Below are 57,671 nucleotides of genomic sequence, written 5' to 3'. Positions count from 1 at the left end.
CTGGAAAATAATCTCCTCATCTTCCAGTTCAATAGCGCTTTTGACGATTTCCAGTCGTTTGATGATCTTATTCATGACAGTCGTTGCCTGGCCTGGCTAAAAAACGAGTGGCTGAAGTACAACAGGTTCACCCGTTTGAAAATGTTAGAAAAACAGTAAAGCGCATTCTGTGGCCTGCGATGCCTTTTCGTCCAGAATAATTCACTGTAATTATGAAAAACCGGAAGTCGCGCGCACCTGTCTGCATCTTTAAACCTCTGTTTCATGTTTTTTACTATCGGGTAATTATTCTTGATTCAATAAAGATAATGCGTATAGTTCTCATTCTCTTTTGTTATTAACTCCCTGTATTACTTCTGGTAAGGATCCCGACAATGAAAAAAACAACATCCGCGCTGGCATTGCTGATTGCTGCGGCGTTAAGCGGTTGTGCGGCGCATACCACGCCAGCCAGCAACGCCAGCATTACGGAAAAAAAAGCGCAACCTGCCGTCAGTGATGTGCAGCAACGCGCGCTGGCGGATGGATTATATGAAATGGCGCTTAGCCCGGCAGGGGATGCGTTGTACGTTGCCAGCGCCGAAGGATTTAAAGATGTGCAGGGCGGCGTGGTTTATAAGCTGGATCCGAAGACGCTTAAAACGCTCGGCTTGAGTCATACCGATATGAAAAATTTTGGTATGGCTATCTCGCCGGACGGTAAAACGGTGTATGTCACCAACTCACTGGATGGTGGCCTGAGCGCGCTGAATACCGCTGACGGCAAAGTGAAAAATCGCGTACTGTTCCCGGAACGTAACCCAGAAGGTTTCCCGTATGGCGCGCGCCAGGTGCTACTGCATAACGGCTTGCTCTATATTGGCGCCGTGGCGGATCCGGCGGTGATTTGGGTAGTTGACGCTAAAACCCTGAAGCTAAAAACCCGCATTAAGAATACGGGTAAATGGATGACCGGACTGCATTATTCAGAAGTGACGCAGCGAATTTATGCAGCTAACGGCGGCGGTGAAATCCTCGTCATCAACCCGCGTAATCAGCGCGTAGAAAAACGCTGGAAACCGCTGGGGGAACAACCTGCGCTGCTGCTGAATATGGCGGAGGACGCACAAACGGGTCGCCTGTTTGTTACCGACAACTCAAAAGCGAAAACCACCCTGGTGCTGGATATCCATACCGGTAAGCTGCTGAAAAAATTGGATGTGGGTGATTCGCTGGCGGTGAAATTTAACGCAAAACGCAACGAAATCTATATTACCCAGCGTGATTCAGGGAAATTGCTCAGCCTGAATGCGACCGATTACAGCGTGAAGAAAAGCTGGGATTTACCGCCTAACCCTAACAGCCTGCTGCTCTCAGTGGATGGGCAAACCCTGTTTGTCACCGTGAAACAGAAATTTAATAAAGACCACTCCACCTCTGCGCCAGATAACGTGGTGCGTATCGAACTGAATAAATAATAACAACATGTTGCCGGGGGCTCTCCGGCAACGTCGTCAGACTTTTAATGGCATGGCTATGGACAACACTAAAACATACGCACACTTAATGAGAAAAACTGTGCTGGCCGCTACTATTGGCGCGCTTTCCGGCACGGTGAATGCTGCTGAGACTCCCACAGAAGCGGAAGAGACCATTGTGGTCCAGGCTGCCGAGAGAAGTGATTTTAAACCCGGTGGCGATACGTTACTGCCTGCTTTTCTTGACGGCCAGGTTGCTAATGGCGGCAGGCTGGGGATGCTTGGTCAGCAAAATGCCATGGATGTACCATTTAACGTTATAAGCTACACCTCAAAGCTGGTCGAAGATCAGCAAGCTAAGACCGTTGCCGATGTTGTCGCCAATGACGCGAGCGTGCAGGCGGTACAAGGCTACGGTAACTATGCTGAGACATACCGTATTCGCGGTCTGAAACTTGACGGCGATGATATGACCTTTGGTGGATTATCCGGTGTGCTGCCGCGTCAGGTAGTGGATACGCAGATGATCGATCGCGTTGAAATATTTAAAGGCGCGAATGGATTACTCAATGGCGCTGCCGGTAGCGGCGTTGGCGGAATGATTAATCTTGAACCCAAGCATGCAGACGATACGCCGATCACACGCCTCGGTATGGATTACACCAGTGACTCACAGGTGGGAACGTCGCTCGATGCCGGACGCCGTTTTGGTGACAATAACCAGTTCGGTGCCCGTGTGAATCTGTTGCATCGTGAAGGGGAGGGGGCGGTTGACGACGATAAACGTCGTACCACGCAGGCATCGCTGGGACTGGATTACCGTGGCGACCGTTTCCGCAGTTCATTAGACGTTGGGTATCAGAAAAAGACGTTTCACGGTGGCAACATGGGGATCAATATTTACTATGTGCCATTTGTCCCCGATCTACCGAAAAATACGCACAACTATAGCCAGAGATGGGGTTATAGCGATATTGAGAATGAGTTCGGTATGGTGCGTACGGAATATGATCTGACCGATAACTGGACCGCTTATGCCGGTTTAGGAGCACAGCACGCGCATGAGATTGGCTTGTACAGTGCCCCGGAAATATACAACCAGGCCGGTGATGCGAAAGCCGGACGCCTTGATACCAATCGTATTATTGATGCGTTCAGCGGGATGGCAGGACTGCGCGGGAATTTTGATACGGGTTTTGTGTCGCATAAGGTTAACGTAGGTTATTCCGCCGTCACTAAAGAAGACAAAATCGCCTGGCGCATGGGGTCACGAGCCGCGCGCCCGGACGTCAATATCTACGATACACAGAGTGTACCAAAACCGGCGGTGACGGCGACGGGAGGCAACTATAGCGATCCGCTAACCAGTGGGCGTACGCGTAGTCAGGGGTGGTTGCTCAGCGATACGTTGGGTGTGCTTGATGATCAGCTTCTGTTTACCGTCGGCGCGCGCCACCAAAAGGTCGTGGTGCGTGATTACAACAAAGAAACTGGCGCTGAAAACGTTAAGAACAGTTTTGACGACAGCCGCTGGATGCCGACGTACGGTGTTGTATATAAGCCGTGGCAGGAACTCTCTCTTTACGCGAACCATACCGAATCGCTACAGCCAGGCAGCACCGCGCCAAGCAGTGCGGTGAACTACGGTCAAAGCACCGGAATCATCCATGCAAAACAGAATGAGATTGGGGTTAAAACAGACTTTGGACGTGTAGGCGGTTCACTGGCGCTGTTTGAAATCAAAATGCCGGTCGCACAGTTGGATAGCCAGACCCGCTATTACGCAATCAACGGCGAGCAGCGTAATCGTGGCGTGGAGCTGAATATTTTTGGTGAGCCGATGTTAGGACTGCGGCTGAACGCCAGTGCAACGTGGCTGGATGCGACGCTCAGTAAAAATCAAAACGGTGTCAATAACGGTAAGACGGCAATCGGCGTACCGGACTTCTATGCGGTGCTGGGTGCTGAATATGATATTAAACCTGTTGAAGGACTCACCGCGACGGCGCGGCTGAACCATTCTGGTGCTCAATATGCCAACGCGGCGAATACCAAGAAACTCGACAGTTTTACCACACTGGATTTAGGTGTGCGTTACCGTATGTCACTCAATCAAAACCAGAATCAGATGATTTTGCGTGCAGGGGTGGATAACGTCACCAACGAGAATTATTGGTCAGGTATTGATGATACCGGGACTTATCTGTTCCAGGGTGAGCCACGCACGCTGAAGGTTTCCGTCAGTTACGACTTCTGATTTTTCTCCCGAGCCTCGGTGCGCTGGGCAAGGAAGCCCGGCGCATCCAATCGATTGCGCCTTGCGACAACCAGGTTGAAATGTTAAAAGAAGCCCCTTCAATAAAAACCACACAGGGGAAGGGCGTGAAAAACGCGTCAACTGCATCTGACACCAGCGTGTCTGATGCCGCGTCGACGAACGAGCCGACGCTTCAACGAGGGTTGCAAAACCGCCATATTCAGTTAATTGCGCTGGGCGGCGCAATTGGTACCGGCCTGTTTTTGGGCATTGGCCCGGCTATTCAGATGGCGGGACCTGCGGTGTTACTGGGTTACGGCGTTGCCGGGATCATCGCTTTTTTGATTATGCGTCAACTGGGCGAAATGGTGGTAGAAGAACCCGTTTCCGGATCGTTTGCCCATTTTGCCTATAAATACTGGGGACCGTTCGCGGGCTTTCTCTCCGGCTGGAACTACTGGGTGATGTTTGTGCTGGTCGGCATGGCAGAACTGACTGCGGCCGGGATCTACATGCAGTACTGGTTGCCCGATGTCCCGACCTGGATTTGGGCCGCGGCATTCTTTGTGATCATCAACGCCGTCAATCTGGTCAACGTACGCCTGTATGGCGAAACGGAATTCTGGTTCGCGCTGATTAAAGTGCTGGCTATTATCGGCATGATTGGTTTTGGTGTGTGGATGCTGTTTTCCGGTAACGGCGGGGAACATGCAAGCATCGATAACCTGTGGCGTTACAACGGCTTTTTTGCTACCGGCTGGAACGGATTAATCCTGTCGCTGGCGGTGATTATGTTCTCCTTTGGCGGGCTGGAGCTTATCGGAATTACTGCCGCAGAAGCGCAGGATCCGCAGAAAAGTATTCCAAAGGCGGTAAACCAGGTGGTGTACCGTATTCTGCTGTTTTACATCGGTTCTCTGGTGGTGCTGTTGGCGCTGTACCCGTGGGTGGAAGTGAAATCCAACAGCAGTCCGTTCGTGATGATTTTCCATAATCTTGACAGCAACGTGGTGGCTTCTGCGCTGAACTTTATCATCCTGGTGGCTTCGCTGTCGGTGTATAACAGTGGCGTCTACTCTAACAGCCGTATGCTATTTGGTCTCTCGGTTCAGGGTAACGCGCCGAAGTTCTTAACCTGCGTTAGCCGTCGTGGCGTACCGGTGAACTCACTGATCCTTTCCGGTGCTATTACGTCGCTGGTGGTACTCATCAACTATGTACTGCCACAAAAGGCCTTTAGCTTGCTGATGGCGCTGGTGGTGGCGACGCTGCTGCTGAACTGGATTATGATCTGCCTGGCACATCTGCGATTCCGGGCGGCGATGCGTCGTAAGGGACGTGACACGCAGTTTAAAGCACTGCTATATCCGGCAGGGAACTACCTGTGTATTGCTTTCCTTGGCATGATTCTGGTGCTGATGTGTACGATGGATGAGATGCGCCTGTCAGCTATCCTGCTGCCGGTGTGGATCCTGTTCCTGTTTGTTGCCTTCAAACTGCTGCGTCGTAAGTCCCGCTAAGTTTCTACCGATCTTGTTGTTACCGATCCCATCGTCAGGATGGGATCGGATCCTCACTCAACGTTTATCGTGACCGTTCTCGCAATTTTGCTGCTGCTGACAGGATCTTTATTTTGTAATCGATTACTTTTCTATTGAATCTATTTTGTAATCGATTACTTTTTAAGGGTGGGGCAAAAAATGGTGTCAACAACCGAAAGTAGTGGAAAACAGAGCGTACAGTACCGGCTGCTGGTGCCCCGGCTGTCGCTAATGATGTTCTTACAGTTCTTTATCTGGGGAAGTTGGTCCGTTACGCTGGGGCTGGTGATGAGCCAGCACAACATGTCGCTATTGATTGGCGATGCGTTTTCAGCCGGGCCCATTGCCTCTATTCTGTCGCCGTTCGTCTTAGGAATGCTGGTGGACCGCTTCTTTGCCTCGCAAAAGGTGATGGCGGTGATGCACCTTGCTGGCGCGGCAATCCTGTGGTTTGTTCCGCAGGCATTGGTGGCACAAAACGGTGCGCTGTTGATTGGTCTGCTGTTTGGTTACACGTTGTGCTACATGCCAACGCTGGCGCTTACCAACAATATTGCTTTTCATAGTCTGTCGGATAAGGATAAAACCTTCCCGGTGGTGCGGGTTTTTGGCACCATTGGCTGGATTGTCGCGGGGATCTTTATCGGTGTAACCGGAATTTCGGACACCACCGGCATCTTTACGCTGGCAGCGATTATCTCTGTGATTCTGGCGCTCTACAGCCTGACGCTGCCCAATACGCCAGCACCGGCGAAAGGACTGCCGGTGAAAATTCGTGATCTGTTTTGTGCGGATGCTTTCGCCTTACTCAAGGTTCGTCACTTTTTTGTCTTCTCGCTCTGCGCGACGCTTATCTCTGTACCGTTGGGAACCTATTACGCATATACCGCGTCGTTTCTTGCTGATGCGGGCGTCGGCGACGTCAGTACGGCGATGTCGTTTGGTCAGATGTCTGAAATATTCTTCATGCTGGTGATCCCGTTCCTGTTCAGACGTCTGGGCGTGAAATACATGCTGTTAATCGGGATGTGCGCCTGGTTCGTGCGTTATGCCTTCTTTGCCCTCGGCATCAGCGAAGAGGGCCGATTCCTGCTGTATCTCGGCATTCTGCTGCACGGCGTGTGCTACGACTTCTTCTTCGTGGTCGGCTTTATTTACACCGATCGTATCGCCGGGGAAAAAGTAAAAGGTCAGGCGCAAAGCATGATCGTCATGTTTACCTATGGGATTGGTATGCTGCTGGGCTCGCAAATTTCAGGCGCGCTTTACAACCGGCTGGTGGCTGGGCAAACCGTGCCTCAGGCGTGGACCTCATTCTGGTGGATCCCGGCAGTAGCTGCCGCAGTGATTGCCGTGATTTTCCTTTTCTCTTTCAAGTATGACGACAAAGAGCAGGCGTAATTTTCAGGAGGGGTTATGAAAACCATCAAGGGGCCTGGCATTTTTCTGGCGCAATTTATCGGGGATCGCCCGCCATTTAACACCCTGGAAGGCGTGGCAAAATGGGCGGCGGAGCTGGGCTATAAGGCATTACAAATCCCGTGTAATCACAAGTCGCTGTTTGATGTCGAACAAGCTGCTGTAAGTCAGGCCTATTGTGATGATATTCGCGGGATGCTGGCCGGATATGGGTTAGTGATTAGCGAATTATCTACCCATCTTGAAGGTCAACTGGTTGCCGTCCATCCGGCTTACGATGATGCTTTTGACGGATTTGCTCCGCCGTCTGTACGCGCTAATCCGCAGGCCAGACAGGCGTGGGCCATCGAAACCTTACACCAGGCCGCTGCGGCTTCACAAAGGCTGGGGCTGACGGCACATGCCACGTTTTCAGGTTCGCTCGCCTGGCCTTTCTTTTATCCGTGGCCACCGCATAATCGTCAGCGCTTTGAAGAGGCTTTTCTGGAGCTGGCGCACCGCTGGAGGCCGATTCTCGATCGCTTTGATCATCATGGGGTGGATGTTTGCTTTGAGATCCATCCCGGCGAAGATCTGCACGATGGCGTGACGTTCGAGCGTTTTCTTGCGCTGGTTGATAATCATCCTCGCTGCAACATTCTCTATGACCCGAGCCATCTGTTATTGCAGCAGATGGATTATCTTGGATTTATAGATGTCTACCACTCGCGTATTAAAGCGTTCCACGTCAAGGATGCTGAGTACCACGCCAGTAGCCGCAGTGGTGTCTATGGCGGTTATCAGCCGTGGCTCGATCGCGCCGGGCGTTTCCGTTCCCTGGGGGACGGGCAGGTCGATTTCAAAACGATCTTCAGCAAGCTCACACAATATGATTTCCCTGGCTGGGCGGTGCTGGAATGGGAGTGTTGCCTGAAAGATGCGCAAACCGGGGCGCATGAAGGGAGTGATTTTATACGCCGCCATATTATTCCGGTTTCTGCACGCGCATTTGATGATTTCGCCGCTGGCGATGAGGTACGCAAATGATACAGGTTGGCATTATTGGCAGCGGATTTATTGGGCCTGCACATATTGAGGCGTTGCGTCGACTCGGTGGTGTGAACGTGGTGGCGCTCTGTGATAGCTCGCTGGCGGTTGCCCAGGAACGCGCAGAGGCTCTTCATATTTCTCATGCGTACGGCAGCGTTGAAGCGCTGCTGGCGCATCCTGGACTGCAGGTAGTGCATAACTGTACGCCGAATCATTTGCATGCCGACATCAATCGGCAGATCTTACGCGCGGGCCTGCACGTGTTTTCAGAAAAGCCGCTGTGTATGACGCCGGATGAGGCTCGTGAACTGGAAACGCTGGCACAGCAGGCTGGAGTGGTGCACGGCGTAAGCTTTGTCTATCGCCAGTTTGCAATGGTTCAGCAGGCGGCCAGTATGGTCAGAAGCGGCAGCGTGGGCAGCCTGTTTGCCGTACAGGGGAGCTATCTGCAGGACTGGATGCTGCTGGAGACTGACTACAACTGGCGGGTCGATGCCGCACAGGGCGGCGATTCGCGGGCGGTAGCGGATATCGGTTCGCACTGGTGTGATACGGTGCAATTCGTGACTGGAAAACGTATTGTCGAGGTGATGGCCGATTTGGCTATCGTCTGGCCGGTACGTAAAGCCAGCATTGCCAGTAACGCCACGTTTGGCCAGCAAAAGGCTGATGTGCAATTTGAGGAGAAAGCGGTTACGACGGAAGATCGTGGATCGGTGCTGGTACGTTTTGATGATGGCAGCAAAGGCTGCTTTAGCGTTTCGCAGGTGAGTGCAGGGCGCAAGAATCACCTGAGCTTTGAAATTAACGGTAGCCAGTGTTCACTGCACTGGGATCAGGAAACGCCACAACAGCTTTGGGTTGGGCACCGTCAGCAGGCGAACCAGATCCTGACGGACGACCCTGGATTGATGAATGCGGATGTTGCTGCCAGTGCACACTTTCCGGGCGGGCATATTGAGGGCTGGCCGGATGCGTTCAAGAATATGATGCAGCAGTTTTATCAGGCGGTGTTGGCAGGCAAAATGCCCGCGACGGCGGAGCGTCGATTTGCGTCATTTTCTGATGGCGCGGATGTGATGTATATCATTGATGCAATTATAAAAAGCCACCAGCAGCAGCGTTGGATATCAGTACAGCGCTAAACACGCATCCGGTTCGCCAGTCGGCGATTTTATGGTAGCCTCAACGCAAAGCGTAAACCGCAGGATGTGTCGTCGTTATGTCTATTCAAAAAATCGCCCAGCTTGCCGGTGTGTCGGTGGCGACGGTATCGCGAGTGCTGAATCACAGTGATACCGTCAAAGCCAAAAATCGCGAGCGCGTGCTACAGGCTATTAAAGAAAGCAATTATCAGCCCAACCTGCTGGCGCGTCAGCTGCGTACGGCACGTAGTTCGATGATTCTGGTGATGGTTTCCAACATTGCCAACCCTTTTTGTGCAGAGGTTGTTAAAGGCATTGAAGAGGAGGCGGAGAAGAATGGCTATCGCATTTTGCTGTGTAATTCCGGCTCGGATACAGCCCGCTCAAAATCGGCGCTGAAGCTGCTGTCGGGGAAAATTGTTGATGGCATTATCACCATGGATGCATTCTCAAAATTACCGGAACTGACTACGCTGATTGGCGATGCGCCCTGGGTTCAGTGCGCGGAATATGCTGACAAAGGCGCGGTTTCCTGCGTGGGGATTAACGATGTTGATGCCGCACAGTCGGTAATATCTCACCTGGTGGATAAGGGCTACCGACGAATTGCCTTAATCAATCATGACCTGAGTTATAAATATGCCCGTTTGCGTGAACGCGGCTATAAAGCGGCGTTACATGCGCTGTCGCTTGAATATCAGGCCGTGGAATACGCCAGTGAATTAAGTTCCAGCGCAGGAATTGCGGCGATGAAAACATTGCTTGCCGCAGAGGTGAAACCCGATGCGGTGTTTGCCGTATCGGACACGCTAGCCGCTGGTGCGATGCGCGCTATTTTCGATGCCGGATTACAGATCCCGCGAGATATCGCCGTCGTTGGATTCGACGGTACGGAGCTGGCGGAAATGGTTTCTCCACAGCTTTCGACCATTGAGCAGCCCTCACGGGATATAGGCCGCAAAGCGGTAGGATTGCTGCTGAATAAAATAGAAAATCCTGACGCGCAGACGGAGAGGGTGATGATGGACTGGCGCTATATTTCACGCGCCAGTACCTGAGCGTTATCGCTGAAACGCGCCTGACAGCGCACGAATATCATTTCCGGTTGGCGACTGATGAATGCGCAAGCCAAACTCTTCGATCACGGCAAATATATGGTCGAAGATATCAGCCTGAATACTTTCATATTCCAGCCAGACCACCGTATTGGTAAAGGCATAAATTTCGATCGGTAAACCATGATCGTCTGGCGCAAGCTGACGCACCATTAATGTCATATCTTTGCGAATACGCGGATGATGACGCAAATATTCGTTCAGATAAGCGCGGAAGGTGCCAATATTGGTCATCTGGCGGTGATTCAATACCGATTCAGGCGCATCTAACTGCTGATTCCACTCGTCTATTTCCTGGTGACGTGTGGTTAAATACGGTTTCAGCAGGTGAGCTTTATGCAGTCGCTGACGCTCATCCTCATCAAGAAAATGGATGCTGGTGGCATCAATGCTGATGCTGCGTTTAATTCTCCGACCGCCTGAAGCCGACATTCCGCTCCAGTTTTTAAAAGAGTCTGATACCAGTGACCAGGTGGGGATCGTGGTGATAGTGTTATCCCAGTTGCGCACTTTGACGGTGGTTAAGCCAATATCGATAACAGCACCATCTGCGCCGTATTTCGGCATCTCCAGCCAGTCGCCAAGCTTTAACATATCGTTGGCGGAGAGCTGTATTCCGGCCACCAGACCGAGAATCGGGTCTTTAAATACCAGCATTAGCACGGCGGCCATTGCACCCAAGCCGCTTATCAATATTGCCGGTGACTGGCCAATCAGCAGGGAAATCATCAATATTCCGACGAGAATTGCGCTGATTAGCTTGATGCCCTGGAATATGCCTTTTAGCGGCAGTTGCGATGCAGCAGGGAGCTTTTGCGACAGATTGAGAATAACATCCAGCAGGGAAAACAGGGACAGCAGGGCGTACATCATTATCCACAGCTGTGCGCAGGTCACTAATATTTCTGCGGCTTCGCTGCCTTTCTGTAGCCAGAGTGCGGCCTGTATATTGACAATGATACCCTGCAGGGTGAATGCCAGCCGGTGAAATAACTTGTTCTGCGTGATGATTTGTAGCCACAGGCGGGAGCTGGCGTTGGCGCGCTTTTCAAATGCGCGTAGTACCACCCAGTGCAAAATAACGTGAACAATAATGGCGGTGATAAAAATAATGCCAAAAATCATCACCAGCGAGGTGGTGTGATTTATTTCAATGCCGAGTTCTTCTACCTGAGATATCAATTCCTGCATAACGTCTCCTTAATAAACAGCGGTCTATGATGACCGCTGTGCGGAGCTTATGCAAATGCGGTGGATTAGACTTCTGTCAGCGTCGTTTCCAGCGGCAGACGAGATTTCGGCAGCGCGGCGTTGAAATCTTCTACGCTGTGATGACCCACCGGAACCACCACTACGCTGGTGAAACCTTTTTCTTTCAGGCCAAATTCTGCATCCATGACCGCTGAATCAAAGCCTTCGATCGGCACAGCATCCAGGCCCATCGCCGCAACGCCCAGCAGGAAGTTACCGACGTTCAGGTATACCTGTTTTGCCATCCAGTGGTTGTCATCTTTCAGTTCTTTGCGATGCATGTCGGCAAAGAAGGTGCGGCCTTTATGGTTTGCGGCTTTAGCTTCAGGCGTGGCGAAACGACCATCGCTCTCTTCTTGATCCACCACGCGTTCCAGCCACGCATCGTCCATCGCCGTTTTGGCGCAGAACACCACGACGTGGGAAGCATCCAGCATTTTACGTTCGTTGAATACAAAACCGCCGGCTGCGGATTTAGCCACACGCGCCTTACCTTCGTCAGTGCTGGCGACAATAAAGTGCCACGGCTGAGAGTTGGTGCTGGACGGACTAAACTGCAGCAGCGTTTTTAATTTTTCGGCCTGCTCAGCGGTCAGTTTTTTATTCGGATCGAATGCCTTAGTGGAGTAACGTTTTAAGGCGACAGAAACAATATCCATAACTACTCCTGGTGATTTTCCATACCCTGCGGGTGCGTTTTGTTTCAGCAGGGTACAGGGTTAGCAGGAAAAAGATAAGACAGGAAAATGCAAAAACACTTATCGGGGTTAGCGATAAATCAACCTGGACGCAGGCGTTTTTGATCCCGCTTCGGCAAGCCGTCGACGACGCGGTGCCAGGAATCATTCACCAGCTCTGCCAGTAATGACTCGGTAATGTCGTCGCCTGGATAGACCGAAATCCAGTGCTTTTTATTCATGTGATAGCCGGGCTTAATGCTGGGGTAGATCTGCTGGTTTAACAGTGATTTTTGCGGATCGGATTTCAGGTTAATAAGCGGACATCCGCGAAGCTCCGTGACCAGCATAAAAATTTTACCGCCAACCTTGAAGACATCGTATTCCGGGCCGAATGGCCAGCAGTGTTCGGTAAAAGGCAGTTCAAGCGCAAGACGTTTCGCACAGGCAGGTAGAGTCTGGCCGTCCATTATTGTTCCTCGCGGGTCAGTGCGCGCCACATGGCTTCAAACCCCATCGAAATATAGTCATTTGCGCGGGCAACGTCGCGGGCGGCGAACTCCATAGTGGTCTCTGCCAGAGAAAGAAACAGCGCGTCACCAAAGGCGCGATATTCGTCAGACATAAACTCGGGTCGTACGGAACGATGACAAAGATCGCGTAGTTCCGGGAACATATCGTCAGCCTGTTGTTCGGTTTCTTTGCTTATTTTCTCGCTGACCGCCAACTGACGAATTGTGCGATGCCCGCAGGTATGGTTCAGGCCCCAGCTAATGTAGCTGTTCCAGATGTAGTGAGTCATGGTTTTGGCATCGGTCACTGAGCGATCCAGATTTGCCATCATCGACTGACAAAGGTCTTGCTTCAAAAAGAGGTAAAGCTCGTTGATTAAATCATCTTTGGTTGCGAAATAGCGAAACAACGTTCCCTCCGCAACCCCTGCATTGCGGGCTATCACGGCGGTAGACGCCGCAATACCTGATTGTGCAAATGCTGTGGTTGCAGCTTCCAGTAATGCCAGTTTTTTGTCTTCACTCTTCGGACGAGCCACTACACTTTACCCTTAAGTCTGTAAAAAACATGATTGAATCACGGCCTCTGCTGCGCCGCAACGGCGAATGTCAAAGATTGAAAATCATCTTGACGGAGAACTTTCGATTTCTATAATGAGTGCTTACTCACTCATAATCAAGAGTCAGTCGCGCAAACCAGCGGAAAGGGGGCGCGTTTAAGGTCAGGATATGAAGCGTCTCACAGTTTGTGTGGTTGTTATTATGCTTATTGCTGCAGCTGCAAGTTTACCGTTTGTATTTAATGCCGGGTTTGGTCAGGCACCGCAAGGGGCACAACTGAGTCAGGTTGAACAGTCACCGCACTATCGTGATGGACAGTTTCATAACCAGGTGCCGACACCGGGCTATACCGGCAACAAAGGTATGCTGGCGGCCTGGTGGGAGTTTTTGGTCGCAAAGCGTGAAAATGCACGGCCAGCACAACCGTTACCTATGGTGGCGACCGATCTCGCCGGGCTTGCGCCGCAGCAGGATACCCTGGTCTGGCTGGGCCACTCTTCGTGGTATTTACAGCTGGCGGGTCAACGTATCCTGATTGATCCGGTGTTCAGCAATTATGCCGCACCGTTCTCGTTCCTGAACAAAGCCTTTGCCGGTGATTATCCATGGACTGCGCAGACGATGCCGGAGATCGATCTGCTCATCATCTCGCATGATCACTATGACCATCTGGATCTCGCCACTATCAAGGCGCTAATGCCAAAAATTAAGCGCGTGATTACGCCGCTTGGCGTCGGGTCACATCTGCGTTACTGGGGAATGCGCAGCGAGATAATCGAAGAGCGGGACTGGAATCAGTCCGTCAGAGTGACGGATTCGCTGATCGTTCATGTGCTGCCTGCCCGTCATTTCTCTGGACGCGGTATCAAGCGCAACCAAACGCTATGGGCGAGCTTCATGTTCGAAACGCCGGAGCAGAACGTTTATTACAGCGGCGATTCCGGCTATGGACCGCATTTTAAAGCCATCGGTGAGCAGTTTGGCTCGGTTGACCTGGCGATTATGGAGAACGGTCAGTATGACCAGGACTGGAAGTTTATTCACATGATGCCGGAAGAGACGGCACAGGCTGCGGCAGATCTGCATGCGAAAGCCGTGTTGCCAGGGCATGCCGGCCGTTTTGTTCTGGCGAAACATACCTGGGATGATCCTTACAAACGACTGGCGCTTGCCAGCCGTCATCAGGATTACCGACTGCTGACACCAATGCTGGGTGAACCGGTAATACTGTCCGAACCGGACCAACCGTTTACGGCCTGGTGGCAACAGGTGACTCAATGAATACAGGGGAGAGCATGATGACGATTTCTGCTCAGGTAATTGATACGATTGTTGAATGGATTGATGATAATTTGAATCAACCATTGCGCATTGATGATATTGCACGCCATGCGGGATATTCAAAATGGCACCTGCAGCGTCTTTTTATGCAGTACAAAGGCGAAAGTCTCGGGCGTTACATCCGCGAACGTAAGCTGCTGCTGGCGGCGCGCGATCTACGCGATACCGACCAGAAAGTGTACGACATCTGTTTAAAATACGGATTCGATTCGCAGCAGACCTTTACGCGTATTTTCACCCGTACGTTCAGCCAGCCGCCGGGCGCTTATCGCAAAGAAAATCATAGCCGAACGCATTAACAGCAGAGGGTTCTCGCGGGCCTAATCCGCCAGCGAGAACCAGCGCCGCCAGATGAAGCGCAGCACCAAATATTCAATCACGCCCAGCAGTAAAAACCACAGACAAAACAGCAAAGTATAAAACTGATTGAGATCCATCAGATGAAAAATGGCGACGAGTTTTTGCGCCAGCACCAGGCCAAGCGAGGGGGCGGGCAGCAGCAGGCAAGACAAAAAAGCCAGTAGCAGGATCCCTGCGACGGTCATCAGTGATTCAAGCGGGTGTTTCATGACATTGTTAAACTTGAGTTAAAAAGCCATTGTCCGGGATCTCTGCGGGCAACGCAAATTCCCCGCTTACCACCCTGCCCAAATCTCACAATGTTTTTTCACCAGGCCACTCAGTGATCCACCTTCGGCGACAAAGTCACGCATATTTTGTGCTTCATCATGGCCATTTTTAACCTGCAGATGTATAGCTTCAATCGCGCTGATTGCGCCTACTTTATCTGCAGAGGTAGCGATATTCTCCAGTAGTCGCAATGTGTCTTCTGACAGGCGGCAGCCGTCACCGGTATTGACGTCGGTGACGATTCCCGCCATACCAAAGCGACAGGCCTGAAAGCGATTGAATTTATATAACAGGTAATCACGCTCCTGGTGTTTGAACGGACGTTTGGTGAGTAACCAGTGGGCGGTAGCCTGAATAAGCCCTGCCATATTGACCGCATGATCAAGGGTCAGCGGCGTATCCATTACCCGAACCTCTACCGTGCCAAAGTGCGGGCTGGGGCGGATATCCCAGTGTAAATCTTTAATGCTATCAATCATGCTGGTGTAAGCCAGTCGACGAAATAACCCCTCGAATTCCTGCCAGTTATTCACCCACGGCATCGGACCATTATCGGGAAATCCGGAGAAAATATTCAGCCGCGCGCAGGCAAACCGCGTGTCGGACGTCTGCATATAAGGTGAAGCGGCCGAGAGCGCAATAAAATGGGGAACAAATCGCGACAGGCCGTGCAGCAGGTAAATGGCATCATCGCCGTTTGCGCAGCCGATATGCACATGCTGGCCAAACACCGTCGCCTGCTGAATAAGATAGCCAAAATTTTCCAGGTTGCGCCGATAGCGTTCGTCATCGCAGACTTCCTGACGTTGCCATTTTTGAAACGGGTGAGTCCCTCCGCCACAAATGGCGAGGTGATGCTCTGTAGCAACTCGCGTAATTATCTGCTGCATGGCGGATAATTCAGCACTCGCCTGGTCGATATTGCGACAAACCCCGGTCGCCATCTCCAGCATACTTTCCGTGATATCGTGCTTCACTTCTCCGGCTGTAAGCAGCGGCTTTACGGCGTCAATCAGCCGGGAAGAATCCTGGCTCAGGTCGTAACCCGGAGGATTGACCACCTGCATTTCCAGTTCAATGCCTAACGTAAAAGAGTCGGAAACATGAAAATCGGGTAGTGGCATAGGGTTCTCTTCAGCGTTGATTTTTAATCAGTATAGAAGGGCTGTTGATTTCTGTTCGTCGTCAAAATCACCCAGGCGACGCTTTGAAGGTGTAATGGGCGGTGTTATAACTATTTTTTACTTCGCAACTGGGGTTGAATCGTGCCGGAAATAAATCTTTATGGGCAGACCGTCGGCGATGTTGTGCCGGACTGGAATGGCGCTGCCGTACTGCCACGGGAAACGCTTATAGGGCAATATTGTCGACTGGTTCCCCTGGATGCCGACAGCCATGCCGCCGATCTGTTTGATGCCTACGCGCAGGCGCCAGACGATCGCGACTGGACCTGGCTTGCAAGCTCTCGCCCCACAAGCGTTGAGGCCGCAGCTTGTTGGGTACAGGGAAAATCCACGGATGCATCTCTGGTTCCCTATGCCGTCATTGAACAGCGTTCAGGCCGAGCCGTCGGACTGGTGTGCTTTATGGCGATTGAACGGGAGCACGGTTCGGTCGAAATTGGTCATGTGACCTGGTCACCGCGTATGAAAAATACGGTTCTCGGCACCGAATGCATCTGGCTGCTGCTGCGCCAGGCGTTTGCGTTGGGCTATCGTCGCGTGGAGTGGAAATGCGATTCCCTGAACACCGCTTCCCGTCGGGCAGCGGAACGCCTTGGGTTTATCTTCGAAGGACGTTTTCGCCAGAAGATTGTGCGCAAGGGGCGTAATCGTGACAGCGACTGGTTATCAATGATTGATAGCGAATGGCCCCAGTGTGACGCCGTTTTACAGCGCTGGCTGGCCGCGGAGAACTTTGATGAACACGGGCGGCAACGCCGGTCGATGGCAGAGTGCTTTTCCTGTGAGACTGCCAACGCTGAGACTGTGCAGATGCAACAGCAAGGTTATCAACAGCGCTGGCAACAGGAAAACGGCTCGCTGACGCAAACTCCGCCCGCGCTTCTGGCTGATTTTCTCGCTGCGCAACCTTGCAATCCCAACCCTTGCTACGACACGCTCAGCTCAAGAGCAGGGTTAGCAGCGCTGACAAAAGCAAATGTGTCCACCTCAGAACCGATGGCGGCGATTATTAATGCTGACGTGGATACCGGAGAGCGTCGCATCCCGGTACGGATTTATCGCCCGGCACTGACTGGAGAGCCGAAGGTGGTGGTGTTTATCCATGGCGGTGGGCATCTGAGTGGTTCGGTGGAGGTGTATGACCCGGTTGCCCGCCATCTGGCGATGGCGACAGGAAATATCGTTGTTTCGGTTGATTATCGACGTGCGCCAGAAAACCCGTATCCGGCTGGTCTTTCCGATGCTAAAGCCGTAATAGAAAACATCTGGTCGCTGCTCGATAGTCAGCATATTCCTTACGCTCGCCAGCTCACGCTTATTGGCGACAGCGGTGGCGGTGCATTTAGCGCGACGCTGGCGGCCTACTTTTCCCGCGAACAGCCAGGATTTATTCATCGCCTGGTGCTGATTTATCCGAGCCTGGACTACACGCTGAACTGGCCGTCGGTGCAGGAGAACGGCACAGGAAAGCTACTGGATGAAAGCAAAATACGTTGGTATTTTCAGCAGTATTTCCGTAATGGAGAAGATCGCAAACAGACGTCTCCGCTTTATCTGCCGCTGAACCAGGATTTTCCATCCACTCTGGTCTTCAGTGGTGGGTTGGATCCGTTGCGGGATGAAGATTTTGCTTTTGTTGCCAGACTGCAAACTGCGGGGATACCCGTTCAGCATGTTCACTTTCCTGGGATGACACACGCTTATCTGATGCTGGAAGATAAAGTCCCGCAGGAGGCGCAGGCCACCTATCTGGCGATTGGTGACTTTGTACGTGATTAGCGCCCGCACTCAGTCGTAGCTGCGGGTGAATTTATCATGATTGCTGACTCGCTAAGGTGTTTGCCAGCGCGTACGCTCAACGGCGCTTTGCCACTCGTGCCAGCGTTTTTGCAATCGACCGTGACGCTCTGCGTTTGGCTGAAATGATATGTGGTCGGGCAAAAAATGGCGTAGCTGAGCGGTTTCTGTACCGAGCAGCGCCTTGCGTGCCAGCAGTCCGGCGCCAATGGCTGAAAGCTCGGGAATGTCGCTGCGCATCACCGGGCAACCCAGCAGATCGGACTGGTACTGCATCAGCCAATCATTTTTTGTCGGCCCGCCATCAACCATCAGCGCGCTGAGGCTGAAACCGCTGTGCTGGTGCATCGCTTGCACCACATCGGCAATTTGATAGGTAATAGACTCCAGCGCGGCGCGCACCAGATGCGCGCGTTTCACGCCGCGGCTGAGGCCATGAATTAACCCCCGTGCGCTTTCATCCCACCAGGGCGCGCCCAGCCCGGTAAGTGCCGGAACAAAATAGACGCCCAGCGTCGAGTCGACCGTGGCGGGCAGAGTATTGAGCTCATGTAACAGTTGCTCCTCCGGCAGTTCGCTTAAGCCGGTACTGTCGGCCATCCAGGCCACGGCATCGCCGGTATGGGGAATATTGCCTTCCAGACCATAGACCCGGGTATCGCCATCATGCCAGGCAATCGTTGTTGCCAACGCATTCACCGCAGACTGCGTTGAAGATACCGGTGCCATCACCGATGAGCCGGTGCCATAGGTCGCTTTAACACAACCTTCAGCACCTAACCCGTGGGCAAAGAGCGCAGCATGAGAATCGCCAATCATCGCCAGAATGGGGATCCCATCGGGGATGGTTGCCAGACCTTTCGTCACGCCAAAATGATGGCTGGAAGGGCAAACTTCTGGCAGCGCCTGTAGTGGGAGACCAAACAGCGCCAGCATCTCGCTATCCCATTGGCCGCTGTGCAGATTGAGCAACTGCGTGCGCGAAGCGTTGGAGGCGTCACAACGAAACGCCGCACCGCTGGTCAGATTCCACAGTAACCAGCTATCGATAGTGCCGAGGCAAATTTCGCCTTGCTGCGCGAGCGCTGTTCCGTTGGGGACGGACTCCAGCAGCCAGCGCATTTTAGAGGCGGAAAAGAGTGGGGCGACGGGCAATCCGGTGGTGGATTTTATTTTCTCCTCATGACCTTGCTCGCGCAACGTCCGGCAAAAATCAGCCGTGCGCGAGCATTGCCAGGTGATGGCGGGGCCGAGCGGACGCCCGCTAGCGCGATACCAGCCGATTGCCGTCTCCCGCTGATTACTGATCGCCAGCGCCGCCACACGCTGCGTACCTACGGCGGCAACTGCTTGCGCCATTACAGCCAGAGAGGCCTCCAGCAGCGCGTCGCCGGACTGTTCAACCCAGCCTTCGCGAGGCGTGTGGATCGCCAGCGCGCGGGAGAACTTCGCGACCACATTTCCCCGACCGTCCAGCGCAACGGCTTTGGCATTGGTGGTGCCTTCATCAAGCGCAATAATAATGTCTTTCGTTGCTGACATCGTTTTCTCCAGCCCCTCTGTTTCCCTGAGTATTAGCGATGGAACAACGTATCCACCCCGAGATAGCGGGTGAAGGCTTCATGCAGCACCTCGGCGCTGGCGGAATGGTTCATTGCCACGTGATGTTCAAAGCCGTTACGACAGATCCACGCCAGTAAACTCTCCAGACGCGGCACCTGAATTACAGCACGACAGCCAACCGTATCCAGCGGGTCGTCTACCGATTGGCCTTCACCGACGTACGCTTTGATTTCACCGGTTAAATCGTCGGTGCTCAGGCGGAAATAGGTCAGCGTGCCGCTTTTCATGCGTCCATGTACTGCACCGCAGGTGTTCTCTTTCCCAACGGTGGTACCGATGATATCTGCTGTGCCCATTTTGGGGTTTTCCAGACTGGCTGATGCAAAGTTACCGCAGTGAAAAAGCACACATTTATCACGCTCGTCGCCGAAATTGTTATTCCAGTCGGCAATAGAAGCCGGGCTTAAGTTGCTGCTGGCGAGGGCGTACATTGACAGCGCGCCCATCACATCCACTTCGCAGGCGCTGGGCATTAACTGCCCGGACATCACGCTCATAATTGAGCATACGTTGATGCCTAAATTTTCCTGAAGCGAAGTCCAGCACTGGATCGCTGTGGTATCTATATCGTTAGCGATGACCCATTCGCTGATGACGACAAACAGTTTTGCCATTGTGACGAGTTTGTCGGCGGGAATGGCGCTGGCATCGGCGTTATCCAGCAGCAGACGACGTTTTTCATCCACGCGGATATCGTCATCGCGCAGACATTTGATGCGGGTAAAGACTTCAGACAGATCCAACGTTTCAACGGCGATACCCAGTCTTTCGAGTAATTTTTCGCTGTAGCGAACGGTATTGAATCCAGCCGGACGAGCACCGATAGCGCCGACGCGTACGCCACGCATGCTGCTGACAACACGGCAAATTTGTTCGAAACGTTTCAGATCCTGGGCAAAAACCTCACCGGCCAGATCGCAGACGTGCTGGGTGGTGAGCGTAAATGGAATACCGTACTGACGCAGGTTATTGCACAGGGAGATTTTGCCACAGAAGCTGTCACGGCGAGTGGCAAGCCCCATTTTATCAAGGTTATCTTCCTGCGCCTGAACCAGTACCGGAACATTCAGGCCAGACAGGCGCAGCGTTTCCGCTATTGCTTTTTCGTCACCAAAGTTCGGCAACAGCACGACCACGCCGTGAATGTCGTCGCGGTGAGCGCGGAAAAGTTCGGCGCACACTTTCGCATCCTGGCGGGTTTCTACCCCGCCGAGTTCTGTTTGCGTATCGTCGAGCATAATGGTTTTAATGCCCAGTCGCGCAAAGAGCACGCTGGCCTGTTCGCGGGCTTCAGCAACCAGATAGCTTGGGAAAAATCCCCGATTACCAATAATCACCGCCATGGTCAGCTGTTGAGGAATTCGTGACATCGCTTTCTCCAGTAAGTGTTCTGTTGTTATTGTTTTATCGTGTGGCGCTGCAACAGCGCGGCGGCGTTTTTCACGACACCGGCGGCGTCAATTTCATGGCGGGCACGCGTTGCCGTGCGATCGGCCGCAATGGCATATTGACCATCGCCAATGCCGAGTCGGCGCAGCGGAATGGCACAGCCAGCTTCTGCCAGTACTTCCGCCACCAGGCTTCCCACGCCGCCATTAATGTTATGCTCTTCCACACTGACCACGGCCTTGCAGTGGGCTAATGCCGCCAACAGCTGTTGGGTATTGCAGGGACGAATTGACGGTACACTGATTACGCTAGCATCAATACCCGCCTGTTCCAGCACTGTGGCAGCCTCGACAATTTCATGGACGGTTGAGCCCATCGCTACCAGCGCGACATCTTTTCCTTTCCGCAGAATATCGATATTACCCGGGGTGAACTGGTAATTTTCTTCGTGCAGTTCCGATAAGGCTTTTCCGTCGAGGCGAACATAAACCGGGCCGACGTGGCTTAAGGCATAGTCGATAATCTGCCGGCATTCCACCGGGCAGGACGGGGCGTAAATTTCAATATTGCCAAAACCGCGCAGAACGGAAATGTCATCAATACTGTGATGCGTGCTGGCAAGGGGGCCGTAACTGGCACCCGCGTTCAGGCCAATCAGCTTCACGTTGGTGTTGTTGTAGCAAATGTCGACTTTGATTTGCTCATTGGCCCGTGAAATCAGGAACGGAGCGGCGTTACAGGTGACGGCGATTTTGCCCCCTAATGCCAGACCGGCGGCGGCCCCGACCAGCGTCTGTTCGGCGATACCCACGTTGACCAGACGACCGGGAAACTCCTTCATAAACGGGGCGATTTTCGCCGTAGACGTTGAGTCAGCAACGACGGGTACAACGTCCATTCCGCGCTCGACCGCGGCAATTAAGGTATTCACCATCACGGTGGCGAGGTGTTCACTATTACGCATCTTTCAGTTCCTCCAGCGCCAGTTCAACTTCTTCCCCTTTTGGCACGCGGTGGTGCCATTCCGGGCGGCCTTGAATAAAGGAGATCCCGGCCCCTTTGGTGGTGTGGGCAATGACGACGTGTGGTTTACCTTCTGGGGTTAACGCTTCCAGCGTGCGCACCACATCACTCATATCATTACCGCGGCACTCTGAGACCTGCATACCGAAGGCGCGCCATTTCTCATCCAGCGGATCGGTATTCATGATCTCTTTGGTTGCGCCGGCAAGTTGGAGGTTATTTTTGTCGTTGATGATAATCAGGTTATCCAGCTTATAGTGGGCGGCGACCAGTGCGGCTTCCCAGTTGCTTCCTTCTGCCAGTTCACCATCACCGGTAACGACAAACACCCGGCGCTTGCTGTTGTTACGTTTGGCGGCCAGCGCAATGCCCACGGCGACCGGCAGACCGTGACCGAGCGCTCCGGTATTCAGTTCGATCCCAGGCGTTTTGTGTTTCACCGGATGACCCGGCAGGTGTGAATCTGCGTGCTGATAGGTCGCCAGCCAGTCCACGGGAATAAAACCAGCCTCAGCCAGCACGCAGTAGTAACCGCCCACTGCATGACCTTTCGACTGGATGTAGATGTCGCGCTCATCGCTTGCTATAAGCTCTGGTGAGCAATTCAGGATGCGAAAATAGAGTGCTGTCAGCAGTTCGACCTGCGACAGGTCAGCGCCGGTATGCCCTCCCGCCGGGCTTTCTGCATTCAACACGATAATGCGACGACGTACCGCACGTGCTTTCTTGACTAGCTCTGGTATTGAGAGCGAAAACGGATTCATAAGACACCTCTTGAATGTTTAATCCTTGGTGAATAAATATTCCATGTGAGTGCAGTAGTGCAACTGTCTCGCTATCCACTGCGTAATATGCAGCTAAAACAGTCTGTCGTTATTGGTTAGAATAAATATTCACTACTGATTTATTATTCATGATTAAAGATATGCCTTGTCTGAAGGTTTGTCTACGCTTTAAGGCAGCAAATTTTGGCGAAAAGAGAAAAAGATCACACTAACGCGATAACCGGAAAGACGCAGATGACTTGTTATCTATTCAGGTATGAATAAAAATAACAGGTAGTTTACCAGGGGGAATGCTATGTCAAAGCAGGATGAACAGCGGTTGCTGGTTAAGATTGCCACACTTTACTACGCCGAAAATAAAAAACAGTCTGAAATCGCCACGCTGCTGCATTTGTCGCAGTCCTTTGTCTCCCGTGCCTTGACGCGTTGTCAGAAAGAAGGGCTGGTGAAAATCACCGTCGTACAACCGACCAATATCTTTGTCGAGCTGGAAAAAGCCATTGAAGAGCGGTTTGGTCTTCGCCAGGCGATTGTCGTGGATGTTGGCGACAACCCCAGCAGTACGCAAATTAAGCATGCTATTGGCAGTGCGGCGGCGCATTACGTTGAAACTCGTCTGCGCGCCGAAGATCTGGTCGGTATTTCCTCCTGGAGTAGCACTATTCGCTGCATGGTTGATGAAATGCACCCGCAAAATATCCGGGCGGCAGGTGTGATCCAACTACTGGGCGGCGTGGGGCCAAACGGCAATGTGCAGGCCACGATTTTGACGCAACAGCTGGCGGCACACCTCGGCTGCCCGGCCTGGCTGTTGCCTTCGCAAAGTATTGAGCATTCGGTGGAAGAACGTTCTCGACTGGTTAACAGCCCGGACGTGGCAGCGGTCGTCGAAAAATTTGCTGAAGTGGATGTGGCGATTGTCGGCATCGGAGAGCTGGAACCTTCTCAATTGCTGAAAAACTCGGGTAACTATTACAACGAAGAGATGCTGCGACTGCTGGCCGAACGCGGCGCAGTCGGAGATATCTGTCTGCATTATTACGACGCGGCAGGCAATCCGGTACTCAGCCATGAGGAAGACCCGGTTATCGGTATGGAGCTGGCGCAGATCCGCGACTGCAACCATGTGATAGCGCTGGCGGGCGGGGTAGAAAAACAGAATGCGATCCGTGGCGCGCTGCAGGGGAATTATATCGACGTACTGATCACCGACTACCCGACAGCGCGCAATCTGGTTAAAGGGTGACGCCGCGGTGAGTTAAGTTATCGCCAGCCCCTGGGGCTGGCTGTCGTCATCAGAGTTTTGTTAAGCGTAGTGCAATCCATGGCTTAGCCGGTAGATCCTGCTTGTCACTCTGTTGATAACCCTCCGCAACTGGCGTAATTTCAGGGCTACTGACTTTCCATCGCCGCCTTTTGCGCAACCACGGCGGCTTTTTGCTGCATCCGGTTTTGCATCTGGTCGATAATGACCGCGACAATAATCACGATGCCCTTAATCACCATTTGCCAGAATTCGCTGACGCCCATCATCACCAGACCATCGGCCAGGAAACCGATAACGAAAGCGCCAATCAACGTGCCTAAGATGGTGCCACGACCGCCGGCAAGCGACGTACCACCAAGTACAACGGCGGCAATGGCGTTCATCTCAAATGCTGTACCGTTGGCCGGATGACTGGCTGAAAGTTGTGCCGAAACAACTATTCCGGCAATTGCAGCGCACAGTCCGGACAGGGTGTACACCCAGATTTTTACCTGCCTCACTTTTACGCCGGACAGTTCAGCAGCGCGTTCGTTATCGCCGATCGCATACACGTGACGGCCAAAGGGCAGACGGCGAGCAACGTAAGCAATAACCAGCGCCAGCACAATCATCATCCAGATGGCCCACGGAATACCAAACAGTGTTCCTGCGCCAATTTCATCAAAACCGGTGTTACCCAACTGTGGATTACCGGAAAGTCCGGGGAACGTTTGTCCGTCAGAGGTCAGCATCGCCGCACCGCGCAACACGTACATGGTGCCCAGTGTACAAATAAAAGGTGCGACGTTATAGCGCGTAATAATCCAGCCATTTGCTGCGCCAATCAATCCGCCAATCAGCAGTACGACAGGTACAATCACCCAGACGCTGGGGAAGATAGCGATGCCAAACATGGGCAATACAATGCCTTTGGTGATCAACCATCCGGCAATCATGCCGCATAGCCCAAGCGTAGCGCCAATCGAGAGATCAATGCCGGCAGTAATAATGACAAAGGTGATTCCCAGCGCCAGAAACGCGTTAATGGCGATGTGCTTGATCATAATGACCATGCTGCCGCCAGAGAGGAATCCGGGGACGGTGAAGGCAAAAAATCCGACAATCAGAAACAGCGCAATAAAGGTACGTAATTTCAGTATCAGCAGCAGGATATTTTCCCGCGAGAAGGTGACGCCGGCTCGCGGTGCGACGACGGCAGATTGTAGTGTTTTCATATCAGAACCCCTGAGCACTTGCGGTGACCAGCGCCGATTCTTCGGCACGATCGCGAGTAATATCGGCCGTGAGCTTGCCGCCAGACATCACCAGAATGCGGTCAGATACCGCCATAATTTCTTTTAAATCCGAGGTGGAGAAGACAACAGCAATACCCTGTTGTGAAAGCTGTACCATCATGCGAAACACATCGGCTTTCGCTCCAACGTCAATGCCGCGTGTGGGCTCATCAAGGAACAGAATTTTGGGATTGGTAAGGAGGGAGCGACCAATCACCACTTTCTGCTGGTTACCCCCGCTCAGCGCCTGGATTTCAACATCCGGTGAGGACACCTTGATCGACAGATTGCCAATTGTGCTGGCGACGACGGCCTCCTCATCTTTGCGGGCGATGGCAAAGCCGCGCTGCAGGCGACGCCACAGGCTGGCAATAGTCAGATTGCTGGCAACCGAAGAAATGGGGAAAATGCCTGTGCGCTTGCGATCTTCCGGTACCAGACTCATTCCCATACGAATGCGGTCGGCGGTGGTTAAGCGCTGTGGAACTGGCTTGCTGTCGAGCCACAGTTTACCGAGGTAGTTGCGCTCAGTACCCAGCAAGCACTCGAACAATTCGGTTCGTCCTGCCCCCATCAGTCCATAGATACCGACAATTTCGCCCGCGTGGACGTTAAAGGTGACGTCGTTGACCACCGCATTGCCAGCGGCATTGACGCAGGTAATATGTTCCGCTTCGAGAACCGGCGCGCCGAACGTGCGGCCTGGCTCAAGAAAATTACTCACCGGGTCGCTGCCCAGCATTTCGCGCACAATCCACGGCACATCGATATCGCTAACCCTGGCTTCGGCCTGGAATTTTCCATCGCGTAAAATGGTGATCACATCGCCAATCGCCATCAATTCTTCGAGTCGATGAGAGATGTAGATTATCGAAACGCCCTGGCGAGTCAGTTCGCGAATCACGCGAAACAGGATCTCGACTTCGGTTTTACTCAGTGCGGAGGTGGGTTCGTCGAGGATTAGAATGTCAGCGTCCTCTGCCAACGCTTTGGCGATTTCAACCAGCTGTTGCTGTCCGACTTTGAGATTGCCGACCAGATCGCGGGGTGAAATGGGCTGATCGAGCCGGGTTAGCAGCTCCGCAGTACGCCTCTCCTGTTCGGCCTCATCAATGGGGGTCATGCCTTTTTGGATCTCCCGGCCAAGGAAAATATTTTCCGCGACGGTGAGATTCTCAAACAGGTTAAGCTCCTGATGCACCATACCAATCCCGTGCGCAGCGGCGTCCCGGGTATTGGCGAAGCGAACAGGGTTGCCATTGAGCGTCATCTCGCCGCTGCTGGGCTGCTGAACGCCTGCGAGGATCTTCATCAGCGTGGATTTCCCCGCACCGTTTTCGCCAATAATCACGTTGACCTTACCGCGCCACACCTGATAATCCACGCTGTCCAGCGCAATCGTGCCGGGAAACAGCATTGAGATGGCATGTGTGCGCAGGATGATGTCATCTGCTGAGGAATTATTCATCAGTGTGCCTCCTGTTCCAGCGCTAAGGCTGCCGCGTTTTCCGCTTTTCCGGCATTCAGCGTTACGGCGAACAGTACCGTGGCACGCTTCCCTTGCCAGCTTTCGTCCACTGCGGGAAAGTGTTTTACTGCTTCGCGGTTATACGCCCGGGAAAGCTGGGCAAACTGAACCTGGTTAGTGAAGTCTTCAAACTTAAACCCACTCGCATCGCGAATCGCATTGCCGCGCATCACCGGGCCTATTTGGATGGTGACAGGGGCGTCATTGACCTTCATCACAATGCTTTTCTCGCGCCCATTGGTGGTGTCGACGTTCTCAATCTGACTGGTCAGGCGCACAAACACGCTTTCGGCAGTGGGTGAGGGCGTCTTCAGGCGTGCGCTCAGCGCTGACGCATCCAGAGCGTGCTGCTTTGCCGCATCCAGGACGCGGGATTGCCAGGTTTGTTGCGCGATCTGCTCGGGTGTTTGATTGTCGAAACTGGCTTTGGCCTGTGGGTCGGCCGGGATAATGGGGTTGCCGTTTTCGTCGAGGTCAACTACCGTGCAGGCCGTCAGCAACAGGGTGGCGCACCCAACCAGTGCAGCACCCCATTGTGTTAACGACATAGTGCCTCCGCTTAGTGGCTCAGGTTGAATTTACTCAGCTTGCTGGCATTGGTTTCATCAATCAGCACGCAATCCATGAGCTGTTTTTCTTCTTTCTGTGCTTTGCCGTTTTTCAGGTAGTAATCAGCCTGCTCAACCGCCATTTGTGCCTGCTGCCAGCCGGGCTGAAGGACGGTCGCTTTAATGTTGCTTTTGTTGATGATGGAATCTCGGGTGTAGTCGCTGCCGTCAAAACCCACTACGATGACATTGTTTTTCCCAGCAGCCTTCAGGGCTGCCTCTGCGCCCAGCGCCATGGTGTCGTTGCCGGAAATGACACCGACGATATCAGGGTTGGTTTGTAAAATAGCTTCCATACGGGTAAAGGCTTCAGTTTGACTCCAGTTCGCCGTTTGCTGGGCGACCATTTTCATGTCCGGATAGTCGTCGAGCACATCGTGATACCCCTGTGAGCGCACATGCGCGTTGGTGTCGGACTGGCGTCCCAGCAGCTCAACGTACTTGCCTTTTCCATCCAGTAGTTTGGCGAATTTCTCTGCGCCGAGCTGCGCGCCCTGGTAGTTATTCGACACGATTTGCGCGACTGCGATGCCGGTCTTATTAATTTCACGATCGATGAGGAATGCAGGCACGCCCGCCGCTTTGGCTTTTTCCAGTGGACCAACGGTGGCATCGGCGCCCGCATTATCGAGAATGATGGCTTTCGCTTTTCGGGCTATGGCGGTCTCAATCAGTTGGTTTTGTTTATTGACATCATCGTCATGAGAGGCGACCAACGTGGTATATCCCAGCTCTTTCGCTTTGGCGACCGCGCCGTCGGCTTCGGCTTTAAAGAACGGGTTGTCGTGTGAAGGGGTGATAATCGCAATCAGTCCGTTGTCAGCAGCATACAGCGAACCCGATGTGGTAAGGATCGAGGCCAGTAATACGGATTTAATCAGGGTCTTGTTCATCTTTTTCTCCACTTTGAATATTTATTCAAATATGATTTATTATTCAAGATAACGATAAGTCGAGATAATCGAACTGTCTACGATTTGCGCAGCTAATTTCTTAAAAGGAGAAAAGGATCACGATCCTGACTGCGTGGGTACACACAGGGTTATGATGTTTTTATCGCGTTGAAACCAATGCACGCTAATTTCCTGATTGGCGAGGTTAGGCGAAAATGATGGCATGATTTGCAATGTTAATTGCTGAGTCGTGAGTGTGGTGATTTTTGCGCTGGTGAAACCTGGTAATCCGGATGCCTGAGTGGAAAACGCCTTATACAGGCTCTCCTTGGCGCTGAATGCCAGAGTTAAGGCGAGCGGAAAGGGCAGTTCAGAATGATGCAAAATCGGTCGTTCGTGGTTATCGATAATACCGTCAGTCAGCTCAACAGCGGTTTGTGGCGTAAAAATAGCTTCTATATCCAGCCCGACGGGATGCGTCGATACCACCGCCAGCGCAGTTGATGCACTGTGGCTGATGCTGCCAAACAACTTTTGTGGCCACAGCGGTTGGCGTTGCGCGCCGATGCCGGGTACGGTTTTGATACCGTATTCACGTAATGCATGTACTGCGGCAATACGCCCTGCTAAGTGCTCAGCTTTACGCTTACGTCCATTGGACAGAAGCTGAGAGTGGTGGGGGAGCCAGAGCAGGTCGTGCTCATGGAAGCTGTCGGGATCGAACTCGACAATGTGCAGCGTGTGTCCTGCGAAAGTGAGCGGTGTGTGCGTTGTGTGCATCATAGTTATGGTTTCCCTCTCCCCGCAGCGAGGAGAGGGAAAGCGTTATCAGAAGTGTGTGTTAACGCTCATGAACCACGTCCGGCCCGGTTCGTTATAGGTGTACGCGCCAGCGCCCGCCATATAGTCGCCAGTTTTGATATCACTGGTTGTTTGGGCATTACCTTCACGCCACAGACGTTTGTCGAAGACGTTATCCACGCCGCCGGTCAGGCTGACGTTTTTCGTCACATCCCAGGTCGCGCTCAGGCCGACGATGCTGTACGGGCTCACTTCCTGGGCTGAACTGCCGGTCACCGGTTTACCCTGGTAATCATATTTCTTCGGCTGTTGTTTGCCGTACCAGGTAAAGGTGGATTGCAGTGACAAATCTTCACGCGCCTGCCAGCTTAGCGTTGAGTTCAGAGTGTATTCAGGAATAATCGACAAGCGTTCGCCGGTCTCTTTATTCTTACTTTGCAGCATGTAAGTGATGTTGTTGGTCCAGGTAACGGTTTCGCTAACCGGTACGTTCAACGTCCCTTCCAGGCCTTCCACCACCGCTTTAGGTACGTTTTCCCACTGATAGATATCGGTGTAGGTTGTTGTTTCTTTACCCGTAGTCGGGTTTTTCTGGGTAATTGACGTTCTGCTTAGCGGTACAGTCCCCGCTTCGATCTTGTTACGGTAATCGTTGCGGAACCAGGTTACGCCGGCCAGCCAACCGTCACGTTTGAACTCCAGACCAATCTCTTTGTTGATACTGGTTTCGGCCTTCAGGTCATCATTGCCCATCATGTAGCAACCAATGCCCGTCGCAGAACCGGTGGCATAGCAGCCCTGGCCTTTGCTGTACAGAATATAGTTCGGGTTAGTCTGGTACAGGCTAGGTGCTTTATAGGCCCGTGCGATACCCATTTTCAGCGTAAAGTCGTCGCCCAGACCTTGGGACAGGTTCAGGGACGGGCTCCAGTTGTCACCAACGACGCTGTGGTGGTCGAAGCGCAGACCCGGCGTCAACATGGTGCTGTCGGTCAGCTCCATGTTATTTTCTGCAAACAGGGAGAAAATTTCAGCCTGTGAATACGGGCTACGATCGGTGCTGCTGGCACCAGGTATGTTCCCGCCCATAAAGGTCTGGGTATTGGAACTCATGTCTTTCATACGCTGCTGGTTCCATTCGGTACCGAGCGTCAGGTTCTGGTTAACCAACAGGTCGAATGGAATGCTAATTTCGCTGTGCAGGGTGACATCCGCCAGGTCAGTGTCGGTAAATTGATTACTGTTAAATAACCCTTCAAGGCCACCTGCCAGACCTTCACCCAAACGGGAGTTACGGGTGTGTTCGTATTGCGCCCAGTTGCTGGTGGTAATGCCGTTGTCCCAGCCGCCGTTCCACGTCAGCGCATAGTTCTGGCGGTACATACGGTTAGTTTCTTTACCGTAGTATTTTTTTACCAGCCCGTTAGTTTTGTTATCGTTGTTGGTGTTTTGAGTGTCACCCGCATACAGGTTGCCCTGACGGCTGTAGCCGGCTTCAAACTCCAGCGATTGCATTGGGGCAAAATCCCAACGCAGCAGACCGTTGATATCTTTGTTTTTTACCCCTTCACGACCCGCAGGCATCGTATCGGCATATGACCCTGTACGTGCTGACTGGTGACCGTCGTTGATGTCCCAGGCATCGGCCTGGGTTTTGTCGAGGTTACCGTTCAGGCGGAAGCTGAAATCTCCGCCCAGCGGGCCATTCAGACTAAAGTTGGTACGCTTGGTTGAACCTTCTTCTTTGTGTTCCGGGGCGTTGAAATAGGTATTCCAGGAACCATGCCACTCATCGCCGCCTTTCTTGGTGATGATATTCACCACACCGCCAGCTGCGCCATTGCCATAGCGTGCTGCGGCAGGACCGCGCAGCACTTCAATACGTTCAATCATTTCCGGAGCAACCCATGCGGTATCGCCGCGGGTATCGCGCTCGCCGCGCCAGCCCTGGCGCACGGAGTTACGGCTGGTAACCGGTTTACCGTCGATCAAAATCAGGGTGTTTTCTGGCCCCATGCCGCGAATATCGATCTGGCGGTTGTTGCCGCGCTGACCGCTGGTTGAGTTACCGGTCAGGTTAACGCCAGGCATGGTACGGATGATTTCCGACACGTCGCGAGCGGGAGGGTTCTTACGAATTTCATCAGCGGTAATGGTTGAAACGCCCGGCGCCTGCAGGTTCTGCTGGGCGGCGGTAACGACGATGGTGTCTTCATGAGAGACAGCGACGCTATCGGTTTGATCTTCTGCCATTGCTGGCAGGGCTACCCCGTAAATCCCTAAATTGACCAATAAGGCCAGTGAATGAATCTTGTTGTTCATTGTATGTCCTGCTGTTCTTTTAGCCACGAGTACCAATGTGCCGTGGTGCGGCATTTGGTCTGATGTCGCCCGCATCTGCGTAAACTATCCATTCCAGAAAAAGTACGCAGCGCCAGGTCGGTTTATAAGTGGTGAAAAACTGTACGCGCTTCCCACAGCGCGACAATACGCTATTGCAAATGCAAATAGTTATCAATAATATTATCAATATATTTCACGCTAGATCATAAAATTTCACAATAAACATGGGGTTATGGCTGTGACGACGTTAAAGATGGGAAGCGAGGCGTGGTGGCAGTCGAAAAAAGGCCCGGAATGGGAGCGTGAAGACAACGGAAATTATCGGGTAACCTTCTGGTGGCGTGACCCACAGGGAACGGAAAAAGAGTCAGCCATTCATCGCGTTTGGGTTTATATCACCGGCGTCACCGACCACCATCAAAATGCCACCCCTCAGTCGATGCGACGCATTGATGGAACAAATGTTTGGTGCTGGAGTGTTTCCCTCAGCGCCAACTGGCGCGGCAGCTACTGTTTTATCCCAACAGCACGAAACGATATCTTTTCCTCGCTGGCGGTGGGCGCAGCGCCTGACCGAAGCGTACTGCGTGAAGGCTGGCGGCAATTGCTGCCGCAGGCCATTGCCGATCCCCTTAATCCGCAGAGCTGGCGGGGCGGTCGCGGCCATGCGGTGTCTGCGCTGGAAATGCCGGAGGCGCCCGTACAGCCCGGATGGGATCGCCCTGAAAATCCCGACTCGCCCGCTGTTTGTCTGCAATGGCGTAGCGCCAGACTCGGCAATACGCGTCGCGTATGGGTGTTTACCACTGGTGATGCTCAACCGGATTCTCGCCCGTTGGCTATCCTGCTGGACGGGCAGTTTTGGGCACAGAGTATGCCGGTCTGGCCTGCACTGACTTCGCTCACCCATCGCGGACACCTTCCTCCTGCCGTTTATCTCCTGATTGATGCCATTGATACGTCTCATCGTAGCCATGAGCTACCGTGTAATGCGGATTTTTGGTTGGCGGTGCAGGAGGAGCTATTACCACTGGTGAAGACGACGACCGCGTTTAGTGACGACCCGCAGCATACCGTCGTCGCCGGGCAAAGTTTTGGCGGGTTGTCATCGCTGTATGCCGGGCTGAACTGGCCCGCGCGCTTTGGCTGTGTACTTAGCCAGTCGGGTTCTTACTGGTGGCCGCATCGTGGTGGTCATCAGGACGGGGCGATCGTCGAGCAACTGAAGACCGGGAGCATCAGCGCTCAGGGGTTGCGTATTGTCCTGGAAACGGGGATCCGCGAGCCCATTATTTATCGCGCTAATCAGGCGTTATATGCCCAGTTACCTTCTGCACCACAGTCTATTTTCTGGCGTCAGGTTGATGGCGGACACGATGCGCTTTGCTGGCGCGGCGGTCTGATGCAAGGGCTAATGACGCTCTGGCAACCGCTTACCGACACGATTTAACCGGACGATGTTCCACGACAGGAGTTGAGTATGGAATTCAGTAACCCCTTCGATAATCCGCAGGGTCAGTTTTACATTCTGCAAAATCCCCAACGTCAGTTTAGCCTGTGGCCGCAGCAGTGTTCACTTCCTGCTGGCTGGCAAATTGCTTGCGAACCCCAATCCCAGGAAGCCTGCCAGCAATGGCTGGAAGCAAACTGGACCACGCTGACGCCAGCGAACTACGTTGATGTACAGGAGGCTCCATGACTCAGCGTTTACCGTTAGTGGCGGCTCAGCCGGGGATCTGGATGGCGGAAAAACTCTCCACATTGCCCTCGGCGTGGAGCGTGGCGCACTACGTAGAATTAACCGGCGAACTGGATGCGTCGTTGCTGGCGAAAGCGGTTGTGGCGGGCCTGGAGCAGGCCGATACCCTGCGGATGCGGTTTAGCGAAGATAACGGTGAGGTCTGGCAATGGGTGGATTCTGCGCTCGCCTTTGCGCAACCTGAAATTATCGACTTGCGCGATAAATCTGCTCCACATGAGGCAGCGCGTGCGTTGATGCAGGCAGATCTGCAGCAGGACATACGTGCTGACGGCAATAAGCCGCTGGTTTTTCACCTGCTTATACAGGTGGGAGAAAAGCGTTGGTATTGGTATCAACGTTACCATCATTTGCTGGTCGATGGCTTCAGTTTTCCGGCCATTACCCGCCAGATAGCCGCAATTTATCGCGCATGGCTACACGGCGAGCCTACGCCAGACTCGCCTTTTACGCCGTTCGCCGAGGTGGTGGAAGAGTATCAACAGTACCGTCAAAGCGATGCCTGGCAACGCGACGGTGCCTTCTGGAGCGAGCAGCGAAAGCAACTCCCGCCTCCTGCTTCGCTGTCAAACAATCCGTTGCCGGGACGGTCGGCCAGTGCGGATATTATTCGTATGAAGTTAACCGCGCCTGAAGGGGCGTTTCGCCGGCTTGCGGCACGTATGCCTGACGTTCAGCGTGCGGATCTGGCCCTCGCGCTGGTGGCATTGTGGCTGGGACGTTTATGCAGCCGAATGGATTATGCCGCCGGGTTTATCTTTATGCGGCGCATGGGGTCGGCGGCGTTGACGTCCACTGGACCTGTTTTAAACGTACTGCCATTTGGTGTGAGGCTGGATGCGGCAGAAAGCTTGCCTGCGTTAGCACAACGACTAGCCGGACAGTTGAAGAAAATGCGTCGGCATCAACGTTATGATGCCGAACAAATCGTTCGTGACAGCGGGCGTGCAGCCGGTGCAGAGCCGCTGTTTGGCCCGGTGCTGAACGTGAAAATATTCGACTATCAGCTGAATATTCCCGGCGTTCAGGCGCAAACCCACACGCTGGCGACAGGGCCGGTGAACGATCTTGAACTGGCGTTATTCCCGGATGAAAACGGTGGGCTGAGTATTGAAATCCTGGCCAATAAACAGCGCTACGATGCAGAAACGCTGGCGCAGCATGCCTCGCGTTTAATCGGGCTTATCGAGCAGTTTGCTGACAATCCGGCGCTATGCTGCGGTGACGTCGGGATGCTGTTGCCAACAGAACATGAGCGGCTGGCGAAGATTAATGAAACCACCGTGGAGATCCCCTCCACTACACTGAGCGCGCTGGCGGCACAGCAGGCCGATAAAACGCCGGATGCCCCGGCGCTGGCCGATGCCCGTTATCAGTTTAGCTATCGTGAAATGCGCCAGCAGGTTGTGGCGTTGGCGAGCCTTTTGCGTGAACGCGGTGTCAAGCCTGGCGACAGCGTAGCTGTGGCATTACCACGTTCTGTGTTCCTGACGCTGGCGCTGCACGGTATTGTGGAAGCCGGAGCTGCCTGGCTGCCGTTGGATACCGGATACCCGGACGATCGCCTGCGGATGATGCTCGAAGACGCGAAGCCAAAATTGTTGATCGCGACCGATGAGCAACTGGCGCGCTTTAGCGATATCCCAGGGCTGGAAAGTCTGTGCTATGACTCGCCGCTGCCAGCAGAAGATGCTGCTCCGCTGGCGCTATCACAACCCAATCATACGGCCTATATCATTTTTACTTCCGGCTCTACTGGTAGACCAAAAGGGGTGATGGTTGGGCAAACCGCCATCGTTAACCGTCTGCTGTGGATGCAAAATCACTATCCGCTGACTGCGGATGATGTGGTGGCGCAAAAAACACCGTGCAGTTTTGACGTCTCGGTATGGGAGTTTTTCTGGCCGTTTATTGCTGGGGCAAAACTGGTAATGGCAGAACCTGAGGCGCACCGCGATCCGCTGGCGATGCAGCAATTCTTTGCTCGTTATGGGGTGACGACCACGCACTTTGTCCCCTCTATGTTGGCCGCTTTTGTCGCTTCACTGACGCCGGAAACCGCGCGGGAGAGTTGTGCCTCGCTGAAACGGGTATTTTGCAGCGGTGAAGCCTTGCCTGCAGATTTATGCCGAGAGTGGGAACAGTTAACTCATGCGCCGCTGCACAATTTGTACGGACCAACGGAAGCAGCGGTTGATGTGAGCTGGTATCCGGCCTGGGGAGAAGATCTCGCAGCCATAACTGGCAACAGCGTACCGATTGGCTATCCGGTATGGAATACCGGTTTACGTATCCTGGATGCCATGATGCGCCCGATGCCTTTCGGCGTGGCTGGTGACTTATATCTGACTGGGATCCAACTGGCGCAAGGTTATCTGGGCCGTCCGGATCTGACCGCAAGCCGCTTTATCGCCGATCCGTTTAACGCTGGTGAACGTATGTACCGTACCGGAGATGTGGCGCGCTGGCTGGAAAATGGCGCGGTGGAATATCTTGGGCGCAGCGATGACCAGCTTAAAATTCGCGGACAGCGTATTGAGCTCGGCGAGATTGACCGGGTGATGCAGCAGCTGCCTGATGTCGAGCATGCCGTTGCCCACGCCTGCGTATTCAACCAGGCGGCGGCGACAGGTGGCGATGCGCGTCAACTGGTGGGGTATCTGGTGTCGCAATCGGGTTTACCGCTGGATACGTCAGCGTTGCGGGAAAAGCTGCGTGAAAAATTGCCTGCGCATATGGTGCCGACGGTATTGTTGCAGTTGGCGGAGCTGCCGCTTAGCGCGAACGGTAAACTTGATCGTAAAGCGCTGCCGATGCCGCAGTTGACGTCGCGTGTTTCCGGGCGCGCACCGCGAGCAGGGACTGAAACCACCATCGCACAGTCTTTTGCGGCTTTGCTGAATTGCGAGGTGAATGACGCGGCGGCAGACTTCTTTGCGCTTGGTGGGCATTCGCTGCTGGCGATGAAGTTGGCAGCGCAGTTGAGCCGGGTTTTTGAGCGTCAGGTGACGCCGGGGCAGATTATGGTGGCCTCTACCGTTGAACAACTGAGCGCTCTGCTGGAGACCACTGATGATGAACAGTCGCAGCATCTGGGATTTGAGACGCTGCTACCACTGCGTGAAAGTCATGGCCCTACGCTGTTCTGTTTCCATCCGGCGTCGGGTTTTGCCTGGCAGTTTAGCGTGCTGTCACGATATCTTAGCCCGCAGTGGTCGATTATAGGTATTCAGTCGCCACGACCGGATGGGCCTATGCAGACGGCGGAAAACCTCGACGCAGTATGCGAACATCACCTGGCAACGTTGCTCAGTCAACAACCTCACGGGCCTTACTATTTATTAGGTTATTCGCTGGGCGGCACGCTGGCACAGGGGATCGCCGCGCGCCTACATGCCAGAGGAGAGACGGTTGCATTCCTCGGACTGTTGGATACCTGGCCGCCAGAAACGCAAAACTGGCAAGAAAAAGAGGCTAATGGGTTGGATCCAGCGGTACTGGCGGAGATCGAGCGTGAACGCGAAGCGTTTCTGGCGGCGCAGCAGGGGAATGCGTCAGAGGCTTTATTTAACGCTATCGAAGGCAACTACGCCGATGCGGTTCGTCTACTCACCACGGCGCACAGCGTGCCGTTTGCAGGCCACGCCACGCTGTTCGTTGCTGAGCGCACGTTAGTACCGGGTGTGAGCCCTGAACGCAGTTGGTCGCCGTGGATATCCAGCCTGGATGTATACCGCCATGACTGCGCGCATGTTGATATTATTTCGCCCACTGCGTTTGAGTCGATAGGGCCTGTAATAAATACACTGATTAATAAATCTGTGTAACAAGACGAATAATGCTATCGCGGTGATCGAACAGCTTCATGATGTAAATGATATGTTATGAAGCTGTTATTTTTCATGTGATGCAAAGTGATGAAAGGGGTGAATAAATTCCGAATATAATTTTTGGTAGGGCGACAAGCACAAAGAGTGTTTCGGATAATTCTGACTAGCTGGTAGACTTCTCCCACAGGAATGTTTTTCTTTTAGGAAAGTTTTCAGGTCACGCAACATGTCATCATTAAATATAAAGCAAGATAACGTTTCGGAATTTACTGGGTATCCTCAGCCAACGGCAAACGCAAATGAAATCGATTTAGTTAACCTCATCGAAATTTTATGGCGCGCCAGAACAAAAATTATAGCGACCATTTTCGCCTTTGCTTGTGTGGGTATTCTGGTCTCTTTCCTGCTGCCGCAAAAATGGACCAGCGAGGCTATCGTGACACCGGCAGAACCGGTTCAATGGCAGGATCTTGAGAATACGTTGACAAAATTGCGCGTGCTGGATATGGATATCAGCGTGAGTCGTGGTGATGTGTTTAATCTGTTTATCAAAAAATTCCAGTCACCTTCATTGTTAGAAGAGTATCTACGCTCTTCGCCTTACGTGATGGAGCAATTGAAAGGTGCAGATATCGACGAAATGGATCTGCATCGGGCAATTGTCAGACTCAGTGAGAAAATGAAAGCGGTTGATACTAACCAGGGTAAGAAGAATGAAACCTCGCTGTATACCGCGTGGACGTTGAGCTTTACCGCACCTCAGGCTGAAGAAGCCCAGACTGTGCTGAAGGGGTATATCCAGTATATTTCTGACATTGTGGTGAAAGAAACGCTGGAAGATATTCGCAACAAGCTGTCCATCAAAACCAGCTATGAGAAAGAAAGACTGGAGATGGATCGCGTCAGGCTCAAGAACCAGCTGGAAGCAAATATTCAGCGACTCAACTACTCGTTGGAGATTGCCAATGCTGCCGGGATTAAAAAGCCGGTCTACAGTAATGGCCAGGCGGTGAAGGATGACCCCGATTTCTCTATTTCACTGGGTGCTGACGGCATCGCACGTAAATTAGAAATAGAAAAATCAGTAACGGATGTTACTGAAATTAACGGTGAATTACGTAATCGCCAATATCACGTTGAGCAACTGTTAGCGATGAATGTGAGCGACGTAAAATTCACGCCGTTTAAATATCAACTTACGCCTTCGCTGCCGGTGAAAAAAGATGGTCCGGCTAAATCAATGATCGTTATTCTGGCCGCATTATTGGGTGGAATGGTGGCGTGTGGTGGCGTACTGCTGAACTACGCTATGATGTCGCGTAAGCAAAAAATGACGTTTATTGATCAGCAACTGGTGTGATGAATTGTCGTATGGCGGCAAGTTGGCCGCCATACGGTATCACTTGTTATTTGTTACGTCCGAGCGGTACCACTAACGGCGTTCCGGCAACCGGATCGTCGATAATCATACAGCGCAACCCATAGATTTTTTCAATAAGCTGTGCGGTGACTATCTCCTTCGGCGCACCCTCGGCAATAATTTTTCCGTCCCGCAGCGCAATCAGATGCGTCGCATAGCGACAGGCCTGATTGAGGTCGTGCAAAACGGCGGCCAGCGTGTAGCCTTTCTCCCGGTTTAACTCACTCAGTAGTTCCAGCAGATCGATCTGATGACTGATATCCAGCCAGGTGGTGGGTTCATCGAGCAGCATAATCGACGTTTCCTGCGCCAGCACCATCGCAATCCATGCACGCTGACGTTGTCCGCCGGAAAGGGTATCCACGCTTTGTGATGCCAGGTGGGTAATTCCCGTCGCCTGCATGGCGTTTGAGACCGCAATTTCATCCTCTTGCCGCCAGCGGGTAAACAGCGGCTGGTGCGGGTAGCGCCCGCGGGCAACCAGCTCCTGTACCGTAATATCTCCCGGCGTGGTGGCGTTTTGCGCCAGCAAACCTATTCTGCGGGCGACTTCTTTGCTGGCATAGTGCTGAATATGCTCGCCGTCGAGCCAGACCTTGCCGTTCGCGGGCGTCATCAGACGACTCAGCGTGCGCAGTAGCGTTGATTTTCCGCAGCCGTTTGGCCCGATAATCGCGGTGAAATGGCCGTCGGGAATCGACACATTGAGGTTTTCCGCTACGGTAAACTTGCCATAACCCAGCGTTAACTGGTCGCCACGCAAACGGGCTACTGATTCGATCATTTTTTGCGGGACTCCTGAATTAACAAGACGATAAGATAAATACCGCCGAGGCTTACGGTGACAACGCCCACCGGAAGCTGATAAGGCATAAACAGCTGTTGGGCGCATAAATCTGCCATCAGCAGCAGCAAGGCGCCGCACAGTGCTGACAGGGTTAATCCCCAGCGTGATGTGCCGCTTATACGTCGTGCGATATGCGGCGCGACAAGGGCAATAAACGAGATAGGACCGGCCAGCGCGGTGGCGGCAGCGGTCAGTACTACCGCAACCAGCATCATCATCAGGCGTGAACGCTCTACGCTGACGCCAAGCGCACAAGCACTGTCATCACCCATTTCCAGTAAGCGCATCCGGCGCACCAGCAGCGTGGCGCACACCAGCATGATGATAATCAGTGGGGCAGACGGCCAGGTTTTGGCCCAGGTCAGGCCATTGAGCGATCCGGCATTCCACAGCCCGGCCGTCAGCGCGGTTTCTAGTGATGCTTTCAGCAGTAGCCAGGTGTTGAATGCCACCAGCATGGCGCGAATGCCGATACCGATAATAATCAGCCGGAAGGTGTCGATGCCATTGCGCCAGGCGAGCGCCCAGACCACAAGAGACGTCAGGATCCCACCCAGCATGGCCGCCAGCGCGATAGCGGTGAGATGCTGTCCGAACAGCACCATAGCCACCAGCACGCCGCTCCAGGCCCCGGTGTTGAAACCCATCACATCCGGGCTGCCCAACGGGTTGCGCATCAGCGACTGAAATATTGCGCCGCTCACGCCGAGCGCTGCGCCAATCAATAGCGCCATGAGCACGCGTGGCAAACGCCATTCGGTTACCACCAGCGTAATACTGCGCGGCGCATCACCGAGCAGGGCGGCAATAATTTGCTCGGTTTCCAGCGTGACAACGCCGCTACGCAGGCTCCACAAAGCAATGACGAGACAACCTGCAACCAGCAGCAGGCTGCTGATTATCAGGCGGCGGGAGAGGTGCATCATGCGCCACCTCCGCGCGATTTACGGCGTACCAGAAAGATAAGCACCGGTGCGCCGATGAAAGCGCTGACCACCGACACGCGCAGTTCGCCGGGGACAATCAGGCGACCGATGATATCGGCAATCAGTAACAGAGAAGGGGTTGCCAACAGGGTTACGGGCAGTGACCAGCGGTGGTCCGCCCCCACCAGCCAGCGCGCCATGTGCGGCATCATCAGGCCGATAAAGGCGATAGGACCGACAATCGCGGTCGCGCTGCCGCACAGTACGGTAATAACCAGTAGACCAATAAACTGCGTGCGAGCGACTTTACTGCCAAGCGCGGTAGCGGTGTCGCTGCCGAGGCTCAGGCTATTCAGGGCGCGACTGAGGAACAGTGCGACAGCCGCGGCAATCAGTACCGGTACCAGCACAACCTTCAGCGTTTGCAGGCTGCGGATATCCAGTGAGCCGGCTTGCCAGAAACGCAGCTGATCGTAAACGTCCGGGTTGAGCAGGGCGATGCCGGTGGATAATCCTTCCAGAACCGCGCCCAGCGCAACGCCCGCCAGCGTCAGACGTACCGGGCTTAACTGCCCGCCGCCCTGACTGCCGGTAAATGCCACGATCAGCGACGCAGCCAGCGCACCGCAAAAGGCCATCAGCAGCTGCTCTTGCGCAGAGGAAAAACCGAACAGCGCGGCCCCCAGCACAATAGCGAAGCTGGCGCCGGAGCTGACACCCAGAATGCCGGGATCGGCGAGAGGGTTACGCGTGAGCGTTTGCATTAATGCGCCAGCCAGGCCCAGCGCACCACCGGCGAGCAGCCCCGCCAGCGTGCGCGGCAGGCGCGCGTCCAGCACGATGGTGCAATCAGCACTTTGACAACTGCCGGTGAGCGCATCCAGCACCACGGAGGCAGGTAGCGACTTGGCGCCAATAACCAGACTTAATACCGTGATGAGAACAAGTAATAACAATAGTCCGGGCACAGCGAAGGCGCGTGTCGCGGAAACAGAGCATGACATATCAACTTCCCTGATAATGATAGTAATTATCGTTATCGATCTTATTTGGATATGTTAGCATGTGCAGCCATCGAATGGATATTGAAAAAGTACCTGGTAAGGCTCTGTAATGAATCGACAATCCTGGCTGCTCAATCTCAGCCTGTTAAAGACCCACCCTGCATTTCGCGCTGTCTTCCTCGCCCGTTTTATTTCCATTGTCTCTCTGGGGCTACTCGGCGTGGCGGTTCCGGTACAGATCCAGATGATGACCCAGTCGACCTGGCAGGTGGGTTTGTCGGTGACGTTGACCGGTAGCGCAATGTTTATTGGCCTGATGGTGGGCGGTGTGCTGGCCGACCGCTATGAGCGTAAAAAAGTGATCCTGCTGGCACGTGGAACCTGCGGTATTGGCTTTATTGGTCTGTGTCTGAATGCGCTGCTGCCCGAACCATCGTTACTGGCAATTTATCTGCTTGGCTTATGGGATGGTTTCTTTGCCTCGCTGGGTGTAACCGCTTTGCTGGCGGCAACGCCGGCGCTGGTCGGGCGGGAGAATCTGATGCAGGCCGGGGCGATTACCATGTTGACGGTGCGCCTGGGATCGGTAATTTCGCCGATGCTGGGTGGGGTGCTGCTCGCGACCGGCGGCGTGGCCTGGAACTACGGACTGGCGGCGGCTGGCACATTTATTACTTTGTTACCTCTGCTGAGCCTTCCCGCACTGCCGCCTCCGCCGCAGCCGCGCGAGCATCCGCTGAAATCGCTGCTGGCAGCATTTCGCTTTCTGCTTGCCAGTCCCCTGATTGGCGGCATTGCGTTGCTTGGTGGTCTGTTAACCATGGCGAGCGCCGTGCGCGTGCTGTATCCGGCGTTAGCGATTAACTGGCAGATGTCGAGTGCGCAAATTGGCCTGCTGTATGCGGCTATTCCTCTTGGCGCTGCGGTGGGGGCATTGACCAGTGGACAACTGGCGCACAGCGTGCGTCCGGGACTGATTATGCTGGTATCTACTGTGGCTTCGTTCCTGGCTATCGGCCTGTTTGGCTTGATGCCGGTCTGGGAGCTTGGCGTGGTTTGTCTGGCGCTGTTCGGTTGGTTGAGTGCGGTCAGCTCTTTGTTGCAGTACACCCTGTTACAGACGCAGACGCCGGAAGCGATGCTCGGGCGAATTAACGGTTTGTGGACGGCGCAAAACGTCACCGGTGATGCGATTGGCGCGGCGCTGTTAGGTGGTCTGGGCGCGATGATGACGCCGGTTGCTTCGGCAAGCGTGAGTGGGTTTGGACTGGTGATTGTCGGTCTGTTACTGCTGCTGTTGTTGGGAGAGGTACGCCGATTCCGGCAAATCCCCGTGAATGTCTGATCGCGTTGTGCTCTACGGTTTGTAGGCCGGATAAGGCGTTAGCCGCATCCGGCGCTGGCCATTAAAACAGAGCCGACAGACGTTGTAGCAGCAGCGTTGCGCTGTAGTAGTCGAGACGGAAGGTTTCCGTACCCAGGGCGTAAACACGTTTATTTTGCACGGCTGGCAGATGCGCCAGAAGCGGATTGGCGTAAATAGCGTCGGCATCTTTGCTGTCGCCAGCAAACAGGAACAGCGCTTCGCCGTTCAGGCCTGCCGCCAGGTTCTCACCGCCAAGCTGGATGATATCGTGGCGTTTGCCCTGACTCTGGCTGGTGTGCAAGTTAGCAGGCAGCGTTGCCAGCGTGAAACCTAACTGCTCCATCAGCTTGCCTTGCGCTGACTCAGGCGTCCACAGGTTGGCGCTGTGTGCCGCGGCAGTATAAACCAGCGCGCTGACCGGTTGTGGTGGCAGGGTAATACGTTGCTTAACCGCTTGCAGTTGCTTATCAAACTCGGCGATACGCGCGGCTGCCTGTTGCTCCTGACCGGTAATTTCACCTAACTGGGTCAGCAGCGACTGCCAGCTTTTATCGTCGTAATTAATGATGAGCGTTGGTGCAATGGTGGACAGCTGATCGTATAGCGCGAGGGCAGAATCTCCCCCGGTGGCGCTTACCAGAATCAGATCCGGCATTTGAGCTGCGACAGCCTCGGCGCTCGGTTCGCCGATATACAGGCGGCTCAGTTTGCGTTCTTTTGCGACTTCGCTCCACTGACGTAAAAAGCCCTGCGCATCGCCGATGCGATTGTTTGGCGTAGTGGCACCGCTGGCGATGACCGGGGCATCAATCGCCAGCAGCGAGCCGGTGAGGGTCACGCTGGTGGAGACAATTCGCTGCGGTTTATGTTCCAGCGTATGCGTGCCGCGGCTGTCAGTAACCTGACGCGGCCAGTCGGCGGCGTGACCTGAAGAAATTCCTGAAAGAGATAAACCTGCCAGTAAGAGCACGGTGCGGCAAAAAGAGGGGAGACTCACGAATCAGCTTCCTGTTATCAGTATAAGTAATGCTTCTCATTTTCATTGTTAGTGAGCAAGGATGCAAGCCAAAGTCGCACATTGTGCTACCACAAGAGTTGACATACCGCCGCTTTACTTTTAGGTTAGCGACCGAAAATATAAATGATAATCATTATTAGAGCCTTTATCATTTTTGGAGGATGATATGGATACGTCACTGGCCGAGGAAAAAACGCAGACTATGCCGACGCTCGCTCCCGACAATTTTTTCTTTATGTCGCCGTACCGTAGTTTTACGACGTCAGGATGCTTCGCCCGCTATGCGGAACCGGCAATTGATGGCGATTCGCCAGACAGCCCTTTCCAACAGAAAATGAACGCACTGTTTGCTGATGCCAAATCGCAGGGCATCGCGAACCCTGTCATGGTCGGGGCGATTCCCTTTGATACCCGCCAGCCATCATCGCTGTTTATTCCCCAATCGTGGCAGAGCTTTTCTCGTACGGCGAAGCAACAATCATCACGTTACTTTACCGCGCATCAGTCGCTGAATGTCGTTGAACGTAAATCGATCCCGGAACAGGACTTTTTTGAAGATATGGTCGCCCGGGCGGCTGCGCTGACGTCCACTCCGGAAGTCGACAAAGTGGTGTTGTCACGCCTGATCGATATCACCGCCGATGCCAACATTGACAGCGGTGCGCTGCTGGAGCGTCTGGTGGCGCAAAACCCGGCGAGCTACAACTTCCATGTACCGATTGAAGACGGCGGCGTATTGATTGGTGCCAGCCCGGAACTGCTACTGCGCAAAGAAGGCGATCGTTTCAGTTCTCTGCCGCTGGCGGGGTCTGCACGTCGTCAGCCTGATGATGTGCTGGATCGCGAAGCAGGGATCCGCCTGCTGGCGTCTGAGAAGGACCGCCATGAGCACGAACTGGTGACGCAAGCGATGAAAACGGTATTGCGCGATCGCAGCCGTGAACTGCAACTGCCTTCTTCTCCGCAGCTGGTTACCACGCCGACGCTCTGGCACCTCGGCACGCCGTTTGAAGGTAAAGCCAACCCGCAGGAAAACGCCCTGACGCTGGCGTGCCTGCTGCATCCGACGCCTGCGCTGAGCGGCTTCCCACATCAGGTTGCGCGCAAGCTTATCGCCGAGCTGGAGCCGTTCGATCGCGAACTGTTCGGCGGCATTGTCGGCTGGTGTGATGCTGAAGGTAACGGTGAGTGGGTGGTGACGATCCGCTGTGCGAAGCTGCTGCGCAATCAGGTACGTTTCTTTGCCGGAGCAGGAATTGTTCCAGCCTCTTCCCCGGTTGCGGAATGGCGCGAAACGGGGGCTAAGCTCTCCACGATGTTGAATGTTTTTGGACTGCACTAAGAGCCTTGTGGACTGGTTTTAAGGAGCAATAATGAGTATTCCTTTCACCCGCTGGCCGGAAGAGTTTGCCCGCCGCTATCGTGAAAAAGGTTACTGGCAGGATTTGCCGCTGACCGACATTCTGACCCGTCACGCCGACAGCGAGCATACGGCGGTTATTGATGGTGAACGCCATCTGAGCTATCGCCAACTGAATCAGGCCGCTGACAATCTTGCCTGCAGCCTGCGTCGTCAGGGGATCAAACCCGGCGAAACCGCGCTGGTGCAACTGGGCAACGTGGCTGAGCTGTATATCACCTTCTTTGCGTTACTCAAGCTGGGCGTAGCTCCGGTGCTGGCCCTGTTCAGCCATCAGCGTAACGAGCTCAACGCCTATGCCAAACAGATTGAACCGGCGCTGCTGATTGCCGATCGCCAGCATACGCTGTTTAGCGGGGACGATTTTCTTAACGCTTTTGTGGCCGAACACAATTCAGTGCGCGTGGTGCAACTGCGTAATGATGAAGGTGAACACAATCTGCAAACGGCGATAAACCAGCCTGCGACTGATTTTAGCGCCACGCCATCGCCTGCTGATGAGGTGGCGTACTTCCAGCTTTCTGGCGGGACGACCGGGACGCCAAAGCTGATTCCTCGCACTCATAACGATTACTACTACAGCGTACGTCGCAGCAATGAGATTTGCCGCTTCACCGGGGAAACGCGTTATTTATGCGCGATCCCGGCGGCGCATAACTACGCCATGAGTTCGCCAGGCGCGCTGGGCGTATTCCTGGCCGGTGGCACTGTGGTGCTGGCGGCTGACCCGAGCGCAACCCTGTGTTTCCCGCTGATTGAACAGCATCAGGTTAACGTCACGGCGCTGGTGCCACCTGCGGTGAGCCTGTGGTTGCAGGCGATTGTGGAGTGGGGCAGCAATGCGCAACTGGCTTCGCTGGAACTGCTCCAGGTTGGTGGAGCGAGGCTTTCCGCCACGCTTGCGGCGCGTATTCCGGCCGAGATTGGCTGCCAGTTGCAGCAGGTCTTCGGCATGGCGGAAGGGCTGGTGAACTACACCCGTCTGGACGACAGTCCTGAGCGCATCATCAATACCCAGGGTCGCCCGATGTGTCCCGATGATGAAGTCTGGGTAGCAGACGCTGACGGCAACCCCTTAGCCCAGGGAGAGACCGGACGTCTGATGACGCGTGGTCCGTACACCTTCCGCGGTTATTTCAAAAGCCCTGAGCATAATGCCAGCGCCTTTGACGCCAATGGTTTTTACTGTTCCGGCGATCTGATCTCTATCGATCCGGATGGTTACATCACCGTTCAGGGGCGTGAAAAGGATCAGATCAACCGCGGCGGAGAGAAGATCGCCGCTGAAGAGATTGAAAACCTGCTGCTGCGCCATCCAATGGTTATCCATGCCGCGCTGGTCAGTATGGATGACGAACTGATGGGCGAGAAAAGCTGTGCCTGGCTGGTGGTGAAAGAACCGCTGCGCGCGGTGCAGGTGCGCCGTTTTCTACGCGAACAGGGCATAGCGGAATTTAAATTACCCGATCGTGTTGAGTGCGTTGAGTCATTACCGCTGACTCCAGTTGGGAAGGTAGATAAAAAACAATTACGTCAGTGGCTGGCATCACGTTCACTGGCCTGAAGGAGAAATAGAAATGGCAATTCCTAAACTGCAGGCTTATGCGCTACCAACGGCGCTCGATGTTCCGGTGAACAAAGTCGACTGGGCATTTGACCCTGAACGCGCCGCGCTGCTGATCCACGACATGCAGGATTATTTTATCGGCTTTTGGGGTGATAACTGCCCGATGATGGAGCAGGTCGTCGCGAACATCGCCGCGCTGCGCCAGTACTGCAAAGAGCATAACATTCCGGTGTATTACACCGCTCAGCCGAAAGAACAAAGTGATGAAGACCGCGCTCTGCTCAATGATATGTGGGGACCGGGCCTGACGCGTTCCCCGGAACAACAAAAGATCGTTGAGGCGCTGGCACCGGATGAAGCGGATACCATTCTGGTGAAATGGCGTTATAGCGCATTTCATCGCTCCCCGCTGGAACAGATGCTCAAGGAAACCGGGCGTAATCAACTGATCATTACCGGCGTGTATGCGCATATTGGTTGTATGACCACCGCAACGGACGCATTTATGCGTGATATCAAGCCGTTTATGGTTGCCGATGCGCTGGCGGACTTTAGCCGTGACGAACACCTGATGTCGCTGAAATACGTGGCGGGACGTTCCGGGCGAGTGGTAATGACCCAGGAGTTATTGCCGACGCCGGTCCCGGCCAGTAAAGATGCGTTGCGCAGCATTATTCTGCCGCTGCTGGATGAGTCCGAAGAGCCGATGGATGACGAAAACCTGATCGACTACGGGCTGGATTCCGTGCGCATGATGGCGCTGGCGGCGCGCTGGCGTAAGGTTCATGGTGACATTGATTTCGTGATGCTGGCGAAAAAACCGACCATTGACGCATGGTGGGCGCTGCTCTCCCGCGAGGTGAAGTAATGGCTGGATTTGATTTTGCCGGGAAAACCGTCTGGGTAACCGGGGCGGGAAAAGGGATTGGCTACACCACGGCGCTGGCATTTGCGAATGCAGGCGCTGAGGTGACAGGATTCGATCGCGAATTTCCTCAGGATAACTACCCGTTTGCGACTGAAGTGCTGGATGTGGCGAATGCCGGACAGGTAGCTGAAGTGTGCCAGCGCGTCCTCAAAGCGTGCGAGCGTTTGGATATTTTGGTCAATGCCGCAGGCATTTTGCGTATGGGGGCCACCGATGCGCTGAGTACTGAGGAGTGGCAGCAGACGTTTGCGGTTAACGTTGGTGGGGCGTTCAATCTGTTTCAGCAGACGATGGCGCAGTTTCGTCGCCAGCAGGGCGGTGCGATCGTGACCGTCGCGTCGGATGCGGCGCACACGCCGCGTCTCGGCATGAGTGCTTACGGTGCGTCAAAGGCCGCGCTGAAAAGCCTGGCGCTGACCGTCGGACTTGAACTGGCGGGCAGCGGTGTGCGTTGTAATGTGGTGTCGCCAGGCTCGACCGATACCGACATGCAGCGTACGCTGTGGGTCAGCGATGACGCGGAACAACAGCGCATTCGTGGATTTGGCGAGCAGTTTAAGCTCGGGATTCCGCTGGGGAAAATCGCCCGGCCGCAAGAGATTACCAACACTATTTTATTCCTCGCCTCCGATCTGGCCAGCCACATTACGTTACAGGATATCGTGGTGGACGGCGGTTCCACGCTGGGGGCATGACGATGATCTGGAAACGTCATTTAACGCTGGATGAACTCAATGCCACCAGTCAGAACACGATGGTGGCGCATTTAGGCATGGTCTACACCCGGCTGGGGGATGATGTGCTGGAAGCCGAAATGCCGGTGGATAGCCGCACGCATCAGCCGTTTGGCCTGCTGCACGGTGGCGCGTCGGCGGCTCTGGCGGAAACGCTGGGTTCGATGGCGGGTTATCTGATGACCCGCGACGGGCAATGCGTGGTGGGGACGGAACTCAACGCCACGCATCATCGGGCGGTATCGCAGGGAAAAGTGCGCGGCGTTTGTCAGCCGTTGCACCTTGGGCGTCAAAATCAAAGCTGGGAAATCGTCATCTTTGATGAGCAGGGACGACGCTGCTGCACCTGCCGTTTAGGCACTGCGGTGATGGGGTGAGGTCACCCGACAAAGTAAAATGAAATTGCAGAGTTAACAGGTAAATGAAGTGATCTAGTTAACAATGCAATGTAAATACTCAGTGATACTTCGGGTTTGTATAGTTGTCAGGTTGTTAAATTCAGAAAAGATGTTATAGAAACAAAATGTAACATCTCTCTGGATCGGACAACGGATAACAACTATGAACAAATCAGGGAAGTACCTCGTCTGGACAGTGCTCTCCGTTATGGGAGCATTTGCCCTCGGCTATATCGCATTAAATCGTGGTGAACAGATCAACGCGTTGTGGATAGTCGTGGCGTCGGTCTGTGTCTACCTTATCGCTTACCGTTTCTACGGCCTGTACATCGCGAAAAATGTACTGGCGCTGGACCCGACGCGTATGACGCCAGCCGTGCGTCATAACGATGGTCTGGATTATGTTCCCACCGATAAAAAAGTGCTGTTTGGTCACCATTTTGCGGCGATTGCCGGCGCGGGGCCGTTAGTTGGACCGGTTCTGGCGGCGCAAATGGGCTATCTGCCAGGGATGATCTGGCTGCTCGCCGGGGTAGTGCTGGCAGGAGCAGTACAGGACTTCATGGTGCTGTTTGTTTCTACCCGTCGCGATGGACGTTCCCTTGGCGAACTGGTGAAAGAAGAGATGGGCCCAACGGCGGGCGTCATTGCGCTGGTGGCCTGTTTTATGATCATGGTGATTATTCTCGCGGTACTGGCGATGATCGTCGTGAAAGCGCTGACCCACAGCCCGTGGGGAACCTACACCGTGGCGTTCACCATCCCGCTGGCGATCTTCATGGGGATTTACCTGCGCTATTTGCGCCCGGGCCGTATTGGTGAAGTATCGGTCATCGGTCTGGTGTTCCTGGTGTTTGCTATTATTTCCGGTGGTTGGGTAGCTGAAAGCCCGACCTGGGCACCGTACTTTGACTTTACCGGCGTACAGCTGACCTGGATGCTGGTGGGTTACGGTTTTGTCGCTGCCGTGCTGCCGGTTTGGCTGCTGCTGGCGCCGCGTGATTATCTCTCTACCTTCCTGAAAATCGGCACCATTGTGGGTCTGGCGGTAGGGATCCTGATCATGCGTCCGACGCTGACCATGCCAGCGCTGACCAAGTTTGTTGACGGTACGGGTCCGGTCTGGAGCGGCAACCTGTTCCCGTTCCTGTTTATTACCATTGCCTGCGGTGCAGTCTCTGGTTTCCACGCGCTGATTGCCTCCGGTACCACGCCGAAGATGCTGGCGAATGAAGGCCAGGCCTGCTTTATCGGCTACGGCGGGATGCTGATGGAATCCTTTGTCGCCATTATGGCGCTGGTGGCTGCCTGTGTTATCGACCCGGGCGTGTACTTTGCGATGAACAGCCCAATGGCAGTACTGGCTCCGGCAGGAACTACCGATGTGGTTGCATCAGCGGCACAGGTAGTGAGCAGTTGGGGCTTTGTGATCACGCCTGATACGCTGCATCAGATCGCGAATGATGTCGGCGAACAATCCATTATCTCCCGCGCAGGCGGGGCGCCGACGCTGGCGGTAGGCATGGCGTACATTCTGCACGGCGCGCTGGGCGGCATGATGGATGTGGCATTCTGGTATCACTTCGCCATCCTGTTTGAAGCGCTGTTTATTCTGACGGCGGTCGATGCTGGTACACGCGCCGCGCGCTTTATGCTGCAGGATCTGCTGGGTGTTGTGTCACCGGGTCTGAAACGTACCGATTCGCTGCCTGCAAACCTGCTGGCGACGGCGCTGTGCGTGCTGGCCTGGGGTTACTTCTTGCACCAGGGCGTAGTGGATCCTCTGGGCGGTATCAATACCCTGTGGCCGCTGTTTGGTATCGCCAACCAGATGCTGGCGGGTATGGCGTTGATGCTCTGTGCGGTGGTGCTGTTCAAGATGAAACGTCAGCGCTACGCATGGGTGGCGCTGGTGCCAACGGCCTGGCTGCTGATTTGTACCCTGACCGCTGGCTGGCAGAAAGCGTTTAGCCCGGATGCGAAAATCGGCTTCCTGGCTATCGCCAACAAGTTCCAGGCGATGATCGACAGCGGTAACATTCCGGCGCAGTACACCCAGTCGCAGCTGACGCAGCTGGTGTTTAACAACCGCCTGGATGCGGGGCTCACCATCTTCTTCATGGTCGTCGTTGTGGTGCTGGGTCTGTTCTCCATCAAAACTGCGCTGGCAGCATTGAAAGAGGACAAACCAACTTCGAAAGAGACGCCATACGAGCCGATGCCTGAGAATGTCGAAGAGATCGTGGCGCAGGCGAAAGGCGCGCACTAATATTCTCTTAACCAACGAGCCCTCTCCTGAACGGGGAGGGCGTTTGTACGACAGGGAAACACTATGTTTGAAACACTCGCCAAAGCTGGGAAGTATTTAGGTCAAACCGCCCGATTAATGATAGGTGTGCCGGATTACGACAACTATGTTGAACATATGCGCGTCACGCATCCGGACCAAACGCCAATGACCTACGAAGAATTTTTCCGCGAGCGCCAGGATGCGCGCTATGGGGGGAAAGGCGGCGCGAAGTGCTGTTGATGCTCTGCATAATTCAAGCTGCAGGTGTGTTGGCAATAACTCGACCCATCCCTGGGCCTCGTCCTTACGGGCGCTGTGAACAGCGTTCAAATTCGTTCCTGACGAATTTGTCCTCGCTCACCCAGGTCACTTACTGATGTAAGCTCCCTGGGATTCGCTGCGTTGCCGCCTTCCTGCAACTCGAATTATTTTGATCATTTGTCGTTATAATTAGTCGTCGTTGACCTGATAAGGCGAAGCCGCCATCAGGCAACCCGCACCCTAATCACACCGTAAACGACTCCACCTTTTCGAATGCTGCGCGCAGGGTCTCTGGCGTTAACGTTACCGGCAGGGCGTGAATGGACTCCACCGGGCGCAGAGTGTGCGCAATTACTTTGTCGATTTCGGCGCGGTTATTGATGTCCACTTCCAGTTGAGCTAATCGGGTTGGCAGGTTGAAGCGCTGATAAGCGGTAATTAACTGCGCCAGCACATCATCTTGTCCCAGCAGCGCGCTCTGTACCAGGATGCCGTACGCCACTTTGGTGCCATGTAAAAACTTCTCGGTTTGTGGGAGGACGGTCAGGCCATTGTGAACAGAATGCGCTGCCGCCACGCGGGTGTAGCGCTCGCCCAGACCACCAACCATGCCGCCTCCGGCAATAATCGCATCTACCACATCGCAAAACGTGCGGCTTAGCGTGCCTTGTTGTTTGTCTGCCAGCGCCTGCTCGCTGCTTTCCAGCAGGACGTCGCGGATAGTCTGGGCGGCTTGAATACCCAGACGTACTGTCAAAGGCAGTGTTTCCGGCTGAGGTGCAAGCACGACGGCTTCATACCACTTCGCCAGCGTGTCGCCGATCCCCGCCAGTAAGTATTCTTCTGGTGCATTGAGAACGATCTCGGGTTCGACCAGCACGAGGAAGTTCGCGTCAGCGAAAATTTCGAAATGCAGCGCCTGACCCGCATCGTTATACCAGACGGAGAGCGGCGTCCAGGCAGCGCAGGTCGCCGCGATAGTAGGAATACCGACAAAAGGCAGACCCAGACGGCGGGCCAACGCTTTAGCGGTGTCGAGCAATGTCCCGCCACCCACGCCAATCACCACGCTGCGATCCTCTCCCGACTCTTTTGCCAGTTGAGCAACATCGGTTTCGCTGCAATGTCCCGTAAACAGCAGCCGTTTAGCCTCGGCAAGATGAAAAGCCTCTGGCAGGTAAGGGCGGGCCGCATCGATGGCGCGCTCACCATAAACCCACACGGCGCGTGAAAGTTGGTCGGTAGTGAAAAAATCGTTGAGTCTCGACAGGCTGCCGGGATGGGAAAAATAGTTGGCTGGGCCGGTGACGACGCGAATCTCGGTAGTACTCATGTTGTGTTGTCCTTTTGGCTGTCCTGTGCAGGCAGGTTATTTTTATATAGACGTCTGAACGTCTTGATTGCCAAATACTAGCATCGTGCTATAGTGGCTTCAACCACAACATCACACGCTGGGATAACAATAATGAGTAATAACCCGCTGATTCCACAAAGCAAACTGCCTAATCTGGGCACCACTATCTTCACGCAAATGAGTGCGCTGGCGCAGCAGCATCAGGCCATTAACCTCTCGCAGGGGGTTCCTGATTTTGACGGTCCACTCTTTTTGCAGGAGCGTCTGGCGTATCACGTCGCGCATGGCGCAAACCAGTATGCGCCGATGACGGGCGTGCAGCCGCTGCGCGAAGCCATCGCGGATAAAACGGCAGACCTGTACGGCTATAAACCTGACGCGAATAGTGAAGTGACCATCACGGCGGGGGCAACGGAAGCATTGTATGCCGCGATCACTGCGCTGGTTCGTCCTGGTGATGAGGTGATTTGTTTCGACCCAAGCTACGACAGCTATGCGCCTGCGATCGAATTATCCGGGGGCGTGGTTAAACGTATCGCGCTGCAACCGCCGTCTTTTCGCGTTGACTGGCAGGCGTTTAGTGCCTTGCTCAGCGACCGTACCCGATTGGTTATCCTGAACACGCCCCATAATCCTTCTGCCACCGTGTGGCATCACGCCGATTTTGACGCGCTGTGGCAGGCAATTAAAGAACGCGAGATCTTTGTCATCAGCGATGAAGTTTATGAACATATCTGCTTCACCGAACAGGGACACGCCAGCGTGCTGGCACATTCAGAGCTACGTGAACGCGCCGTTGCCGTTTCATCGTTTGGTAAGACCTACCATATGACTGGTTGGAAAGTCGGCTACTGTGTCGCACCTGCCGCTATTAGCGCTGAATTGCGTAAGGTACACCAGTATCTAACGTTCTCCGTCAACACGCCAGCGCAGCTGGCGCTGGCGGATATGCTACGAGAAGATCCCGCACACTATCGCGAGCTGCCCGCGTTTTATCAGAAAAAACGCGATGTATTGGTGAATGCACTGCGTGACAGCCGACTGGAAATTCTGCCGTGTGAAGGCACTTACTTTCTGCTGGTCGATTACAGCGCCGTTTCCACACTTAACGACGTTGAGTTTTGTCAGTGGCTGACCACTGAAGTGGGTGTGGCGGCAATCCCGCTGTCGGTGTTCTGCGCCGATCCTTTCCCACATAAGCTGATTCGCCTCTGTTTTGCCAAGCAGGAATCGACGCTGTTAGCGGCAGCCGAACGTCTGGCCTTGCTGTAGCTATTTCACCGTCCAGGCTTTAGAGAATCGACGGTCTGCAAACAACTCTTGCAGGCCGTTGATTTGCTTAAGACGCAATACTTCGTCGCTGTCCATGCCGAGATCTTTGCCAATTTTTTCTTCACTCCAGCCCAGCATTGATAATTCACGGACAATTTCGGACATGGCGTGGATTTGGTGACGCCCGCGAGCGCGGTTGTGGCGAATGGTCGCTGCCATGCGTTCATGGCGTTCACGCTCTAAACAAGCAACCGGCAAATATCCTTTCAGCCTTGTACGCAGCGAGGCTTTGCTTTTCCCTAATTCATGACGGTGGAAACCATCGACAATTTCGTATTCTTCAGCCGTTGAGTGAACGACCACAATGGGCTGCGTGAATCCGTCAGCTTCGATGGACTTCAGCAGCAACTTCTTCTCCGGCGGCGCGACGTTATTGGGATTGTAGTCGTTGGGTGAGATATGATCATTTTTAACCCACAGCACACAATCTACGGGTTCTTCGCGAAAGGGACTGACGCTATGTATTGCCTGTCTGAATTGATTGATGGCTTCAATTTTCTCTGGTTCTGATAAACCAGAAAGAAAGCCGAGGAGTTCCTGAGTTAATCGTTGTTGCATAAGATCCCCCATTCCTGGCGTTTGGTTTTCATGCGTTCGTTATAACGTTGGTAGTTTTTAGGTTTTGTTGGGCTGAATGACAGCGCCCGACACCAGTAGTCGTTATTCAGCAAAACCTTACAGATGCGTCGCCATGACGGAATATCCACTGAACCGATATCTCGTTCTTGAGTTTGCGGGAGATTGTCCATGCCCTTTTTCTTATACCACTGTAAATAGACGGCGATTTTATTGCGGTAATGTTCTGCGGTCGTTTCCGGCATACTGTTCAACAACAGCATGGCGTATTCATGCCAGTTTAAATGCTCGGGTTTCAAGATCTTGCGGTATCCGTAAAAATGATTGTCCTGACCGGCATATATCCCGCCACTTTTTACGCCGCTGACACGCGCGCACATCTCCGCCCAACGTTCAGGCTCAATAACATGGTAGAGCCACAGTCCCTGGCGTTGTTCTGGCCCAAAGGGTTCGCAGATACGCATGTATCGTGTAGGAACCCCCGCCTGATACATTAGGTTGTACAGGGGATTACACGGGAGCGTTGACTTGGCAAACCACGTCCAGATGTCGGCAGTTTTCCAGTCATAAATCGGATAAATATACCAGGTATGCCCACCGGGGGCGCTGGTGGTCCAGGGTTTATCATCGGCAAAACGCTGTTTTTTCGAGTTCGCAATGGCGACGAAACGATTATATGACTCATCGGCGCGGATCCCGACCATCATGGCGGCCGGTCGTTTCTCTGAAAACCAGTCAGCGAACTCGCGAACAAATTGTTCAAAAGTCATGCCGGGTTGGTAGAAGGAGAAATATTCAGGATCGGTTATGGCATCTGCGGGCGGCTGGCGAACCCATTGCGTTCCCGGCTCCCAACACTGCCATTCGGGTTGAAATTGTGACAGTGAATTCTGCGTCGTCAGCGGTAATGCCACCCAATAGAAATTTTCGATGACATCAGAGTAAAGTTCCCGTAGTGCTTGTACATAGTCGATGGTGCAGGAAAATTGAGCCTCCCAATCGATAAACAAAATGTCTATTTTTTTCTGTAAATTGCGAGCGATGGCGGCTGTCAGATGTAACATCAGACCTGAATCTTTACCCCCAGAGAAAGAAACGCAGACACGCGGCAGAGTCTCAAGAGTCCAGGTAATGCGTTCCTGAGCGGCTTCAAGAACATTCTGGCTTAACGGTATTTTATAAACAGACATATCACGTCCATATCAAGATTTTATTTTATACTAAAATAAATACCCATAATAAAATATGCCAATCTTTAAAATATGCAACGCTTAAAGAAATATTCGCAACATGAATGTATTTTTATTTTACATTCCAGGAATTGATTTTTTATACTTTTGATGATGTGAGTTGCTGGTTTTCAGCGGTTATTATATTGATATGTTCTGCGAAATTTTTATTGCTAAGTGAGGCGCGATTGTACATTAAGTATAATCTGATTGATGGGAGCTTGAAATCTATATTGATTTCTTTTAAATTAAGTCGGGCAGCATGATATTCATAATTAAGCTTGGGGATTATACCAATAATATCTGTACCAGCAATCACATTAGTAATTGACATCAGAGAGTCGCTACTAAATCCAATTTTACGATTGGTTAGCAGGGCATTGGCTTGTGATTGATACTCTTTAATACCCGCTTCCTCTGTAAGATATAAAGTAAATTGTTCTTCCAATATTTGTGCAAGAGTCGCAGATTCATTCATTCTGGGGTGATTACGGCTACATGTTAAAACACATTCAATAGTTTTAAACAGCGTACATACAATAGATCTGTTATATACAGGAGCGGTGGTGATGATTAAATCCGCTTTCCTGTAGGCCAGGATGTTCTCTGCAGTATCGGCAGTCATTATTATGTCGTGATGTTCAACTTCGACATCTGAGTTTTTTCTTAACGTATTGATTAACTCAATCACCCCTAAGTTAGTCGTAATTTGTGGGCTATAAATAATAAATTTCTTTTTCAGGCTGGAACCATGCATAATATTAATGGTTTGTTCCAGATTATTAAGATTTTGCTCAAGGTGGTGATGAAGATTAACCCCGGTTACGGTTGGCGTAATACCTTTACCGGAGCGAATAAACAGGGGGTCGTTAAACTGTGTACGCAGTCGCTGTAATGACTGGCTGACGGCTGAAGGGGTGATATACAGTGTTGTCGCAGCTTTGCTGATGCTCAAATGTTGATATATGCATTCAAATATCACTAACAAGTTGAGATCGAATTTTTTGAGATCATAGAGGTTAGCCATGCATACCTTCCTGTGATGGTAATGTAATGAAAAATTGAATTTCGGAATAGTTTAAATGTTAGTTATTCTTGGGATTTATGTTTATGTGCTTAATGAATAATTAACTTTAGCTAAAATAGCACAGATTGCGTAATTTTCACCAGGAAAGTTAATTTAAATGAGTGATTGAAATGAGAACGATAACAATCACTCATTTTATTACCTCTATTTATTTCCCATGATAATGTTTAATTTCTCCTTATCCGGTAATCCCACTTCCTGTTGTAACGTATCGTCTTTACTCATGTAATAGATAGCTGGCGTTACGTTGGCCCCTAAATCATCCATCAATTTTTGATTGATATTCAGTACCTTCATCTGTTCAGGATGGACCGAAGTCGGGATTTCCAGCTTCATTTTGCCGCCGGACGCCTCATAGTCATGCCAGGTTTTGGCCGGATCTTTGGTAGCCAGGATCGCAGCAGCAGTTGCTGGGCTTTCGGGTTTGATCACGCCAACCAGCAACGTACGCAGCTGAACTTTACCGGCTTCGACCCACGGACGCGCCTGCTGCCAGAACTGTTTGCAATAGGGACAGAAGGGATCGGCAAACACGTAGACGATGACCGGAGCCTCTTTTTTTCCGTCCAGAATCCACGACGCTTTTTCCATTCGCTGCCACATCTCACGTCCGGCAGGGGCATAGATCTCTTTTTCTATGAGCGCATTACTGAGGTTTTCGCCTTTTTCATTATACATGTAGCCGGAGATGGCATGTTTGCCGTCAGGCGTGACATAGATGGTAACGCCCATGTCCTGGTATTTACCCAGATAACCTTTCATTCCACCCGGCGCGTCGAAGGGTTTCAGAATAGTAATGCCCTGTTTCTCAATGGCTTTAACCGGGGCAGGGAGCTCCTCTGCGTGCACGATAGCGGGGAGAAGAGTTAAGAGTA

The 57,671-nt window shown here is 53.3% G+C and carries 50 protein-coding genes and 1 pseudogene (2 of these 51 only partly in view); 25 read left to right on the top strand and 26 right to left on the bottom strand.

Annotated elements, in window-relative coordinates:
* Positions 1 to 75: the beginning of a DnaJ family molecular chaperone gene (locus tag BZK41_RS01950; protein ID WP_079936990.1), read on the bottom strand. It extends 1,101 nt beyond the left edge of the window; only the first 75 of its 1,176 coding nucleotides appear in the window; the start codon lies at positions 73 to 75; its stop codon lies beyond the left edge, outside the window.
* Between the two features lie 299 nt (positions 76 to 374).
* Between BZK41_RS01950 and BZK41_RS01945 the strand changes: the two genes are divergently transcribed.
* From BZK41_RS01945 to BZK41_RS01915, 7 genes are all read left to right on the top strand, one after another.
* Complete coding sequence (locus BZK41_RS01945; RefSeq protein WP_079936989.1) at positions 375 to 1,457, top strand: YncE family protein; 1,083 nt, start codon at positions 375 to 377, stop codon at positions 1,455 to 1,457.
* A gap of 58 nt (positions 1,458 to 1,515) precedes the next feature.
* Complete coding sequence (locus BZK41_RS01940) at positions 1,516 to 3,714, top strand: TonB-dependent siderophore receptor (RefSeq protein WP_079936988.1); 2,199 nt, start codon at positions 1,516 to 1,518, stop codon at positions 3,712 to 3,714.
* Between the two features lie 125 nt (positions 3,715 to 3,839).
* Positions 3,840 to 5,234 carry a phenylalanine transporter gene (gene pheP, locus BZK41_RS01935; RefSeq protein ID WP_139762566.1) on the top strand — a complete coding sequence of 465 codons (1,395 nt, stop codon included), beginning with the start codon at positions 3,840 to 3,842 and terminating at the stop codon, positions 5,232 to 5,234.
* Between the two features lie 180 nt (positions 5,235 to 5,414).
* Positions 5,415 to 6,656 carry an MFS transporter gene (locus tag BZK41_RS01930; RefSeq protein ID WP_079936986.1) on the top strand — a complete coding sequence of 414 codons (1,242 nt, stop codon included), beginning with the start codon at positions 5,415 to 5,417 and terminating at the stop codon, positions 6,654 to 6,656.
* Positions 6,657 to 6,671: 15 nt separating this feature from the next.
* A complete protein-coding gene (locus tag BZK41_RS01925; RefSeq protein WP_079936985.1) occupies positions 6,672 to 7,700 on the top strand; it encodes a sugar phosphate isomerase/epimerase family protein in 1,029 nt (342 codons plus the stop codon).
* Complete coding sequence (locus tag BZK41_RS01920) at positions 7,697 to 8,848, top strand: Gfo/Idh/MocA family oxidoreductase (RefSeq protein WP_079936984.1); 1,152 nt, start codon at positions 7,697 to 7,699, stop codon at positions 8,846 to 8,848. The genes BZK41_RS01925 and BZK41_RS01920 overlap by 4 nt, the downstream gene beginning before the upstream one ends.
* Positions 8,849 to 8,925: 77 nt before the next feature.
* A complete protein-coding gene (locus tag BZK41_RS01915) occupies positions 8,926 to 9,906 on the top strand; it encodes a LacI family DNA-binding transcriptional regulator (protein WP_079936983.1) in 981 nt (326 codons plus the stop codon).
* Between the two features lie 3 nt (positions 9,907 to 9,909).
* Here the strand turns inward: BZK41_RS01915 and BZK41_RS01910 are convergent, their stop codons facing one another.
* The 4 genes from BZK41_RS01910 to BZK41_RS01895 all read right to left on the bottom strand — a co-directional run bounded on the left by BZK41_RS01910 (position 9,910) and on the right by BZK41_RS01895 (position 12,942).
* Positions 9,910 to 11,154, bottom strand: a complete 1,245-nt coding sequence (locus BZK41_RS01910; RefSeq protein ID WP_079936982.1) for a mechanosensitive ion channel family protein — start codon at positions 11,152 to 11,154, stop codon at positions 9,910 to 9,912.
* Between the two features lie 65 nt (positions 11,155 to 11,219).
* Positions 11,220 to 11,873, bottom strand: a complete 654-nt coding sequence (gene nfsB, locus BZK41_RS01905; protein ID WP_003831162.1) for an oxygen-insensitive NAD(P)H nitroreductase — start codon at positions 11,871 to 11,873, stop codon at positions 11,220 to 11,222.
* Positions 11,874 to 11,992: 119 nt separating this feature from the next.
* Positions 11,993 to 12,361 carry an MmcQ/YjbR family DNA-binding protein gene (locus BZK41_RS01900; RefSeq protein ID WP_079936981.1) on the bottom strand — a complete coding sequence of 123 codons (369 nt, stop codon included), beginning with the start codon at positions 12,359 to 12,361 and terminating at the stop codon, positions 11,993 to 11,995.
* Entirely contained in the window at positions 12,361 to 12,942 is a 582-nt protein-coding gene (locus tag BZK41_RS01895) for a TetR/AcrR family transcriptional regulator (protein WP_079936980.1), read from the bottom strand. Before BZK41_RS01895 ends, BZK41_RS01900 begins: the two co-directional genes overlap by 1 nt.
* A gap of 190 nt (positions 12,943 to 13,132) precedes the next feature.
* On the opposite strand from BZK41_RS01895, the gene BZK41_RS01890 reads away from it, so the two are divergent.
* Together BZK41_RS01890 and BZK41_RS01885 are read left to right on the top strand one after the other, a co-directional pair.
* Positions 13,133 to 14,245, top strand: a complete 1,113-nt coding sequence (locus BZK41_RS01890; protein WP_079936979.1) for an MBL fold metallo-hydrolase — start codon at positions 13,133 to 13,135, stop codon at positions 14,243 to 14,245.
* Between the two features lie 17 nt (positions 14,246 to 14,262).
* A complete protein-coding gene (locus BZK41_RS01885; RefSeq protein WP_003021996.1) occupies positions 14,263 to 14,604 on the top strand; it encodes a RamA family antibiotic efflux transcriptional regulator in 342 nt (113 codons plus the stop codon).
* Between the two features lie 21 nt (positions 14,605 to 14,625).
* On the opposite strand, the gene BZK41_RS01880 is transcribed toward BZK41_RS01885, so the two are convergent.
* Positions 14,626 to 14,874, bottom strand: coding sequence for a DUF1158 domain-containing protein (locus tag BZK41_RS01880; RefSeq protein ID WP_008784044.1), 249 nt, complete (start codon positions 14,872 to 14,874; stop codon positions 14,626 to 14,628).
* A gap of 66 nt (positions 14,875 to 14,940) precedes the next feature.
* Positions 14,941 to 16,059, bottom strand: a complete 1,119-nt coding sequence (locus tag BZK41_RS01875; RefSeq protein WP_079936978.1) for a YbdK family carboxylate-amine ligase — start codon at positions 16,057 to 16,059, stop codon at positions 14,941 to 14,943.
* 141 nt (positions 16,060 to 16,200) lie between these two features.
* Between BZK41_RS01875 and BZK41_RS27455 the strand changes: the two are divergent.
* Positions 16,201 to 16,905 (top strand): annotated as a pseudogene (locus tag BZK41_RS27455) (GNAT family protein); the annotation flags it as partial.
* The gene (locus BZK41_RS27450; protein WP_366557225.1) at positions 16,882 to 17,898 is read left to right on the top strand and encodes an alpha/beta hydrolase; all 1,017 of its coding nucleotides are present in this window, start codon (positions 16,882 to 16,884) and stop codon (positions 17,896 to 17,898) included. The pseudogene BZK41_RS27455 and the gene BZK41_RS27450, both read left to right, overlap by 24 nt.
* Positions 17,899 to 17,949: 51 nt before the next feature.
* Here BZK41_RS27450 and BZK41_RS01865 read toward each other — a convergent pair whose 3' ends face one another.
* Genes BZK41_RS01865 through BZK41_RS01850 form a run of 4 tightly spaced genes read right to left on the bottom strand, consistent with a single transcriptional unit; the run spans position 17,950 to position 22,715 of the window.
* Positions 17,950 to 19,458: an FGGY-family carbohydrate kinase gene (locus BZK41_RS01865; RefSeq protein ID WP_079936976.1), complete on the bottom strand. Its 1,509-nt coding sequence runs from the start codon at positions 19,456 to 19,458 to the stop codon at positions 17,950 to 17,952.
* Positions 19,459 to 19,490: 32 nt separating this feature from the next.
* Positions 19,491 to 20,909: an L-fucose/L-arabinose isomerase family protein gene (locus BZK41_RS01860; protein ID WP_079936975.1), complete on the bottom strand. Its 1,419-nt coding sequence runs from the start codon at positions 20,907 to 20,909 to the stop codon at positions 19,491 to 19,493.
* Between the two features lie 26 nt (positions 20,910 to 20,935).
* Entirely contained in the window at positions 20,936 to 21,892 is a 957-nt protein-coding gene (locus tag BZK41_RS01855; RefSeq protein ID WP_079936974.1) for a transketolase C-terminal domain-containing protein, read from the bottom strand.
* On the bottom strand, positions 21,885 to 22,715 hold the full coding sequence (locus tag BZK41_RS01850; RefSeq protein WP_079936973.1) for a transketolase: 831 nt from the start codon (positions 22,713 to 22,715) through the stop codon (positions 21,885 to 21,887). Before BZK41_RS01850 ends, BZK41_RS01855 begins: the two co-directional genes overlap by 8 nt.
* A gap of 316 nt (positions 22,716 to 23,031) precedes the next feature.
* Between BZK41_RS01850 and BZK41_RS01845 the strand changes: the two genes are divergently transcribed.
* Positions 23,032 to 23,982 carry a sugar-binding transcriptional regulator gene (locus BZK41_RS01845; RefSeq protein WP_048214728.1) on the top strand — a complete coding sequence of 317 codons (951 nt, stop codon included), beginning with the start codon at positions 23,032 to 23,034 and terminating at the stop codon, positions 23,980 to 23,982.
* Between the two features lie 146 nt (positions 23,983 to 24,128).
* Here BZK41_RS01845 and BZK41_RS01840 read toward each other — a convergent pair whose 3' ends face one another.
* From BZK41_RS01840 to BZK41_RS01815, 6 genes are all read right to left on the bottom strand, one after another.
* The gene (locus BZK41_RS01840; RefSeq protein WP_048214725.1) at positions 24,129 to 25,217 is read right to left on the bottom strand and encodes an ABC transporter permease; all 1,089 of its coding nucleotides are present in this window, start codon (positions 25,215 to 25,217) and stop codon (positions 24,129 to 24,131) included.
* 1 nt (position 25,218) lies between these two features.
* The gene (locus BZK41_RS01835; protein WP_172313036.1) at positions 25,219 to 26,745 is read right to left on the bottom strand and encodes a sugar ABC transporter ATP-binding protein; all 1,527 of its coding nucleotides are present in this window, start codon (positions 26,743 to 26,745) and stop codon (positions 25,219 to 25,221) included.
* Positions 26,745 to 27,353 (bottom strand): DUF2291 family protein, encoded by a 609-nt coding sequence (locus tag BZK41_RS01830; RefSeq protein WP_079936972.1) that lies wholly within the window; start codon positions 27,351 to 27,353, stop codon positions 26,745 to 26,747. The genes BZK41_RS01835 and BZK41_RS01830 overlap by 1 nt, the downstream gene beginning before the upstream one ends.
* A gap of 11 nt (positions 27,354 to 27,364) precedes the next feature.
* Positions 27,365 to 28,306 (bottom strand): D-ribose ABC transporter substrate-binding protein, encoded by a 942-nt coding sequence (locus tag BZK41_RS01825; protein ID WP_079936971.1) that lies wholly within the window; start codon positions 28,304 to 28,306, stop codon positions 27,365 to 27,367.
* A 117-nt stretch (positions 28,307 to 28,423) separates the two neighbouring features.
* A complete protein-coding gene (gene entD, locus BZK41_RS01820; protein ID WP_079937020.1) occupies positions 28,424 to 29,086 on the bottom strand; it encodes an enterobactin synthase subunit EntD in 663 nt (220 codons plus the stop codon).
* Between the two features lie 48 nt (positions 29,087 to 29,134).
* The gene (locus tag BZK41_RS01815) at positions 29,135 to 31,429 is read right to left on the bottom strand and encodes a TonB-dependent siderophore receptor (protein WP_003022009.1); all 2,295 of its coding nucleotides are present in this window, start codon (positions 31,427 to 31,429) and stop codon (positions 29,135 to 29,137) included.
* A 253-nt stretch (positions 31,430 to 31,682) separates the two neighbouring features.
* Here BZK41_RS01815 and fes point away from each other — a divergent pair, with 253 nt between their 5' ends.
* The 4 genes from fes (at position 31,683) to wzz(fepE) (ending at position 38,399) form a co-directional block, all read left to right on the top strand.
* Entirely contained in the window at positions 31,683 to 32,900 is a 1,218-nt protein-coding gene (fes, locus tag BZK41_RS01810) for an enterochelin esterase (protein WP_079936970.1), read from the top strand.
* Positions 32,901 to 32,930: 30 nt separating this feature from the next.
* Positions 32,931 to 33,149 (top strand): MbtH family protein, encoded by a 219-nt coding sequence (locus BZK41_RS01805; protein ID WP_060682604.1) that lies wholly within the window; start codon positions 32,931 to 32,933, stop codon positions 33,147 to 33,149.
* Positions 33,146 to 37,036: an enterobactin non-ribosomal peptide synthetase EntF gene (entF, locus tag BZK41_RS01800; protein WP_079936969.1), complete on the top strand. Its 3,891-nt coding sequence runs from the start codon at positions 33,146 to 33,148 to the stop codon at positions 37,034 to 37,036. The genes BZK41_RS01805 and entF overlap by 4 nt, the downstream gene beginning before the upstream one ends.
* Before the next feature lie 229 nt (positions 37,037 to 37,265).
* Positions 37,266 to 38,399: an LPS O-antigen length regulator Wzz(fepE) gene (gene wzz(fepE) / locus BZK41_RS01795; RefSeq protein WP_079936968.1), complete on the top strand. Its 1,134-nt coding sequence runs from the start codon at positions 37,266 to 37,268 to the stop codon at positions 38,397 to 38,399.
* A 46-nt stretch (positions 38,400 to 38,445) separates the two neighbouring features.
* Here wzz(fepE) and fepC read toward each other — a convergent pair whose 3' ends face one another.
* Genes fepC through fepD form a run of 3 tightly spaced genes read right to left on the bottom strand, consistent with a single transcriptional unit; the run spans position 38,446 to position 41,236 of the window.
* A complete protein-coding gene (gene fepC, locus BZK41_RS01790) occupies positions 38,446 to 39,243 on the bottom strand; it encodes an iron-enterobactin ABC transporter ATP-binding protein (protein WP_079936967.1) in 798 nt (265 codons plus the stop codon).
* Positions 39,240 to 40,232, bottom strand: coding sequence for an iron-enterobactin ABC transporter permease (gene fepG / locus BZK41_RS01785; RefSeq protein WP_079936966.1), 993 nt, complete (start codon positions 40,230 to 40,232; stop codon positions 39,240 to 39,242). Before fepG ends, fepC begins: the two co-directional genes overlap by 4 nt.
* Positions 40,229 to 41,236: a Fe(3+)-siderophore ABC transporter permease gene (fepD, locus tag BZK41_RS01780; RefSeq protein WP_079936965.1), complete on the bottom strand. Its 1,008-nt coding sequence runs from the start codon at positions 41,234 to 41,236 to the stop codon at positions 40,229 to 40,231. Before fepD ends, fepG begins: the two co-directional genes overlap by 4 nt.
* Positions 41,237 to 41,345: 109 nt before the next feature.
* Here fepD and entS point away from each other — a divergent pair, with 109 nt between their 5' ends.
* Positions 41,346 to 42,581: an enterobactin transporter EntS gene (gene entS, locus BZK41_RS01775; RefSeq protein ID WP_079936964.1), complete on the top strand. Its 1,236-nt coding sequence runs from the start codon at positions 41,346 to 41,348 to the stop codon at positions 42,579 to 42,581.
* A gap of 61 nt (positions 42,582 to 42,642) precedes the next feature.
* On the opposite strand, the gene fepB is transcribed toward entS, so the two are convergent.
* Positions 42,643 to 43,599 (bottom strand): Fe2+-enterobactin ABC transporter substrate-binding protein, encoded by a 957-nt coding sequence (fepB, locus tag BZK41_RS01770; protein ID WP_044699495.1) that lies wholly within the window; start codon positions 43,597 to 43,599, stop codon positions 42,643 to 42,645.
* A gap of 187 nt (positions 43,600 to 43,786) precedes the next feature.
* Here fepB and entC point away from each other — a divergent pair, with 187 nt between their 5' ends.
* The 7 genes from entC to BZK41_RS01735 all read left to right on the top strand — a co-directional run bounded on the left by entC (position 43,787) and on the right by BZK41_RS01735 (position 51,197).
* Positions 43,787 to 44,962: an isochorismate synthase EntC gene (gene entC / locus BZK41_RS01765; RefSeq protein WP_079936963.1), complete on the top strand. Its 1,176-nt coding sequence runs from the start codon at positions 43,787 to 43,789 to the stop codon at positions 44,960 to 44,962.
* Between the two features lie 31 nt (positions 44,963 to 44,993).
* Complete coding sequence (gene entE, locus BZK41_RS01760; RefSeq protein WP_079936962.1) at positions 44,994 to 46,604, top strand: (2,3-dihydroxybenzoyl)adenylate synthase EntE; 1,611 nt, start codon at positions 44,994 to 44,996, stop codon at positions 46,602 to 46,604.
* A 13-nt stretch (positions 46,605 to 46,617) separates the two neighbouring features.
* Positions 46,618 to 47,475 (top strand): isochorismatase, encoded by an 858-nt coding sequence (locus BZK41_RS01755; RefSeq protein ID WP_044712739.1) that lies wholly within the window; start codon positions 46,618 to 46,620, stop codon positions 47,473 to 47,475.
* Positions 47,475 to 48,230, top strand: coding sequence for a 2,3-dihydro-2,3-dihydroxybenzoate dehydrogenase EntA (gene entA / locus BZK41_RS01750; RefSeq protein ID WP_079936961.1), 756 nt, complete (start codon positions 47,475 to 47,477; stop codon positions 48,228 to 48,230). Before BZK41_RS01755 ends, entA begins: the two co-directional genes overlap by 1 nt.
* A 2-nt stretch (positions 48,231 to 48,232) precedes the next feature.
* Positions 48,233 to 48,646 carry a proofreading thioesterase EntH gene (entH, locus tag BZK41_RS01745; protein WP_003022055.1) on the top strand — a complete coding sequence of 138 codons (414 nt, stop codon included), beginning with the start codon at positions 48,233 to 48,235 and terminating at the stop codon, positions 48,644 to 48,646.
* Between the two features lie 184 nt (positions 48,647 to 48,830).
* Entirely contained in the window at positions 48,831 to 50,936 is a 2,106-nt protein-coding gene (gene cstA, locus BZK41_RS01740) for a pyruvate/proton symporter CstA (RefSeq protein WP_016152202.1), read from the top strand.
* Positions 50,937 to 50,999: 63 nt separating this feature from the next.
* Positions 51,000 to 51,197 carry a YbdD/YjiX family protein gene (locus BZK41_RS01735; protein ID WP_003022064.1) on the top strand — a complete coding sequence of 66 codons (198 nt, stop codon included), beginning with the start codon at positions 51,000 to 51,002 and terminating at the stop codon, positions 51,195 to 51,197.
* A gap of 265 nt (positions 51,198 to 51,462) precedes the next feature.
* Here the strand turns inward: BZK41_RS01735 and BZK41_RS01730 are convergent, their stop codons facing one another.
* Positions 51,463 to 52,551 carry an oxidoreductase gene (locus BZK41_RS01730; protein WP_079936960.1) on the bottom strand — a complete coding sequence of 363 codons (1,089 nt, stop codon included), beginning with the start codon at positions 52,549 to 52,551 and terminating at the stop codon, positions 51,463 to 51,465.
* A 132-nt stretch (positions 52,552 to 52,683) separates the two neighbouring features.
* On the opposite strand from BZK41_RS01730, the gene BZK41_RS01725 reads away from it, so the two are divergent.
* A complete protein-coding gene (locus tag BZK41_RS01725) occupies positions 52,684 to 53,844 on the top strand; it encodes a pyridoxal phosphate-dependent aminotransferase (RefSeq protein WP_079936959.1) in 1,161 nt (386 codons plus the stop codon).
* Here BZK41_RS01725 and BZK41_RS01720 read toward each other — a convergent pair whose 3' ends face one another.
* The 4 genes from BZK41_RS01720 to dsbG all read right to left on the bottom strand — a co-directional run.
* Complete coding sequence (locus tag BZK41_RS01720; protein ID WP_079936958.1) at positions 53,845 to 54,462, bottom strand: ParB/RepB/Spo0J family partition protein; 618 nt, start codon at positions 54,460 to 54,462, stop codon at positions 53,845 to 53,847.
* Positions 54,447 to 55,670, bottom strand: a complete 1,224-nt coding sequence (locus BZK41_RS01715) for a phosphoadenosine phosphosulfate reductase (RefSeq protein WP_079936957.1) — start codon at positions 55,668 to 55,670, stop codon at positions 54,447 to 54,449. Before BZK41_RS01715 ends, BZK41_RS01720 begins: the two co-directional genes overlap by 16 nt.
* Before the next feature lie 139 nt (positions 55,671 to 55,809).
* A complete protein-coding gene (locus BZK41_RS01710) occupies positions 55,810 to 56,736 on the bottom strand; it encodes a LysR family transcriptional regulator (RefSeq protein ID WP_079936956.1) in 927 nt (308 codons plus the stop codon).
* A 204-nt stretch (positions 56,737 to 56,940) separates the two neighbouring features.
* Positions 56,941 to 57,671 carry the 3' portion of a thiol:disulfide interchange protein DsbG gene (gene dsbG, locus BZK41_RS01705; protein WP_079936955.1) on the bottom strand. The gene runs 16 nt beyond the window's last position, so only the last 731 of its 747 coding nucleotides appear in the window; its start codon lies off the right edge, out of view; its stop codon occupies positions 56,941 to 56,943.

It is taken from the genome of Citrobacter sp. A316 (assembly GCF_002042945.1).
Lineage (GTDB): Bacteria > Pseudomonadota > Gammaproteobacteria > Enterobacterales > Enterobacteriaceae > Citrobacter > Citrobacter portucalensis.
This window is presented reverse-complemented; position numbering and strand designations above follow the sequence as displayed.

Excerpts from the sequence above, each read along its gene's own strand:
- BZK41_RS01945 (WP_079936989.1), top strand. The coding sequence starts at position 375 with ATGAAAAAAACAACATCCGCGCTGGCATTGCTGATTGCTGCGGCGTTA.
- BZK41_RS01940 (WP_079936988.1), top strand. The coding sequence starts at position 1,516 with ATGGACAACACTAAAACATACGCACACTTAATGAGAAAAACTGTGCTG.
- BZK41_RS01930 (WP_079936986.1), top strand. The coding sequence starts at position 5,415 with ATGGTGTCAACAACCGAAAGTAGTGGAAAACAGAGCGTACAGTACCGG.
- BZK41_RS01925 (WP_079936985.1), top strand. The coding sequence starts at position 6,672 with ATGAAAACCATCAAGGGGCCTGGCATTTTTCTGGCGCAATTTATCGGG.
- BZK41_RS01920 (WP_079936984.1), top strand. The coding sequence starts at position 7,697 with ATGATACAGGTTGGCATTATTGGCAGCGGATTTATTGGGCCTGCACAT.
- BZK41_RS01915 (WP_079936983.1), top strand. The coding sequence starts at position 8,926 with ATGTCTATTCAAAAAATCGCCCAGCTTGCCGGTGTGTCGGTGGCGACG.
- BZK41_RS01910 (WP_079936982.1), bottom strand. The coding sequence starts at position 11,154 with ATGCAGGAATTGATATCTCAGGTAGAAGAACTCGGCATTGAAATAAAT.
- nfsB (WP_003831162.1), bottom strand. The coding sequence starts at position 11,873 with ATGGATATTGTTTCTGTCGCCTTAAAACGTTACTCCACTAAGGCATTC.
- BZK41_RS01900 (WP_079936981.1), bottom strand. The coding sequence starts at position 12,361 with ATGGACGGCCAGACTCTACCTGCCTGTGCGAAACGTCTTGCGCTTGAA.
- BZK41_RS01890 (WP_079936979.1), top strand. The coding sequence starts at position 13,133 with ATGAAGCGTCTCACAGTTTGTGTGGTTGTTATTATGCTTATTGCTGCA.
- BZK41_RS01885 (WP_003021996.1), top strand. The coding sequence starts at position 14,263 with ATGACGATTTCTGCTCAGGTAATTGATACGATTGTTGAATGGATTGAT.
- BZK41_RS01880 (WP_008784044.1), bottom strand. The coding sequence starts at position 14,874 with ATGAAACACCCGCTTGAATCACTGATGACCGTCGCAGGGATCCTGCTA.
- BZK41_RS01875 (WP_079936978.1), bottom strand. The coding sequence starts at position 16,059 with ATGCCACTACCCGATTTTCATGTTTCCGACTCTTTTACGTTAGGCATT.
- BZK41_RS27450 (WP_366557225.1), top strand. The coding sequence starts at position 16,882 with ATGGCAGAGTGCTTTTCCTGTGAGACTGCCAACGCTGAGACTGTGCAG.
- BZK41_RS01865 (WP_079936976.1), bottom strand. The coding sequence starts at position 19,458 with ATGTCAGCAACGAAAGACATTATTATTGCGCTTGATGAAGGCACCACC.
- BZK41_RS01860 (WP_079936975.1), bottom strand. The coding sequence starts at position 20,909 with ATGTCACGAATTCCTCAACAGCTGACCATGGCGGTGATTATTGGTAAT.
- BZK41_RS01855 (WP_079936974.1), bottom strand. The coding sequence starts at position 21,892 with ATGCGTAATAGTGAACACCTCGCCACCGTGATGGTGAATACCTTAATT.
- BZK41_RS01850 (WP_079936973.1), bottom strand. The coding sequence starts at position 22,715 with ATGAATCCGTTTTCGCTCTCAATACCAGAGCTAGTCAAGAAAGCACGT.
- BZK41_RS01845 (WP_048214728.1), top strand. The coding sequence starts at position 23,032 with ATGTCAAAGCAGGATGAACAGCGGTTGCTGGTTAAGATTGCCACACTT.
- BZK41_RS01840 (WP_048214725.1), bottom strand. The coding sequence starts at position 25,217 with ATGAAAACACTACAATCTGCCGTCGTCGCACCGCGAGCCGGCGTCACC.
- BZK41_RS01835 (WP_172313036.1), bottom strand. The coding sequence starts at position 26,745 with ATGAATAATTCCTCAGCAGATGACATCATCCTGCGCACACATGCCATC.
- BZK41_RS01830 (WP_079936972.1), bottom strand. The coding sequence starts at position 27,353 with ATGTCGTTAACACAATGGGGTGCTGCACTGGTTGGGTGCGCCACCCTG.
- BZK41_RS01825 (WP_079936971.1), bottom strand. The coding sequence starts at position 28,306 with ATGAACAAGACCCTGATTAAATCCGTATTACTGGCCTCGATCCTTACC.
- entD (WP_079937020.1), bottom strand. The coding sequence starts at position 29,086 with ATGCACACAACGCACACACCGCTCACTTTCGCAGGACACACGCTGCAC.
- BZK41_RS01815 (WP_003022009.1), bottom strand. The coding sequence starts at position 31,429 with ATGAACAACAAGATTCATTCACTGGCCTTATTGGTCAATTTAGGGATT.
- fes (WP_079936970.1), top strand. The coding sequence starts at position 31,683 with ATGGCTGTGACGACGTTAAAGATGGGAAGCGAGGCGTGGTGGCAGTCG.
- BZK41_RS01805 (WP_060682604.1), top strand. The coding sequence starts at position 32,931 with ATGGAATTCAGTAACCCCTTCGATAATCCGCAGGGTCAGTTTTACATT.
- entF (WP_079936969.1), top strand. The coding sequence starts at position 33,146 with ATGACTCAGCGTTTACCGTTAGTGGCGGCTCAGCCGGGGATCTGGATG.
- fepC (WP_079936967.1), bottom strand. The coding sequence starts at position 39,243 with ATGATCGAATCAGTAGCCCGTTTGCGTGGCGACCAGTTAACGCTGGGT.
- fepG (WP_079936966.1), bottom strand. The coding sequence starts at position 40,232 with ATGATGCACCTCTCCCGCCGCCTGATAATCAGCAGCCTGCTGCTGGTT.
- fepD (WP_079936965.1), bottom strand. The coding sequence starts at position 41,236 with ATGTCATGCTCTGTTTCCGCGACACGCGCCTTCGCTGTGCCCGGACTA.
- entS (WP_079936964.1), top strand. The coding sequence starts at position 41,346 with ATGAATCGACAATCCTGGCTGCTCAATCTCAGCCTGTTAAAGACCCAC.
- entC (WP_079936963.1), top strand. The coding sequence starts at position 43,787 with ATGGATACGTCACTGGCCGAGGAAAAAACGCAGACTATGCCGACGCTC.
- entE (WP_079936962.1), top strand. The coding sequence starts at position 44,994 with ATGAGTATTCCTTTCACCCGCTGGCCGGAAGAGTTTGCCCGCCGCTAT.
- BZK41_RS01755 (WP_044712739.1), top strand. The coding sequence starts at position 46,618 with ATGGCAATTCCTAAACTGCAGGCTTATGCGCTACCAACGGCGCTCGAT.
- entA (WP_079936961.1), top strand. The coding sequence starts at position 47,475 with ATGGCTGGATTTGATTTTGCCGGGAAAACCGTCTGGGTAACCGGGGCG.
- entH (WP_003022055.1), top strand. The coding sequence starts at position 48,233 with ATGATCTGGAAACGTCATTTAACGCTGGATGAACTCAATGCCACCAGT.
- cstA (WP_016152202.1), top strand. The coding sequence starts at position 48,831 with ATGAACAAATCAGGGAAGTACCTCGTCTGGACAGTGCTCTCCGTTATG.
- BZK41_RS01735 (WP_003022064.1), top strand. The coding sequence starts at position 51,000 with ATGTTTGAAACACTCGCCAAAGCTGGGAAGTATTTAGGTCAAACCGCC.
- BZK41_RS01730 (WP_079936960.1), bottom strand. The coding sequence starts at position 52,551 with ATGAGTACTACCGAGATTCGCGTCGTCACCGGCCCAGCCAACTATTTT.
- BZK41_RS01725 (WP_079936959.1), top strand. The coding sequence starts at position 52,684 with ATGAGTAATAACCCGCTGATTCCACAAAGCAAACTGCCTAATCTGGGC.
- BZK41_RS01720 (WP_079936958.1), bottom strand. The coding sequence starts at position 54,462 with ATGCAACAACGATTAACTCAGGAACTCCTCGGCTTTCTTTCTGGTTTA.
- BZK41_RS01715 (WP_079936957.1), bottom strand. The coding sequence starts at position 55,670 with ATGTCTGTTTATAAAATACCGTTAAGCCAGAATGTTCTTGAAGCCGCT.
- BZK41_RS01710 (WP_079936956.1), bottom strand. The coding sequence starts at position 56,736 with ATGGCTAACCTCTATGATCTCAAAAAATTCGATCTCAACTTGTTAGTG.